The following is a 57,671-nucleotide window of genomic DNA, read 5'->3' on the forward strand; positions in this document are numbered from 1 at the left end:
ACAGATACCCAGGCTCCTGCATTCGATGGAACACTGCCTGCTGCCGAAGTGGCTGCGTCTTGCGACAGTATCCCGGCTGCGGCTGTGCTTACTGCCACCGATGCCTGCGGAACTGCGACCGTAACATTCATTGAGACAAGAACTGATGGATCATGTGCAGGAAGCTACACCCTTACTAGAAAATGGACGGCTACAGACCCTTGCGGAAACACTGCCGAACACACTCAGGTAGTGACTGTAACTGATAACCAAGGCCCTACATTCGTAGAAACTGTGCCTACAGATATTATTGTGGCTTGTGGATCTGTTCCAACAGCACCAACACTTACAGCTACTGATAACTGTAGTATGGCTACTGTTACAATGCTTGAAACTATTGAAAATGGTGCTTGTGCTGGAGATAAGATTATCACAAGAACCTGGACAGCGGTTGATTTATGCAACAACATAACTTCTGCAACACAGATAATAACTGTAGAAGATAATATGGCTCCTACTTTGGTTACTCCTATAGAAACGACTATAAATGTTGTTTGTAGTGAGGTTCCTGAAGTCCCTGTTTTAGAATTTACAGACTCTTGTTCTTCAGTAGAAAGTGTTATATTTGATGAACAGATTGAAAATCAGACAGCAACAGGTTATACTATCACCAGATCTTGGTCTGCAACTGACAGCTGTGGAAATTCAAATGTAGTTACGCAAACAATAAATGTTACGATATCAAATCCTACACAAACAATTGCCAGCGAATTATGTGTTGAAGATCTTTCAATTGATCTGTTTACATTACTTGACAATTCTATAGAAAGAACGGGAACATGGATTGACACAAATAACTCTCGAGGATTACTCGGAAGTATTTTCAATCCTGCCAATGTTACGCTTGGAGATTATGTATTGAGCTATGTAATTGCTGACGGCGATTGCCCTAGAACAATTCAAATCAACATGAACGTAAATGATGACTGTGTTGTTTTGGCACCATGTGAAATTATAGTTCATAATGCTATGACACCAAACGGAGATGGTTTGAATGAATTCTTCCAGATCGAGGGGCTTGATTGTTATCCAAACAATACTGTAGAAATATACAATCGTTGGGGAGTATTAGTATTTGATGCCCAAGGCTATGACAATACGACTAAAGTATTTAGAGGAGTATCTGAAGGTCGTGCTACAGTAAAAAAATCAGAAGAATTACCTGATGGAACTTACTACTACGTACTGAAATATGTCGATGCTGAAGGAAGATCCAGAGAAAAAGCAAGTTATCTATATATTAATAGATAAAGTCCAACTTCCAGGGATGCAAATCCCTGGAACTAAACAAATAAATAAATGAAAACAAAATTTTTATTTTTCGCTTTACTGTTGACAGGTTTTGCAGGTTTTGCGCAACAAGATGCCCAGTACACTCAATACATGTACAACACTATTAATATAAACCCGGCCTATGCCGGTTCCAGAGGCGTGATGAGTATTTTCGGCCTTCATAGAACCCAATGGGTTGGTTTGGATGGAGCTCCTGTAACCAATGCAGTTTCTTTAAACACACCTATCAATAATAGTAAATTAGGAATCGGACTTTCTTTTGTCAATGACAGAATTGGCCCGACAGACGAAAACACTATTTCTGCTGATATATCTTATACTGTTCAGACATCGGAAACTTATAAACTTTCGTTTGGTATTAAAGGAACGGCCAATCTTTTTAGCCTGGACGTAAACAAATTAAACCCTGCCGATGCCGGTGACCCTCACCTGCAGAATTTCAACAATAATTTTACTCCAAATTTTGGAGCCGGGGTTTACTTCCATTCCGATAAATTATATGTAGGTCTTTCCGTTCCTAACTTTTTACAGACAACCCGTTATGAAGACAACTCCGTTTCGGTTTATAAAGAAAGGATGAATTTTTATTTCATCGGTGGTTATGTATTTGATTTGAGCCCTAGTATTAAATTTAAGCCTGCATTCCTTATGAAAACCATTCAGGGTGCTCCCCTACAACTTGACGTATCCGGTAATTTCTTATTCAACGATAAATTTACCATTGGAGCAGCCTGGAGATGGGATGCCGCGGTTAGTGCGATGGCTGGTTTCCAGGTTACAGAAGGTTTGTTTGTAGGTTATGGATATGACTTAGAAACAACAAAGCTGTCCAATTATAACTCCGGCTCACACGAAATATTCCTTCGATTTGAGCTTTTCAACAAGTTTAACAAATTAACTTCACCTAGGTTCTTCTAATACTGTGCAATCATGAAAATCAAATTTATATACCTCGCATTTTTAAGTACAGTCTGCTTTAGCGGATATGCGCAAAAATCGGCTGTGGCATCAGCAGATAAGAAGTATGAGAAATATGCTTACATTGATGCTATAAAAACCTATGAGCGTGTTGCTGAAAAAGGATACAAATCGCAAGATATGCTTCAAAAACTTGGAAACTCTTACTACTTTAATGCTGATTTGGAAAATGCTGCCAAATGGTATGGTGAGCTTTTTGCCATGACGCAGGATGTAGAGCCTGAATATTTTTACCGTTATTCACAATCTCTAAAAGGAATTGGAGAATATGATAAGGCTAATGAGATGCTTCAAAAATTCAATCAGAAGTCAGATACTGATTCTCGTGGGAAACTATATGAGGAAAAGAAAAATTATCTGGAAGAAATCAGGAAAAATTCCGGAAGGTATAAAATCGATAATGCCGGGGTAAATTCTGAATATTCTGATTATGGAAGTGCTTTCTTTGGAGATAAAGTAGTTTTTACTTCTGCACGGGATACCGGAAACTTTTCAAAAAGACAGCATTCATGGACGAATATGTATTTTACCAATATGTATGTTTCAGATTTGAGTGCAGACGGTGCATTATCGGCTCCACAAAAATTTGCAAAAAGCCTGAATACCAAATTCCATGAAGCCACTCCGTCTTTTTCCAAAGATGGAAAGACCATGTATTTTACCCGAAATAATTATAACGATGGTAAAAAAGGCAAAAGCAACGATAAGGTAACTTTATTAAAAATCTACAGGGCGACTTTAGAAGGCGACAAGTGGACAAATGTTACGGAACTTCCTTTCAACAATAACAATTACAGTGTGGCCCACCCTGCTTTGAGTCCGGATGGAAAAACAATGTATTTTGCTTCTGATATGCCGGGAACTTTAGGACAATCTGATATTTTTAAAGTCAGCATTAATGCCGATGGAAGTTTCGGAACACCGGAAAACCTTGGACCTAAAATCAATACTCCGGGAAGAGAATCTTTTCCTTTTGTATCAGATGAAAATGAGTTGTATTTTGCTTCCGATGGCCAGCTTGGCTTGGGTGGTTTTGATATTTTTGTTTCAAAAATTGGAAACGACGGTAGCATTAAAGAAGTTAAAAACATTGGAGAACCTGCCAATAGCAAAAAAGATGATTTTGCCTATATCATTAACTCTAAAACAAGAATTGGCTTTTTAAGTTCCAACAGAGACGGCGGAAACGGCAATGATGATATCTACAAATTTGTTGAAACCAAAAGATTGGAATTTGAATGTGAACAGCTTTTGGCCGGAACCATAACCGATTTGGAAACCGGAGCGATTCTTCCAAATACAAAAGTGACTTTATTTGATGAAAAATTCAACAAATTAAAAGAAGTAACATCTGATGCTTCCGGAAAATATTCTTTTGAGGATGTACAATGCGGTAAATCGTATTATGTAAGAGCCGAAAAACAAGACTATGTAACCAAGGAATCCCGAATAACCTTACCAAATGAAAGCGGTGAAACCGACCTTCCAATTGCTTTGGAAAAAACAGTCAAGAAAGTTAAAGTTGGTGATGACCTTGCAAAAGCATTCGGTATCAAGATTATTTACTTTGATCTTGATAAATGGAATATCCGTCCGGATGCAGCTACTGACCTTGCAAAAATTGTTGATGTGATGAAAGAATACCCAACCATGAAAGTTGACGTAAGATCACATACAGACAGTCGTCAGACACACAAATACAATGAAAGGCTATCTGACAGAAGAGCCAAATCAACTATTGCGTGGATGATTAACGATGGAATACAAGCATCACGATTAAGCGGAAAAGGTTATGGAGAAACTCAATTGGTAAACAAATGCTCTGATGGGGTTCCATGTTCTGAAGAAGAGCACCAATTGAACAGAAGAAGTGAATTTATTATTACTGAATTATAACATACCTAAATGCCATAAAAAGCAAAAGCATCCTGGACTAGCAGGATGCTTTTTTTGTTATTGACCTATTGTAATATATTTTTAAAATATATCCCCATACAATAGTTTTCACGCAGACCTTAATGAAAGAATAATTCAGAACAAAAGAACAATCTTTAATGAATGTATTTTAAAAAAATAATCCACGAAAATTAAACCCCATCTAATATTAATTATCTAAAAAAATAATTCCTGTCAAATTATTGCAATCAATAGTATGGAAAGGTGAACGTAAATAACAATCTTTTTGGGCTGTCTCAAAAAAAAGACTGCAATACAAACTGCAGTCTTATGATACTGAGCTTTACCCGTTTATTTTTTGATGAACATATTGGTATAATATTTTCGTCCTGATTCCGGACTGATACGGACTGACATTCCAAAATGAGTAAAATCTCCTTCAATATTTGCTTTATGGCTCGGGCTCTCAAGCCAGGCATGTAAAGCCGCTTGTGGAGTGTTATAATTATAAGCCACATTTTCATTGACTTTAACCGCTCCCAATACCTGTATCAGGTTTTGTGACCTTTCTTCGAAATAAGCATGATTGACAACGTTGTTTTCAATCATGTATTCGTTGTGTTCTTCTGATTTGTAAGAAATGTGATTGATTGGTTGTAAAGCCGGTAAATTGAGCGATTGTCTGTGTTCGTTAATAATACGCATCAATTCTAATTCTGTGGGATTGTAATCATAATTTTCTACCAAAGTAGAATTTCCATTTGTCAGGTTACTGTCATCAGATGAATCTGAAGAACAGGATAACATTGTGAACAAAAAAGCCACTGGCATTAATGTTCTTAGCATTATTGCTTTCATAGGTTAAGTGTTTTGGTTCATAATTCGAAAAAGCCTTTGGGAAAACTTCTTCAAATTGTCAGTAAGATTTATGATGGGGCACAACTCTTACTTAACGATTCAATATTACAAAATCATCGTTGAACTGCAAAATAAAATCGACGAAATGCATGTTTTTGTATTTTTCATGCTATTATTCCTATAAATCATGAGGAAAGCCTGTCCTTTTTCCATGTGTTTTCGCGGTATTGGAAACGAATTCTATCATGAAGCCTGTTGGGCCTACCCTGCCAGAATTCCATCTCATAAGGCTTGACCAGATAACCTCCCCAATAAGCCGGACGAGCGATTACTTTTCCTGTAAATTCTTCTTCCAGATTTTTTACCTTAATTTCCAGAACTTCTCTGTTTTCTATGATTTCACTTTGGTGTGAGGCAAGTGCTCCTAATTGGCTTCCAAATGGCCTGGATTGGAAATAAGCATCTGAAATTTCATCAGCTGTTTTTTCAGCTGTCCCTTTAATGATAACCTGTCTTTCTGCGTAAGGCCAAAAGAAAGAAAGACAAACATTCGGGTTTTCAGCTATGGCTTTTCCTTTTTCAGATTCGTAATTGGTAAAGAAAATAAAACCTTCCGGGGTGAGTTGTTTTAAAAGCACGATTCTTGATTTAGGGAAACCGTCTTTCCCGATAGTGGCAATAGTCATTGCATTCACTTCTTCTGTCCCTCCTATAGCTTCGGCTTCCTGAAACCACAAGTCAAATAATTCAAAAGGATTGTCCGGTATGGCAGTTTCTATCAGTTCACTTTTTTCGTATGATTTTCTGTAATCGCTTAAATCTTTCATAGCTTGGTCAATTGGAAAATTTGAATTACAAAGTTACAAACTTTGTGAAGCTGAGATATGATATTTGTCAGGATGTTTTTTTGAGTTGCTAAGCGGCTAAGTTTCTGAGGTGCTAAGGTTCTGAGGTACTAAGGCTCTGAGGTTTTGAGTTATTAAGGAAAAAGTACTGAGGTTCTGAGGAAATAAGTTTGTTTGAGGTTCAAAATTTGACCCTAGTTAATAAACTAATCTTAGCATCTTAGCCACTTAGAATCTTAAAATCTTTTTAAAAAGAAAACACATTATCTTAGTTACTTAGCGACTTCAAAAGAAAACCTTAGCCACTTAGAACCTTAGTACCTCAAAAAGAAAAACTTTCCCCGTCATCTCCCAAAAAGACATTCGGGAAAATAGTTTCTGCTTCTTCTTTGAATTTCTGAATCGATTCGTATCGTGTGGAATAATGGCCCAATACCAGATTTTTGGCATTTGCCTTAAGTGCAATCCGGGCAGCTTCTTTAGCCGTTGAGTGCATGGTCTTTTCAGCGAGCAAAACTTCTGATTCCAAAAAGGTAGATTCATGATAAAGAACATCTACGTTTTCAATCAGCGGTAATATATCTTCATTATAAACCGTATCCGAACAAAACGCATAGCTTTTTGGAGTATCCGGATCAAAAGTCAGTTCGGCATTAGGAATCACGCGACCATCTTCTAAAGTAATATCTCCGCCATATTTGATTTTTTTGTAATAAACCTGGTCGATTTCATATTCCTGTACTGCATCAATATTTAGCTTTCTTTCGCTGAACTTTTCGAGGAATAAATAGCCGTTAGTATATATCCTGTGTTTAAGCGGAATTGTCTTTACAATTACCTTATCATCTTCAAAAACGGTTTCGGACACATCCGATTCCAGTTCATGGAAATAAAGATTGTAATTGGTCCAGGAATTGGAAAGCTTTAATTGCAGTGTAATAATCTCTTTTATTCCCTTTGGCCCATAAATATGCAGGTCATTGACCCTGTTCAAAAGCATGTAGGTAGAAACCAGACCAACAAGTCCGTAGACATGGTCTCCATGAAGGTGAGAAATAAAAATGTGGTTTATTTTGGAAAATTTGATCTTGTTTTTCCGTAGCTGAACCTGTGTTCCCTCACCACAGTCTATGAGAAACATCCGGTCTCTTATTTCCAAAACCTGCGATGTCGGATTTGTAATAGTTCTGGGTGTAGCGGCATAACAGCCAAGAATCGTCAGCTTCATTTTTTACTCTTAAATCTAAAAATTTTAAATCCGAAATCTTTCAGAAATCTTAAATCAAAAACCTAAAATCCTAAATCTCTTTCAATTTCCTCCATCTCAATAATATCATGGGCTTCAAGAAGAGTCGGAACCACAATCATTTCATCAGGCACTTCGTTGAAGTCAAAATCATTGACAACAATTACAAATGATTTTTTTGCTTTTCGGTGTTTGTTTGACAACGATAGAAAAGAAAGTATCTGGTCCAAGCTCACATCTTTGTCGGATGAGATATCCAAAACCAGGTTATGGTTTTTGAAGCTCCCATATTCATTTGTTACTTTTTCCAGAAAAGAACCTACATTACCCTGCGTATCTTTTATTACTGTTGTATGTCCTTTTTGATCCACTTTCATATTGTCTTATTTTTTAGAAGTAAAGTTTGCTAAGTCCAAAGTTACAAAGGTTTTTGGCTTTTTTATTCCTATTGTTTAATTTTTGATGCCAGAAGATAAATTACTGCCATACGTACTGCCACACCATTTTCAACCTGGTTTAGGATAACAGACTGTTGCGAATCGGCTACATCAGAAGAGATTTCGACACCTCTATTGATTGGTCCTGGGTGCATGATTACGATTTCCTTATTTAGCGAATCTAAAAATGCCTTATCTACTCCGTATTGCTGTGTATATTCTCTTGTGGAAGGGAAATAATTCACATCCATTCTTTCATTTTGTACCCTGAGCATATTGGCCACATCACACCATTCAAGTGCTTTTCTAAGGTTGGGTTCCACACCAACTCCCAAAGATTCGATATATTTTGGAATTAAGGTTTTAGGTCCGCAAACTTTGACTTCGGCTCCTTGCATTTTAAGGGCATAAATATTGGAAAGCGCCACACGTGAATGCAGAATATCACCTACAATCACGACTTTCTTTCCGGCAACTTCGCCTAGTTTTTCTCTTATCGTAAAAGAATCCAATAAACCTTGCGTTGGATGTTCGTGTGCACCATCGCCCGCATTGACAATACTCGCATTGACATTTTGTGAAAGAAAATAAGCCGCTCCCGGATTGGAATGCCTCATGACTACCATATCAACCTTCATTGAAAGGATATTGTTGACAGTATCAATCAGGGTTTCTCCCTTTTTAACCGATGACTGCGCGGCTGAAAAGCTGATAACATCAGCCGAAAGGCGTTTTTGTGCCAATTCAAAAGACAGTTTGGTTCTGGTACTGTTTTCAAAAAATATATTAGCTATGGTAATATCTCGAAGCGAAGGAACTTTTTTAATTGGTCGGTTGATGACTTCCTTAAAATGATCGGCTGTTTCAAAAATAAGGTCAATATCCTGTTTGGTGATATATTTTATTCCTAATAAATGATTTACGCTTAATTCGCTCATTTTTATATGTGTTGTTGTGTTGTTATTTTAAGAACTTAATTAGTTACAAGGTAAACCACATCCTCTCCCTCCTGCTCTTTCCAGCATACCTTCACCTTTTCATTGTTTATGGAATCGACCTGTCTGCCTCTGTAATCCGGCTGGATTGGCAAATGGCGGCTAAATCGCCTGTCAATCAAAACCAGCAACTCAATTTCTGATGGCCTTCCAAAGGATTGGATGGCAGTCAAAGCAGAACGGATGCTTCTTCCGGTATATAAGACATCATCAATAAAAATGACTTTCTTATTTTCTACCAAAAAGTTAATCTGTGTTTTATTGGCTTCCAAAGGCTTTTCTGTCCTGCGAAAATCATCCCTGAAAAAAGTGATATCAAGATAGCCTAAAGCAACATCCTGTACTTTATATTCTTTTAAAAGTAATTCCTTCAGGCGTTCTGCCAAAAAGGTTCCGCGAGGCTGGATTCCTACAAGAATAGTATCTGAAAAATCAAGATGCTTTTCAATTAACTGACAGGCCAAACGATGCAGAATGATATTGACTTCTTTTGAAGTAAGCAATATTTTTTGACTCATAATGAAGTGTTGTGTTTGGTTTGTAAAAGTAGGCAAAATTTACTTCCAAGTAAAATAAAAATACAGTTTTGCCCTAACCAACCTCCATATTAAAAGGAGATCATTCTTTGGAGGTTTATTACAACCAAAAAATAACTTCTCCTTTTTACAGAATAAAACACAACCTTAGCATCTCAGAACCTTAGCAACTTAGCCCCTTATTAAAATTATATAACCAAAAACATGAATCATGTAATATTTTTCTTCGTAAAAAGAAGACCTTTATGATATACAAATCAAAAACAGAAAAGCCATGAACAAATTATTGAAAATAAACATACTGCTTCTGATACTTCTTACCTTTTCAAGCTGTGAAGTAGTTGAAGGTATTTTTAACTTAGGTGTTGGCGTTGGCGTCTTTATTGTCATTGCCATTATTGCCCTTGTTATTTTTATCATCAGCAGATTTAAAAAATAAAACCATAACCCAACCAACCACCTTTAAACCAAAAAAATCCCGCTACTTTGCAGTAACGGGATTTTTTATTTATCATTTCTAGTATTTAAGAATACATTTTCTTTCTTAGTTCCTGTACTTTTTCATCATCCAGATAATCGTCAAATGTCATATATCTGTCGATTGCTCCTTTAGGTGTCAGTTCAATAACCCTGTTACCCACAGTTTGGGCAAATTCATGGTCATGTGTCGTGAAAATAACCGAACCTTTGTAATTTTTCAATGAGTTGTTGAAAGCTGTAATCGATTCCAAATCGAGGTGGTTTGTAGGCTCGTCAAGCATCAGTACATTGGCTCTCTGCATCATCATTCTCGAAAGCATGCAACGCACTTTTTCACCTCCAGACAAAACGCGGCTAATTTTCAAAGCTTCTTCACCAGAGAAAATCATTTTCCCTAAGAATCCACGGATATAAACTTCATCACGCTCTTCTTCAGTTTTTGCCCATTGCCTTAACCAATCAACCAGATTCAGGTCGTTGTCAAAGAATTCATGGTTTTCAACCGGAAGATAGGCCTGCGTTGTTGTGATTCCCCATTCAAAAGTTCCGGAATCTGCCTTTTTATTGCCATTCAGAATTTCATAGAAAGCTGTAGTAGCACGTGAATCTTTAGAGAAAAGGACAATCTTATCGCCTTTTGCCATATTCAAATCTACACCGGTAAATAATGTTTCGCCATCAATTGAAGCGCTCAGATTAGTGATATTCAAAATCTGGTCACCCGCTTCTCTCTCCTGTTCAAAAATAATGGCAGGATAACGTCTGCTAGACGGTTTGATTTCGGCAATATTCAGTTTGCTAATCATTTTTTTACGTGAAGTAGCCTGTTTGGATTTTGCTACGTTGGCACTGAAACGGCGGATGAATTCTTCCAATTCCTGTTTCTTTTCTTCTGCCTTCTTGTTTTGCTGTGCTCTTTGTTTTGCAGCCAATTGGCTTGATTCGTACCAGAATGTATAGTTTCCTGAATAGTGGTTGATTTTTCCGAAATCAATATCTGAAATATGTGTACAAACCGCATCCAGGAAGTGACGGTCGTGTGATACTACAATTACTGTATTCTCATAATTGGCCAAAAAGTTTTCCAACCATGCAATTGTTTCAAAATCCAGGTCGTTGGTAGGCTCATCCATGATTAACACATCAGGATTTCCAAAAAGCGCCTGTGCCAAAAGCACACGAACCTTTAGTTTTCCTTCCATATCCCCCATTAAAGTATAGTGACTGTCTTCATTGATACCTAAATTTGATAGCAAAGAAGCAGCATCAGAATCGGCATTCCATCCGTTCATTTCTTCAAACTGCACCTGAAGCTCTCCGATTCTTTCCGCGTTTTCATCGGTATAGTCCAGATAAAGCTCATCCATTTCTTTCTTAACAGCATAAAGAACTTTGTTCCCCATCATCACCGTTTCCAAAACCGTATGCTCATCAAACATGTTGTGGTTCTGGTTCAATACGGACATACGCTTGCCCGGTTCCAGAAAAACGTGTCCAGAAGTTGGCTCAAAATCTCCCGAAAGTATTTTTAAGAATGTAGATTTTCCAGCACCATTTGCTCCAATGACTCCATAAATATTACCATCTGTAAAGGTTGTATTTACTTCATCAAACAAAACTCTCTTGCCAAATTGTACTGATAAATTATTTACTGTTAACATGAATATAGTTTTAAAAAAGTTTTGCAAAAGTAGAAAAAATACTGCACTTTTGGCACAAGAACAAGATATACTTTAAAACATAGCCTAAACTTCTGATTCCAATAAACCTCTGTTATTTAACGGCATTCTAAATAATTGACATTGTTTACATTTAACTATGCCTTAACAGAGAGTTTGGTTGCGTCTGAATATTTTTGTCTATTAGATTCAAATTAAATGCACAATTTAAAAGTTTTCAAAATCGTATCGCTTTCTTTTCTTTCCATGCTGTCACTGTGCTCGTGTGAAAAGAAATTCAAAAGCGATAATTTCACTGCTTACTTTGGCGGAGAGGTTTCAAATCCACTAAACCGCTACGTTTTGTTTCTTAAGGACAATAAGGTTATTGACACTATTCCTTTGGACCGAAACAATAGGTTTTTCAAAAAATTTGATTCCCTCGCTCCCGGATTGTATACTTTTAAACATGAGCCGGAATACCAATACGTTTATTTTGATAAGAACGACAGTATCATGGTACGCATGAACTCTAATGATTTTGACGAATCTGTCGTATTTTGCGGACGCGGAGAAGAAAAAAATAATTTCCTGATGGAGATGTATCTTAAGAATGAGGAAGACCGGGACAAGATGTTTACCGTATTTGACTATGACGTAAATAAGTTTACAAAATACATCGATTCTGCCTATCATTCCCGAAAAAGCTACTACAATTCAAAAAAAGAATTATTGAAATGGAGCGACGATTTTGATACTTATGCACTGGCTTCTCTCGATTTCCCTTACTATACCAAAAAAGAAATTTATCCGGTCATACACGAAATACGAACCGGAGAAAATATCAGCGAAAGACTTCCAAAGAATTTTTATGAATACCGCGATGAGATTGATTACAATAATAAAGGCCTGACAAACTTCTCGCCTTTTGTAAAATATCTTACCTACATGCTGAATAATATGGCAATGGAAAAAGCCGACGATAATGCTTCACCTGAAGACAAGGCTTTAGAAATGAACATCACCAAGCTGAATATTGCCGATACGCTTTTCAAAAATCCGGAAATCAAAAATACCATTCTCGACAATATTGCCTTTGCCTATCTATTGGAAGACCAGCACATACTGAACAACAAAAAATTTCTTGACCGATATAACGAACTGTCAACCGATAAAGGAAATCAGAACGAAATTATCAAAATAGGGAACGCAATTCAGATGTTGAAAAATGACAATGCCTTACCTAATGTAGACCTGATTGACCTTAATGGAGAAACAGTAAACAGCAAAAAAATTATTAAAGGTAAAACCGTTATTTTTTTCTGGACTGAAAATGCAAAATCCCATTTCGAAACGGCACACCGTAAAGCTATGGAATTAAAAGCCAAACATCCCGGTTATAATTTTATTGCTATCAATGTTGATGATAACCAGTCAAAATGGAAAAATAATCTTTCGAAATACAAATTTGATAAAATCGAAGAATTCCGGGTAAAGGATTTTGAAGAACTAAAACAGAAATGGGTGATTACGAAAATACACCGTGCCATCATCACAAATGCGGACGGAACTATTAATAATGCTTTTGTAAATCTGTTTGACGTTAAATTTGTTGACTATCTGAAATAATAAAACAGTTCTCAAAGTCGCAGAGACGCTGGCTATTAATTAGCTCTTTTTTCTGGTATCGGCAATATGAATAATTTTCCATTTGCCATTATCTTTAAGTAATTGGAATGAGTTCACCCCTTTATGTGCTAATTTTCCATTTACATAAAATTCATACGGTGTCCAGACATGCGCCAAGGAGCCTTCTACGTTGAAACTATATGAAAGAAGGCGTTCCTCGAATTTCGTATTCTTAGAAATTGCCGCTATAGATTTTGCAAAATCAGAAAACTTTTCAGTTGTTATCTTCCTTGTTATGGTACTTTCAGATATTGAATGTAATATCATATTTGAATAACAGACAGATTTCATTTTTAGGCTGTCTCTTGTATGAAAACCATCAAAAAAGGTTTGTATCGATTGACGGATTTCGGCTTCCTGTGCCATTAGGGACTGAAAGCAAATAAAGAAAACAATGGTTACTAATTTTCGCATTATGCTTTTTTTAATGTTCATGGATAAATTTAGCATAAAATAATTAATAGAACCAAAATTAACAGGTGTCTAATTCAGATACTATGAATATTGTTATTTACTAAAACAAAAAAAATCCCGCTAAAGCGGGATTTTTTATATCAGATAAATTCTATTATTTATTTCCTTTTTCAAAATCAGCAACAAACTGTGCCAATCCGATATCTGTCAAAGGGTGTTTCAACAGTCCTGTAATAGCAGAAAGCGGTCCTGTCATTACATCAGCACCTATCTTGGCACAATTAACGATATGCATTGTATGACGCACAGAAGCAGCCAGGATTTCTGTTTCAAAACCATAATTATCATAAATCTCACGGATTTCCTGAATCAGGTTCAAACCATCTGTAGAAACATCGTCCAAACGACCAATAAAAGGAGAAACATAGGTAGCTCCTGCTTTTGCAGCCAAAATAGCCTGTCCTGCAGAAAATACCAGAGTAACGTTTGTTTTGATTCCTTTATCAGAAAAGTATTTTGCAGCCATTACACCTTCTTTAGTCATTGGCAACTTAACAACAATCTGCTCGTGCAATTCGGCCAACTCCTCACCTTCTTTCACCATGCCTTCAAAATCAAGTGCATTTACTTCGGCACTCACATCACCGTCTACAAGATTGCAGATATCTACATAATGCTTTAAAATATTATTTTTTCCTGTGATGCCCTCTTTCGCCATCAATGAAGGGTTTGTAGTTACACCATCCAATACACCAAGTGCTTGTGCTTCTTTGATTTGAGCCAGATTAGCCGTGTCGATAAAAAATTTCATTTGTTATAATTTAATTTGTGTGTTTCTGCTTAAAGTAATGAGTTAAAACTCAAAATTCGGTTGCAAAATTACAATTTATAATGGTTCATCAGCATTTTTTCATAAACTTTATCAGGCAATACCCGTTTTAATACGATGGAAAATTTTTGCATAAAAACACCCACTTTATAATGGATTTTCGGATTGGGAGTTTCAATAATTTTCGCTACAGCAATTGCCATCATATCCGGGTTGCTTCCTGAATTGACATGCTCGTCCATCATTTTAAGCGTATCTCCATAAGGTTTTTCATAAGCCGAACCTTTAATCAGAGGTGCATGAAATCTTCCTGAAGCAATATTGGTTGCAAAATCTCCGGGAGCAATATTGGTAATTTTTATACCAAAATTTTTGACTTCCATACGCAGGGCTTCGGTAATTAGTTCCAATGCTCCTTTTGAAGCCGAATAAATGCTTCTGTACGGCAATCCCATGTAACCGGCTATAGAAGTTACATTAATGATTAAACCCGATTTCTGGGAACGCATTTGTGGTAATACAGCTTTCATGACTTCAATTGGCCCGAAAAAATTGGTTTCGAAATTATTTTTGATTTCAGAAGTCGGGATTTCTTCCAAAGGTCCCGTAATTCCAACTCCGGCATTATTGATGACTACATCCAGTCTTCCGGCTTTCTGTATGACTTCTAAAACTGCATTTTTAATACTTTCAGCATCTCTCACATCCAGAGCCACTAAAGGAAATTTAGAATCTGTAATACGCTCCGGATTACGACTGGTACCAAAAACTGTATAGCCTTTTTGGGTCAGATAATCCCCTATTGATTTTCCGATTCCTGAGGAACCGCCTGTAATTAATATAGTTTTAGACATTTTGACTTCTTAGAAGTTTAGAAATTGAAGCCAAATTTAGTGTTTATTTTTTATCCAAACCCTTTCAGGGTTTAAAACCCTGAAAGGGTTAAAAACAAAAAATCCTCCTCAAAGGGAAGATTTAAAAAAAATGGCAAGCGACCTACATCGCACCGCTACAACCGCTTACCCTTGCTGCGTTCCCACCCTGGGGGAGTCTGCAGGAGCTGGTCGTGTAGGACTTGCCGGTGCAAATATACAAACATTTTATATTTTTGCAAGGCCCTTGGCGGTTATAAAATAAAGGTTGTATATTGTCATAATCAATTTTAAAACAATGAAAAAACATAAACTATTAGCATTCATTTTATTAGGAACTGTACTTGTATCCTGCGGAGATAAAGAAATAGATAAAAAAAATTTATTCAGCATAGAACAATCGGGCTTAAAAGCGACTTATCAGCCTCAGGAATCGCTTTCTTTGGTTCTGAACAACGACAAAAACAAGACTATCGATTCGATAGCCTACTATATAAATGAAAAAAGAGTTGGTGGCGTTAAAGGAAACAATAAGTTCGATTTTCCTTTAGCGGATTCTAAATTGGGGTACCAGCAGATAAAGGCAATCGTTTATTATGAAGGACAAAATGCAGAAACGGATGCCCGTATTGAAGTCGTTTCCAATGTAAAACCAAAATTACTTTCCTATACCATCGTAAACACCTATCCCCATGACGAAACTTCCTATACACAAGGATTGGAATTCTACAGAGATACCCTATTTGAAGGAACCGGACAACGCGGTACTTCCAAATTGCTAAAAACAGACTACAAAACCGGAAAAGCCTACCAGTCTGTTAATCTTGAAGGTAAATATTTTGGAGAAGGAATTACCATCTTAAATAACAAGGTATATCAGTTAACCTGGCAGGAAAATACAGGTTTTATCTACAATGCAGATAATCTAAAACAAATCAGGACTTTTAATTACTTTAAAAATATAGAAGGCTGGGGATTGTGTAATGACGGAAAGCAGATTTACCAGTCTGACGGAACAGAGAAAATCTGGGTGTTAGACCCGGAAACTATGAAAGAAACAGATTATATCAATGTATATTCTGAATCCAGCAAAATAAAAGCGGTGAATGAATTGGAATGGGTTAACGGGAAAATCTACGGAAATGTTTACCAAAAAGACGCTGTTGCTGTCATCAATCCAAAAACCGGAGCTGTAGAAGGTATTATTGACCTGAGAGAGCTAAAGACAAAAGTAAATATGATGGGCCACGATTTAGGTAATGACGTATTAAACGGATTAGCCTACAATCCAAAAACCAAAACACTTTTTGTGACCGGAAAAAGATGGAACAAAATGTTTGAAATCAAAGTTTTGGAATAAGCTTGTATGTCCGGCAAAGTCAACATATCCATTCCTAAACCCTGCCATGAAAACTGGCATGAAATGACTGTTGCCGAAAAAGGGCGGTTCTGCAATTCGTGCCAGAAAACGGTATATGATTTCACACTATTTTCTGACAGGCAGCTTATTGACAAAATCAATTCAGAATCCAATATATGCGGACGTTTTTTGGCATCACAACTCAATAAAGACTTGAGGATGCCAAAAGAGAAAAGCAGTATCTGGATTGCAGGAGTTTCAGGAATATTGAGCTTTTTGAGCTTGGGAAACCAGGAGATTTACGCACAGGAAAATGTAAAAACAGAACAGACAGAAGAAAAAAATGTTGAAAAAACAATCGACAATTCTTTTGTTCCTGATATAGAAATTACAGGATTTGTATTTGAACTAGATAAATTGCCTATACCCGGTGTTTCTGTTACAATAGAAGGCAAATCAATTAGCACACAGACAGATTTTGATGGCAAATTTTCAATTAAGGCTAGCAAAGGAGACTTATTGAAGTTTCATTATGTAGGTTATAAAGAGACGTCAGTTATGGTTAATTCTAAAAAACCAATTATTGTCAAATTAGAAACAACAGATGAAATGCTTGCGGGCGAGGTCATAGTCCGAAGAACCTTCTTCGGAAGAATCTTCCATTCTATAGGCAATCTTTTCAGATAAAAACAAATAAAAAACCGAGCATGTAGCTCGGTTTTTATAATTAATTATGCCTTCTTTTTCTTGGCAGGTGTTGAAGCCGGAGCTACACTTGTTGTTTTTCCGTCAACATATTTTTTTTCAGCCGTATTAAATGTAAACGTGTTCTGTTGTGTTTTGTTCTTTTGGACAATATCACCGTCAGGCGTCAGCGAAAATTCAAAACCTTCCCTCCTTACCTTTTCCTGTGTTTCGGAAGCATTTTTCAACCTATCCAAAAATACTTTTTCTGTGATATTGGTGGTCGTTTGCTGGTTTGAAAATAGTTTTGTTTTTGTGGTCACATCATATACTTCAGAGAATAACGTACTGCGTACTTCTGTTTTTAAATCCGTTTTAGTGGTTTGCTCTTCCGTCCAGGTTAGCAGATATAATGGCGTTCCTTTTGCAGAAAAGGCTTTTAGTGCACAATTCTTAGGCAAACTATTTTCGTCAACAGTTTTGATACCTATGGTGTCCTTTTTAGCTTTATTATTAATGAACAGGTAAAAATTTCCTTTTACGATTTCGGCCGTAAGATTATCTGCTTTTGCCAGTGCTGTAGAAGCCGGTTTGGCAGGAGCTTTCTTTTTGGCTCCTTTTTTCTGTCCATAACTTAAAGATGCCGTTAACAGGATCAGTATTAAAAATAAGGTCTTTTTCATATTTTGTTTTTTAGAAAGCCTAAAATACAAAAAATATAAAACCATAATTGTTAAAAGTGACAAACAAAAAAAGCGCAGGGTTATGAATCCTGCGCTTTTAAAATATAATCTAAAAGTGATTATTTCACTTCTTCGTAGTCAACATCCTGAACGTTGTCACCACCGTTAGCATCACCTTGTGGTTGTGCATCCTGCGGAGCTCCCTGAGCATCACCTTGCTTGTACATTTCTTCAGAAGCATTTTTCCATGCCTCATTCAATTTGTCTAAAGCCGGTTGGATAGCTGCTAAATCCTGGCTTCCGTGAGCTGCTTTCAAATCAGTCAACGCGCTTTCAATAGCTGCTTTGTTACCTTCAGATAGTTTTTCACCAAATTCTTTCAACTGGTTTTCAGTCTGGAAAATCATGCTGTCAGCTTCGTTCAATTTTTCAATTTTCTCTTTAGCTGCCTTGTCAGAATCTGCATTAGCTTCTGCCTCTTTTTTCATTCTTTCGATTTCTTCCTGAGTCAATCCTGAAGAAGCCTCAATTCTGATATCGTGTGATTTTCCGGTTCCTTTATCGGTTGCAGAAACTTTGATGATACCGTTAGCATCAATATCAAAAGTTACTTCAATCTGAGGGATTCCTCTTCCTGCCGGCGGAATTCCATCTAAGTGGAAACGTCCGATAGTTTTGTTATCTGCCGCTAAAGCTCTTTCTCCTTGCAAAACGTGGATTTCAACCGATGGCTGGTTATCTGCTGCAGTAGAGAATACCTGCGATTTTTTTGTTGGGATTGTTGTGTTTGACTCAATCAATTTTGTCATAACACCACCCATAGTTTCGATACCAAGAGAAAGTGGTGTAACGTCTAACAACAATACGTCTTTTACATCTCCAGACAAAACTCCACCTTGAATAGCAGCACCAATAGCTACTACCTCATCCGGGTTAACTCCTTTAGATGGTTTTTTGTTGAAGAATTTCTCTACTTCTTCCTGAATTTTAGGAATACGTGTAGAACCTCCTACAAGGATTACCTCATCAATATCTGAAATGCTTAATCCAGCATCTTTTAAAGCTTTTGCTACAGGAGCCATAGAACGCTTAACCAAACTATCTGTCAATTGGTCAAATTTAGCTCTGGTCAATGTTTTTACCAAGTGCTTAGGTCCTGTTGCCGTAGCTGTAACATATGGCAGGTTAATTTCTGTTTGTGCAGAAGACGACAATTCAATTTTTGCTTTTTCAGCAGCTTCTTTCAAACGTTGCAATGACATTGGGTCCTGACGCAAATCCAAACCTTCTTCAGCTTTGAATTCTTCTGCCAACCAGTCAATAACAGCCTGGTCAAAATCATCACCTCCTAAGTGTGTGTCTCCGTTAGTAGACAATACTTCGAAAACTCCATCACCTAATTCAAGGATAGAAATATCAAAAGTACCACCTCCTAAATCGTAAACGGCAATCTTTTGATCTTTCCCTTTTTTATCCAAACCATAAGCCAATGCAGCTGCAGTAGGCTCGTTGATAATACGCATTACTTTCAAACCGGCAATTTCACCAGCTTCTTTTGTTGCCTGACGTTGCGCATCGTTAAAGTAAGCAGGAACTGTAATAACCGCTTCTGTTACAGACTGACCTAAATAATCTTCAGCTGTTTTTTTCATTTTTTGAAGTGTCATTGCAGACAATTCCTGTGGCGTATAAAGACGTCCGTCGATATCCACACGTGGTGTATCGTTATCACCTTTTACTACTTTGTAGGCAACATTTTGAGCTTCTTTATTACTTTCAGAGAATTTATTTCCCATGAAACGCTTGATAGAAGCAATAGTTTTAGTTGGATTGGTCACTGCTTGTCTTTTAGCAGGGTCACCAACTTTGATTTCACCACCATCAACAAATGCAATTACTGACGGCGTTGTTCTTTTTCCTTCAGCATTAGGGATTACAACTGGCTCGCTACCTTCCATTACAGCAACGCAAGAGTTCGTTGTTCCTAAGTCAATTCCGATTATTTTACCCATGTTTTTATATGTATTTTGTTTTTTACTAGTTTTATAAACTCGTGAACTAGTAGACAATCTTTATGCCAAGCGTTAAAATCTTTAAAATTGTCAGTTTTTGTTAAAATTGACATTTTTAAATCTGACAAGATGACATCATTGCTTTTATCTTTCAAAATACTCAAAGGCATCAATAATATCTAAATAGACCCCGTCAAAATTGGCGTCTATAATTTTATTAAGATAGGAATTATCATTCTTATAAATAATCTTCTGCCAGTCTTCATTCCAATATTTTACTTTGAAATTGCCCGGCCAGTCCGGATTTTCGGTAGCCATCCAATCCGGCTTAGAGGTATTCCACGAGGGCTGCCAATAGTAACGGTAGTTTTCAGATTCTCCAATTGACATATAGCAAATTACCATCCGCTTTCCTCCATTGGCTTTATTACGCAATTGATTAATTTCTACGGCTGTAAACTGTTCATCGTTGAAAAACAGGTCCATAATGATTACATCATAATTTGTTGCCTTTACCGCATTGATAAATGCCAACTTTGAAGTAAAATTCTCTGAATTTATAAGATAAAGAAAGTTTTTCGCCTGTGACAGATTTGCAACTACTGCATCATTGGAGTTATTGGGAGCCGTGGCCGGAATTGCAGTCAGGTCGCGTTTTGGGGCAGCATAGGAAATATAACCGTTTGCAGTATTAACCTGATAGGAGTTACTGGCTTTTGAAGGTGAAGAGCAATAATCTGTGACCAATATGGTTTTTCTGTTACTTTTGGAGACATTTAAAAAGCCTTTCAGATAGTTTGAAATACCTGTAGGAGTTGCCTGGTCATCGTTATCATATCCGTAAAACAAATCTTCCTGACCGTTTCCGTCAATAGCATTTAAGTAATCCTGCGACGGATTGCCATCAGCTTCTCCATTCACAGTAACCAGTTCTATTCCGTTTTGGGGAATGACAGCAAAACCGGGCTTAATACTTTTTGCCTTTTGACTAATTCCGATAACGAAATTACGCATGTCTTGTCTGAAATCACGGTTTTCGACATCAGGAGTCGTTGCGTCATTATCTTTGTCACAACCCAAAAAGGCCAATGCTATTGCCAGCAGGACTAACTTTTTCATGTATTTTTTTATATGATAACGATAGTATCTGTTTTTTAGTCTCAATCAACTAAAAACAAAGCATTACTGAATAGTAAATTTCCATTTTCCCAAAACCCTCTAAAAAGAGGATTGTCGACCATATAAATCACCTTTCCCCTGCCAACCGGTTCTACGGCAAATGAAACCGTATTCCCTAGTTTCTTTTTCAGGTTGGCACCAATGAATCCGTAACTTTTATAATTTTCCGGAACATAGGCCACATTCCATACATTTTTAAGAACCTTAAAATATTTGTCGGATGTTTTCAGACTATAATATTTGTCACCCAATCCATAAGAAAGCGGATGGGTTTTGTCCAACACATTTTCTATTATGGCACCCGGAACACCATTTGACACAGAACGTCTTTCCATTTTTTGGTATTCCTTAAAACGCGATGTCAATGCTTCCTCATCACTTTGTTTTTTGGCAGCATCTTTTTCTTCATTGGTTGCAAACTGTGTCAGATTGTAACCTTCCCTGTTTTCAAATAAACTTAAAGCATTTTGAATAGCGATTATTTTACCTCCTTTTGAGATAAAATCGTCAATACTTTTCCTCTGACTGTCTGACAAATCATACCATCCATCAGCTAAAATCAAGGTATTATAATCGGTCAGATTAATCATTCCTAAATAATCCGCATCCAAAATACTTACCGGATAATCTATAATCTGGTCCATATAAAACCAAACCTGCCCGAAATCTGTCGGACTGACATTTTTCCCACTTAAAAGAAGAATTTTTGGTGCTTTCAGCAATTGGAAGTTTTCGCCACCCAAATCGGTTCCGCCAGTAGAAAAACCACTCTTAATGACACTATAATCATTTTTTTCTACCAAAAGCCCGGCCATTGTCTTTTCAAATTCGGGAAGCTTTGTATTATCCGATTTTAAAACAATCAAATCTCCCATGTTTAGCTTTATATCTCCAAAAGCCGAATTTTTTTTCGAATAACGAACCTTAACATTCTTCTTTAGTAAAGAAGCTGCAATTTTTGCAGAAGTCCTGTTGTTCCAGGGAATATAAAAAGCATAAGCCGTTTCAGGAAGCACTTTGGTATTGCTTATTTTGCTTTCCCTTGTTTTTATAACCAAAGCATTTTTAAGAGCATAGCTTTCTATTCCAAAAGCGTGAGGTAAAGCCCAGGCTGTAATATCATAGGTAAGACTGTCTGATAATCTCTGGTAAGGTTCAAATAACACTTGTGTCAGGACAGATTTTGGCTGACTTGCCTGTATAATCATATCTCCCGATTCTACAGAAAATGCTTTTTCTTTGTCTGATTGGTAATGGTAGCCTGAAAGTTTTTTTGTTTCGTCAGCATACGCAAATTGGATGTTATTCTGCTTTAGCATCACGGCAAGCTGTTCGGCCTTACCATCATTTTTTATAACATAGGTTTTGTATTTTCCTTTAGGATTTTGCCTGCTGTCTTTAAAGTAAGCCTTGAAATCAGCTATTAGCTTTTCTTTTCTGCCTGAAGCGGTTTCAACGGCAGTCAATACCGCAACTGTATGGTGGTTAATACGGTCCTGCAAGGTCAATATGTTCCCGTTTTGCATTAAAACGGCTCTTCCCGCTCCTATTCCACCCTGCTCATAAGTCATTCCTATCGCACCGTTAAAGCTAGGATAAGTATCGCCATAACTCGGATAGAATAAATCAAAACGCTCTCTGGTATAATAATTCCAACCTTCAGCATCAAACTTTTTAGATGTATTCTCTCCTATCACATTATGGAAATCACGTTGCGGTTTGGTTATAAAATCATGGAATGGTTCCGCAGCCGGAGGAAAAAAATATGGCTCGTTATAGCCCATTTCATGAACATCTACATGCACTTCCGGCATCCAGCGGTTATACAAAACCATTCGCTGCTGGGTTTCAACCTGAGTCTGCCAGGCCCAATCCCTGTTCAGGTCATAGGCATAATGATTCTGTCTTCCTCCCGGCCAGGGCTCTATGTGTTCACGGTCTGTCAATTCGGGATGCAGGTTTTTACCCGATATGTCGCGAAGCCAGTTTCCATATCTTGAAAAACCATCCGGATTCAGACATGGGTCCAGTATCACGATTGTATTTTCAAGCCATTGTTTTGTTGTTGTATTCTGCGGATTCAATAGCTCATAGGCTACTTTCATTGAGCTTTCTGCCGCTCCTATTTCGTTGCCATGTACGTTAAAACTTAACCAGACTATGGCCTTTTCTGTTTCTGCAGCAGGCTTTTTGTCTGTCATACCTATAGAATACAAATGATAGTCGCGTATAGCTTCCAGATTTTTCAGATTTTCCGGTGTAGAAATATAATAGACATTCAGGCTTCTTCCCTGCGAAGTAAAACCGTAAGATTCGTGTTTTATATATTCTGAATTTTCTTTTAGGTATTTAAAATAGGCTTCTATTTCATGATAAAAGCTTACCTGTTTCCCGTATTCGGGTAAAAAATCGGCAGGACTTTTAAGTTGGGCATAACCTGAAAGGCTGAAAGCTAGCAAGAAAGCAAAAAGTAGCTTTTTCATAAAACTGTTTAAGTGTTTGTGCTTCAAATGTAGGAAATTAACCTTTAGAACTTAAAAGTTACTAACGTAGATACTAAATTTTGTTAGAAAACGAAGAATTCGCAAAATCGACTTCTCTTATTTCACTATTTCTATGAGGTAAGCAATTATGCCCCACCACTATTGTACATTTAATAAATTTACAACGTTTTCGCAATCGTAAAAAATATATATTTGCATAAAATTGCCTCTCATAATTATGGAAGAATGTATCTCGGTATTTGATATGCTTAAAATTGGCGTCGGACCCTCAAGTTCCCACACTCTTGGGCCTTGGCGTGGTGCAGAACGTTTTTTAAATGAACTTCGTGAAGAAAATATATTAAGCAAAGTAATCCGGATTAAAGTAGATTTGTTTGGCTCGCTTTCCCTAACCGGAAAAGGCCATGCAACTGATTTAGCGGTTATGCTAGGGCTTACCGGCGCAGACCCGGAATACATTCCTATTGACAGTATCGACAAGACCATTTCTGAAATAAGAAAAAACAAGCAGTTGCATTTGGCTGGCGAAAGAATGATTCCATTCGATATGGATACGGATATCGTATTTAATAAAAACTTCCTGCCTTTCCATTCTAACGGTTTTACATTTACGGCCTATACGCCGGATGGCGAATACGAATCGACATTCTATTCTATTGGTGGCGGTTTCGTAGTTAAGGAAGAAAGAACAAATGCCGCTAAAAAGGAAATCATTAAATGTGCTTTCCCTTTTCCAATACAAAATGCAGTAGAATTACTCGACTATACAGTCAAAGAAAACAAGAGTATTTCTGAAATCGTTTATGAAAACGAAAAGTCAATGCGTACTGAGGAGAATATCCACAATGAATTGATCCGTGTTTGGAATACGATGCTGGAATGCATGTATATTGGTTGCCATTCCGAAGGCATCCTTCCCGGAGGATTAAACGTTCGAAGAAGGGCTTTTGACATGCATCAGAACCTTATTGGCCTGGCAAATTACAGCAATCCGCAGGAATGGTTGGAAACCATCCGCAAAACGGAAGTAAAATTCCGCCAGATTCTAAAATGGGTTAGCTGTTTTGCTTTAGCTGTCAATGAAGTCAATGCCTCCTTAGGAAGAGTCGTAACGGCTCCTACTAACGGAAGTGCAGGCGTAATTCCGGCCGTGTTGATGTATTATATGGTTATCGAAAACCATCAGGCAGGAGAAAAAGAAATCAAGCAATTCCTTATGGTAGCCGGAGAAATTGGAAGTATTTTCAAAAAAGGAGCTACCATTTCAGCCGCTATGGGAGGTTGCCAGGCAGAAATAGGCGTTTCTTCCGCTATGGCGGCAGGAGCCTTATGCGAATTAATGGGAGGAAGTCCGGCACAGGTACTTATGGCCGCAGAAATTGCCATGGAACACCATTTGGGAATGACCTGTGACCCAATTGGGGGATTAGTACAGATTCCGTGTATTGAAAGAAATACGATGGGTGCCATTAAGGCCATCAACGCAGCAGAACTGGCTCTTGAAACTGACCCTAAAAATGCCAAAGTTCCTTTAGACAAGGTAATCAACACTATGTGGGAAACCGCAAAAGACATGAATACGAAATACAAAGAAACATCAGAAGGCGGACTAGCTATTAGTGTGAATATGGCCGACTGCTAAAAAGACAGCAAGATAAAAGTACAGCAACCTGAAATTTCAGGTTGTTTTTATTTATACCCTATTGCAAAACCAATTCCGCAAAACACTAATTTTGCTTAAACTCTTATTCCCTTTTTCGCTTGAAAAAAATTCTCATCATTGACGACGAAGAAAAACTAAGAAGCCTCATGGCCCGGATTATCGGTCTTGAAGGTTTTGAAGTCATTGAAGCCGGCGACTGCAAATCCGGACTAAAAAAGATAGAACAGCATGCTTTTGATGTTGTGCTTTGCGATGTCAAGCTTCCCGATGGAAATGGTGTTGACCTGACCCTAGCTATAAAAGAAAAATCACCGCAAACCGAAGTGATTCTGCTTACCGCCTACGGAAACATTCCTGATGGTGTGCAAGCTATAAAAAATGGCGCTTTTGATTATATCGTAAAAGGTGATGATAATAATAAAATTATCCCGCTGCTTCATCGGGCTATTGAAAAGGCAAACCTGACAAAACGTATTGCCCAGTTAGAAGCCAAACTCGAAGATAAGCTTTCGTTTGACGGAATTATAGGCGATTCCAAACCTTTATTGCAATCCATCAATCTGGCTAAAAAAGTCGCACCTACAGATACTACTGTGCTGCTAACAGGAGAAACCGGTACAGGAAAAGAAGTATTTGCAGCTGCTATCCATCAATCAAGTTCAAGAAAACATCAGAATTTTGTGGCCATAAACTGTTCAGCTTTTAGTCATGATTTGCTCGAAAGCGAAATGTTCGGTCATCTGGCAGGCTCTTTTACAGGAGCTACAAAAGACAAAAAAGGGCTGTTTGAGGAAGCCAATGGCGGAACCATATTTTTAGATGAAGTTGGCGAAATGGCCCTCGACCTTCAGGCAAAACTGTTACGTGTCATTGAAAATGGCGAATTCCTGAAAGTAGGTGAAAACAAACCTACCAAAGTTGACGTACGGATTATAGCCGCTACCAATAGAGATTTGCCTAAGGAAATAGAATCAGGGCATTTCAGGCAAGATTTGTTCTACCGTCTTTCCGTATTCCAAATCCAATTGCCTGCCTTGCGGGAACGCGTTACTGATATTGAACCGCTTGCCAAACATTTTCTGAATTTCTTTTCACTGAAAACCAATAAAAAAATCAAGGCACTATCTGATGAATTTGTGCAGTTACTAAAATTGCATACCTGGCCGGGAAATATCCGTGAACTAAAAAATGTATTGGAACGCAGCGTTATTCTGGAAACAGAAGCCATTCTGACAACCGATTGCCTTCCTATGGAAATACAGCAATTAAAAATAGCCAATACTTCCGGAGAATCTCCTCTATTGTCTGCTTTTTCTCTGGCTTCTGCCGAAAAAATCCATATCCAGAAAGTATTGAACTATACGAACCATAACAAAACCGAAACCGCAAAACTGCTGAATATTGCTTTGACAACACTATACAGAAAGCTGGAAGAATACAAAATCAGCTAAATTATATTACAGGCAAGGTATGCTCCATTTAATTAGCAGCCGTCTTTGCGAGGGGCACGTTTGTAAATTATTTTACCATCTTGTTCTACATAGTCGACCGATACAATTGGATAGTCATACTTAGGTGCGTATGACACAAAATTGCTTCTTATAGTTATTTTGCCGTTAGCTTTCAGGCTGCGCAATTGTTGAAATTCATTAGACTTTTCCAACCCAAAACTGAGAATGTAATAATCGTCATTAATCCCGGCCATCACTCCAAAGCCTAATCGGGAGCCTGGCGGAAGCGAAAGAGAGGTTATAATAGCTTCCATATTGGCGGAATAACTTATATGGCTTCTTATCTTAGCAGCACTGGCAAGCACTTTTTTTCCTTCGGGCGACGTTTCCCATTTTTTGTATTGTATACCATCTGGGGAAGCTTCCCATTTTTTCCTTTCGGCTTTCGCTTCAGCAGCAGTAAGTAGCTTTGAAGCTGTTTTTTTAGAAGTTTCATTTTTGATTTCGCAATTAGCAAATACGAACCCGCATACCACAACCAGGGGTAAAATCAGCGCATAAATAACTTTTCTCATTTTTTTGTAATTTTAATTAGCATTCTTTTATTTTTCATATCCTATTGAAATTGTTTCAGCGAAACTACTTTGTTATTTTTGGGTTTGAGGGAGTTAGATTGTAAATTAAAATGTAACCTTTGTAAATAAATCGTAAATAATATGTCTGATAGCCGAAATCTCTTCTCCGGGAAACGTAAGTATCTGTTTGGATTAATATTACTTTCGTTTATTTCAGTAATCTTCGCAGCTTTCAGCATGGCGGATAAGGACGATTTTGATATCGCCAGAAGGGAAGTTTTGCTTCGCAAAATCGGACATGAACTACTTTTACAATCCGGAGACAGTGTATCGAGAGTTCTTCCGGTAAAAAAGATTTCAGAAAATGAATACCAGATTAGTTTCGAAAAGGAATTTAGTTTTCAACCGGACTCCCTGGCGAATACAACACGGCGTTTGTTGGCTAATGACCCTTTGACATCCGATTATGTTGTTAATGTCATAAACTGTGGTAATTCCGATGTAGCTTATGGATATGCCATATCCAAAAACAGAAAAGAGGACAACATACCCTGTATAGGCAGAATACAACCCAAAGCATGTTACATAATCAACATTAAATTCAAACCAACAGGTATAAATACAGCAAAGAATGGGTATCTTTTGGCCGGCCTGCCGTTTTTAGCATTGGTTGGTTTTCTTTTTTTAAAATCTGGTACAACCCGAAAGCGAAAAACATTACCGGACAGTAAGGATACCGACACCTTCACTTTAGGTTCGGTTTTGTTCGATGCTAAGAATCGGAAACTGATAACAACCGAAAAGACAATAGACTTAACAGGAACAGAAACCCGTCTACTGCTTATTTTCGCATTGTCACCCAATGAAACTATAGAAAGAAGTCGTTTGCAAAAAGAAATATGGGAAGACGAAGGTGTTATTGTAGGGCGCAGTCTGGATATGTTCATTTCAAAACTTAGAAAAAAATTGGAATTGGACTCCAACATCAATATAGTTGTTATACGCGGCAAAGGGTATAAACTTGAGATTACCTCTTAAAGAAATTAAATACCTATCGTTTTGAAAGTACCAACCCTATCGTTTTGATAGGGTTTTTCTTTTTGGTTACAGTCCAAAAAAATATAATTCCTAGATACTAAAGGGTTTACACAGTTTATCCAAAAATTGGTTCTGAATTTGGCATTAGGCATCAAAAATATCTTAATCATTATGAGAAATTTCAATGATAGCCTAATCAAAAAAATGGAGCGCCTTGCCGAAATAACCATCAGCAGCCTCCAGCTCGGTAAAATGGCACGTACTAAAAGATGCCTTGCACTTGCCGAGGAATTGCTCATCAAGGGCAATAACGAAATGAAAAACGCAATCACCAATGTCTATCTGTTTTCCGTATCGCATTATATGGAAATAAACAGGTTGGAAACATCGAGACTGCTCCCAATTGCGCTTCACAAAGAATACGTCAAACAAATTAATGCTTCCGGAGTATGATAGTTGCCATTCTCACCATCACAGGGCTGCTCTGCTTTGCCCTTTTCTATGTTTCCATCTACTATTTCGATAAAATCTAAAATTATGATAGCCTTATTAATTATTGCTCTGGCTGTTTTTGCCTACATCGTTTACGTCTTACTTAAACCTGAAAAATTTTAAACCATGAATACCGAAATTACAGGAATTATAGCCATGTTTGTCCTGACACTGCTTCTGGCAATACCGTTAGGAAAATACATTTCAAAAGTATATTTAGGGCAAAAAACTTTTTTGGACCCAGTTTTTCAGCCCATTGAAAAACTATTTTATAAAATAAGCGGTATCGATTCTAAAAAAGAAATGAACTGGAAACAGCACATGGTTGCACTGGTTGCCATTAATGTGGTCTGGTTTGTTTTAGGAATGATTGTGCTTCTCTGTCAAGGTTGGTTGCCGTTGAATCCGGATAACAATCCCAACATGACGCCTGACCTGGCTTTCAACACCATTATTTCCTTTTTAGTAAACTGCAACCTGCAGCATTATTCCGGAGAAACCGGAGTCAGTTATTTAAGTCAGTTGTTTTTAATGTTCCTTCAATTCGTTTCTGCGGGAATCGGATTGGCTGCAGCTGCTGTACTTTTCAATGCATTAAAAGAAAGAACAACGGAAACGCTGGGTAATTTTTACAATTACTTTATCAAATCCTGTACCCGTATTCTTTTGCCTATTTCCGTAATCGTAGCAACTATTTTGCTTTTTAACGGAACTCCAATGACGTTTGAAGGGAAACAGGCAATGACAACCCTTCAGGGGGATTCTGTTGAAGTATCAACCGGACCAGCTGCAGCATTCACCGCCATAAAACATGTGGGGACAAATGGCGGAGGATTTTTCGGTACCAATTCAGCCCATCCACTTGAAAACCCTAATTACCTGACCAACATTGTAGAAATGATTGCCCAGATGATTATTCCATTTGCCATGGTATTTGCTTTAGGGTTTTTCTTAAACAGAAGAAAACTATCCTGGATGATTTTTGGTGTAATGACAGTCGGATTCCTTGCGTTGACTATTCCAACCGTAATTACAGAAATGAATGGAAACCCTGCCATAGCGCAAATGGGAATTGATACAACCTCTGGCGCTACCGAAGGTAAAGAAGTGCGGTTTGGAGCTGCCGCATCCGGATATTGGAGCATTGCTACAACCGTTATCTCAACAGGTTCTGTCAATTCAATGCACGACAGCGCCATGCCTCTATCCGGAATGAACCAGTTACTTGCCATGATGATTAACTGCTTTTATGGAGGATGTGGTGTAGGGATATTAAACTTTTACATTTTTATTATCCTTGCTGTTTTTATAAGCGGACTCATGGTAGGCAGAACTCCTGAATTTCTGGGTAAGAAAATCGAAGCCCGCGAAATGAAAATCGCCATGATTATTGCCTTACTGCATCCTTTCTTAATATTGGTTGGAGTTGCGCTTTCAACAGCATTTCCGGAACAAGGTGCCAGCACATTGAACAATCCGGGATTTCATGGATTTAGTGAAATCTTATACGAATTCACCTCATCTGCGGCCAATAACGGAAGTGGTTTTGAAGGTTTGGGCGATAATAATCCGTGGTGGAATATTACAACAGGAATCGTATTGCTGCTTTCCAGATTCCTTCCCATAATAGGTCCTGTGGCAATTGCCGGAATCCTCGCTTCAAAAAAACACATTCCGGAAAGTGCGGGAACTTTAAAAACAGATACTTCAACTTTCGGATTAATGGTATTTGCTGTTATTTTCATCATTGCAGCGCTTTCCTTCTTCCCTTCCCTCACTTTAGGACCTATAGCAGAATATTTCACGCTTTATTAATCAAATGATTTTCAAAAATGAAAACTCAAAATAAATCACTGTTTCAGAAAGAATTGCTCAAAGAAGCATTCGTACAGTCTTTCCTGAAACTCAATCCTGCAACCCTGTTCCGCAATCCGATTATGTTTACGGTTGAAATCGGAACAGTAGTCATGCTATGCGTTTGTTTGTGGATATTGACCGGTGAAGAATCACAAGGTAGTTTTGTGTACAACCTTACCGTCTTTATAATTTTACTATTCACATTATTGTTTGCCAATTTTGCGGAAGCCATTGCGGAAGCAAGAGGTAAAGCCCAGGCGGACAGTCTTCGAAAAACAAGAGAAGAAACACCTGCCAAAAAAATATTTCCGGTTGGAGAAATGTATGTAGACGAACTTCAGATTGTTCCTTCCTCCAGCCTGGTTAAAGGCGATATCTTTATCTGTGAAGCCGGCGATACTATTCCAACCGACGGAGAAATCATTGAAGGTTTGGCAACTATTGACGAAAGCGCCATAACCGGTGAAAGTGCTCCGGTAATTCGCGAAGCGGGCGGAGATAAAAGTTCCGTAACAGGCGGTACAAAAGTCTTATCAGATAAGATTAAAGTTCGGGTGACAACTGAACCCGGCGAGAGCTTCCTGGACAAAATGATTGCATTGGTTGAAGGTGCATCAAGACAAAAAACACCTAATGAAATCGCACTGACTATTTTATTAGCAGGCTTTACCTTAGTTTTTATTATTGTCTGTACGACTTTAAAACCGTTTGCTGATTATGCCAATATCACTATAACCATCGCTTCTTTTATTTCTTTATTCGTCTGCTTGATTCCAACAACTATTGGTGGATTGTTATCTGCCATTGGTATTGCCGGAATGGACCGCGCCTTGCGTGCCAATGTCATTACAAAATCAGGTAAAGCGGTAGAAACTGCGGGTGATATTGATGTATTGCTGTTAGACAAAACAGGAACGATTACAATTGGAAATAGAAAAGCAACGCAATTTTATCCTACCGCTGGCATATCCGAACAGGAATTTATAAAGGCCAGTATTCTATCGTCCTTAGCTGACGAAACACCGGAAGGCAAATCAATCATCGAATTGGCAGGAAAAGAGGCTACAAAAAACCTTTCTATAGAAGGTGCCACGCTGATAAAATTTACGGCAGAAACACGCAGCAGCGGTGTCACACTTCCGGATGGTACCAGAATCCGAAAAGGGGCTTATGACGCTATCCGAAAATTAAGTGAAAAAGCAGGAAATACTTTTCCAAATGACACATCTGATAGAGTTACTGAGATTTCCAGCAACGGGGGTACGCCTCTGGTGGTTTCTGAAAATGATAAGGTTTTAGGAGTAATCGAATTACAGGATATTATCAAACCCGGAATACAGGAACGTTTTGAAAGGCTGCGCAGAATGGGTGTCAAAACCGTAATGGTTACAGGTGACAACCCATTAACAGCCAAATTTATTGCCGAAAAAGCCGGTGTGGATGATTTTATTGCGGAAGCCAAACCCGAAGACAAGATGAATTACATCAAAAATGAGCAAATCAAAGGGAAACTGGTTGCCATGATGGGTGACGGGACAAATGATGCTCCCGCTCTTGCCCAGGCCGATGTGGGCGTTGCCATGAACAGCGGAACACAGGCTGCCAAAGAGGCCGGAAATATGGTGGATTTGGATAACGACCCTACAAAACTGATAGAAATTGTAGAAATCGGAAAACAATTATTAATGACACGCGGAACATTGACCACTTTTAGTATCGCGAATGACGTTGCCAAGTATTTTGCCATCATTCCTGCCCTGTTCATCACCGCAATTCCTGCGCTGAAAGGTTTAAATATCATGCACCTGCATAGCCCGGAAAGCGCTATCCTATCGGCAGTTATCTTTAATGCAGTTGTGATTCCGTTTTTGATTCCGCTGGCTTTAAAAGGAGTCACTTATAAACCTATCGGAGCTTCTGCCCTATTAAGACGAAACTTATTGTTTTATGGATTAGGCGGTATCATTGTTCCTTTTATCGGAATAAAAATCATCGACATGATAGTTACATTATTCATCTAAACTAATAGCAAAATGAAAAATTATTTATGGATTGGAGTAAAGTTAACACTGGTTACACTTGTCTTTTTTGCCGGACTCTATACACTGTTTATTCTTGGAATAGCACAAATGGCTCCCAACCAAGGAAAGGGAATCATGACGGAAAGCAATGGAAAAAAATTCTATAGCAATATAGGCCAATCTTTTACTGATGCCCGTTATTTTAACTCAAGACCTTCTGTCGTAAACTATAATGCAGCAGGTTCAGGAGGAAGCAACAAAGGACCAGGCAATCCGGAATATCTGGCCGAAGTCCAAAAAAGGATTGACACTTTCCTAATCCAGAATCCGGAAATCAAAGCTAATGAAATTCCGGCTGATATGGTCACAGCCAGCGGTAGCGGATTAGACCCAAATATCTCCGTACAAGGTGCAAAAGTCCAAATCAAGCGTATTGCAAAAGCAAGAAACATTGAAGAAAAAAAGTTGGAAGACCTTATTGCCCAAAATACTGAAAAGCCGCTTTTAGGACTGTTCGGACCGGAAAAAATTAACGTATTACAACTAAACCTCGCTCTCGATAAACTCAAATAACAATGAAAAAATTAGCTACTGCAGCTTTTATCGCAATGGTCTCTCTTGCACAGGCACAGAAAGACACTATAAAAACTCCTGAATCACCACTAAAAATATCAGGCTATGCCGAAATCTATTACCTATACGATTTCGGAGTGCCTGAAAACAATACCAGACCTGGTTTCGTATATTCCCATAACAGGCATAATGAAGTTTCTTTAAATCTTGGATTTGTCAAAGCCAACTATGAAAAAGGAAACGTCAGGGCTAACCTGGCAATCATGGCAGGAACTTATGGCAATGCCAATCTTGCTACCGAAGAAGGCATTATGAAAAACATTTATGAAGCTAATGCCGGTGTAAAACTCTCAAAAACCAAAAATCTTTGGATTGATGCCGGGATTTTTGCCTCACACATTGGTTTTGAAAGTGCCATCAGTAAAGATTGCTGGGCATTGACACGTAGCATCCAGGCAGACAATTCGCCTTATTATGAAAGTGGCGCAAAACTATCCTATACTACAGACAATGGGAAATGGTTTGTGAGCGGACTCCTTTTAAACGGATGGCAAAGAATCAAACGGGTTGACGGTAATAAAACATTGGCTTTTGGACATCAACTAACCTATAAACCAAACGCGGCTATCCTATTGAACAGCAGTTCTTTCATTGGAAACGACAAACCCGATACTGATAAAAGGATGCGTTATTTTCACAATTTATACGGTGTTTTTCAGTTAAATGAAAAATGGGGACTAACTGCCGGTTTTGACCTCGGTGCTGAACAAAAGGAAAAAGGAAGCAACAGTTATAATTCATGGTACTCTCCTATTCTGATTGCCAGATATAAAGTTTCCGACAAAATCCATATTGCAGCACGAGGAGAATATTATGCAGACAAAAATGGGGTCATTATTGCAACAGAAACACCAAACGGATTTAAAACCTTTGGCTATTCTGTCAACTTCGATTACAACATCTATGACAATGTTGTATGGAGAATCGAAGCCAGAAATCTGAACAGCAAGGATGAAATTTTTACTGAAAATGGTAATCCCACCAAACAAAACTTTTCAGCGGCAACTTCGCTCGCCATATCATTCTAAAACCTAAGCCTGTTTATTTTGGAAAGCAAAAGAGAAGATAGCGTACAGCATTTTTTAAACCTGATTCAAAAATCAAGGAGAGGAAAGTTTAAAATCTACATCGGCATGAGTGCCGGTGTAGGTAAAACTTTTCGCATGCTTCAGGAAGCCCATTCCCTCCTAAAAAATGGAATCGATGTCAAAATAGGTTTTATAGAAACACACAATCGCAAAGAAACACACGATCTTTTGGAAGGACTTCCTGTAATTCCAAGACGTTATTTGTTCTACAAAGGCAAAGAACTGGAAGAAATGGATGTTCAGGCCATCATCAGCCTTCGTCCGGAAGTAGTAATCGTTGACGAACTGGCCCATACTAACATCGAGGGAAGCAAAAATGAAAAACGCTGGCAGGACGTCTTTGAAATCTTAGAAGTCGGAATCAATGTAATCAGTGCAGTGAATATCCAGCATATTGAAAGCCTGAATGAAGAAATAAAACACATCACAGGAATTGAAGTCAAAGAACGAATTCCTGACAGTGTTTTGGCACAGGCGGATGAAGTCGTAAACATAGACCTTACGGCTGACGAACTGATTACAAGGCTAAAAGAAGGAAAAATCTATAAGGCTGAAAAAATAGAAATGGCACTTAAGAATTTTTTCAAGAGCGAGCACATACTGCAATTAAGAGAATTGGCCTTAAAAGAAGTGGCCAGCCAGGTCGAACGAAAAGTCGAAATTGAAGTTCCTAAAAGCAAAAACACCCGTCATGAAAAATTCATGGCTTGTATTAGCAGTAACGAAGCCACCGCAAAAAAGGTTATCCGCAAAACCGCACGTCTGGCTAATTATTACAACAGCAGCAAATGGTATGTCTTATATGTACAGCTTCCACATGAAAGTGCAGACCGGATTGCATTAGACAAACAAAGACATCTAATCAATAATTTTAAACTGGCTACAGAACTGGGTGCCGAAGTCATCAAAATTGAACATACCCGGATTGCCAAAGCCATTATAGAACAGGCTGAAAGCAAAGGTATTACTACGGTATGCATAGGAAAACCAAAAATGAACCTGATGAAAATTATTCTTTCTACAAGTGCTTTCAAACAATTATTAAATAAGCTATCTTCGAGTGAAATTGACCTGATTATTTTGAGTTGATAGTTTTTAGTGGATAGTTGATAGTGTATAGTTAGTTTAAGCCATAAAAAAAAAGATTATGAAAAATAGTATTGTTAAGGACAAATCGTTTGTATTTGCCGTAAGAATTGTGAGGTTATACCAACATATTTCAGAAAATAAAAAAGAATTTATACTGTCAAAACAATTGGTTAGAAGCGGAACTTCAATTGGAGCAAATATTTGTGAGGCTTTGCAGGCTCCTTCAAAAAAAGACTTTAGCAGCAAGATGAACATATCACTAAAAGAAGCCCAGGAAACCGAATATTGGCTACGTTTGCTTTTTGAAACAAACTACCTGTCCGAAAAAGAATACCAATCCGTTCACTCAGACAGTATCGAACTCATCAAAATACTAACCTCAATTGTAAAAACATCCCGGACAAACCCAGATTAAAGATGAAAGACCTTAGACTAACAACTATACACTATCAACTATAAACTATTCACTAAAAACTATAAAACCGTGCGTATAAAAACAAAATTAAGACTAGGCCTCGGGATTCTTTTCTTACTCATCATATTGCTAACTGCTCTGGCAGTAAGACAAGTGCATGCCATTGCCGGTGATACTGAAAATATTCTTGTTGCCAATTACAATTCCTTAGACTATTCCCGGAACATGATGAAAGAGCTCGACAAGATTGAAGGTGAAAAACAATCTTTCGAAAATTTTAATCACTTTCTGGAATTGCAAGGCAAAAACATCACTGAAATAGGCGAAAAAGAACTTACCCAAAATTTAACAGAAGATGTAAAAACATGGCAATCAAGACCTGAAGAACCATCTATCCTGCTTCAGATTCGGAAAGACCTTAACGATATCATGAAAATCAACATGGATGCTATCCAAAGGAAAAGTATTGTAGCACAAAAAACAACAGAAAGTGCCATACTCTGGATTTCGATTACCGGACTTACCTGTTTTTTGATTGCCTTAATCCTGTTGGTCAACTTGCCAAGCGATATTGCAAATCCTATAAAAGACCTCACCGAAAGTATTCGTCAGATTGCTGCAAAAAACTATTCGCAGCGGGTCAATTTTGAAACGCATGACGAATTTGGAAATCTGGCCAGGTCATTCAATACAATGGCAGAAAAGCTTCAGGAATATAGTGACAGTAACCTTGCCAGACTCATGATGGAGAAAAAACGGGTTGAAACGCTAATCAACAATATGCAAGACCCAGTTATTGGACTTGATGACAAAAACCTTATTCTGTTTGCCAATGAAGAAGCCTTAAAAATTTCGGGACTAAAAGCAGAGAATATTATTGGTAAAGCTGCTACCGAAGTTGCTGTTTCTAACGACCTTGTCCGTTCACTATTACAGCATCTTATGGATGAAAACATCGAAAAGTCACAGCAAACACTTAAAATCTATGCAGATAATAAAGAAAGTTACTTCGAAAAACAAATAGTACCTATACTTGTTCTTCCAACAGGCGAAGAAGAAAAAAAACATATTGGTTCATTTATTATACTGCGCAACGTCACAGCCTATAAAGAATTGGATTTTGCCAAAACCAACTTCATAGCCATGGTTTCGCATGAATTCAAAACACCAATCGCTTCAATGAAAATGAGCCTGCAATTGTTGGAAAACAGCAGTGTCGGTAATTTAAACGATGAGCAGAAACAATTGGTTTCAAGTATTAAGGACGATGCTAAAAGATTACTCCGTACTACAGGAGAACTGCTGGACATCACCCAGGTAGAAACCGGAAAAACACAACTCAAAATAGAAAACTGTAATCCCGATGTAATCATTTCTAATGCAGTAGAAGCTACAAAAATACTGGCAGAACAAAAAAAGATTAGCCTTAACCTGACTGTTCCCGAATTGTTGCCTGAAATAAAAGCCGACCAGGAAAAAACAACCTGGGTCATTACGAACCTCATTTCAAATGCTATCCGCTATTCGTATGAAAACTCAACCATTTTCATTGCCGCAGAAGCCAAAGAAAATACGCTGATGATAACTGTCAAAGACAACGGAATAGGCATTTCTCCACAGTACAAAAACAAAATCTTTGATAAATATTTCCGGATTCCGGGTTCGGAGAAAGAGGGAACCGGCCTCGGACTCGCCATCAGCAAGGAGTTAATAGAAGCGCAAGGCGGTACAATTTCCGTTGAGAGTAACTTAGGATTCGGAAGTGAATTTGTCGTTACGCTCAAAATCAGCAATGATTAACTCAAATCTTGATTTTACTGTCTCCATAGTAAATGATTTTCCATAGGTTTTCCTTCTTAATCAGTTGAATGGAGTTGACGCCTTTATGGGTTAACTCTCCATTGATGTAAAATTCAAAAGGTATCCAGGCGTGAGCCATTCCACCATCAACTTTAATAGTAAAGGAAAGCAACCGTTCTTCAAATTTGGTTTCCTTAGGAACCGTGGCAACATATCTTTTAAAATCAGCCGCTTTTGTGACTACAAGCTTGTTTCTTCTCGGACTTTGCACTACCGTCTGTAACATCAGGTCTTCATCACTCACAGAGTTAATTTTCAGGCTATCTCTGGAATGTATACCTTCAAAAAAAGTTTGTATCGATTCGCGGATTTCAGCTTCCTGTCCCATTAATGGCTGAAAGGAAACTAAGGAAACAAAAGAAACTAAGGAAATAAAGAAAACGAATAGTACTAATTTTCGCATTATGGTCATGTTTGGTTATTAGGATATAAATTTAGCATAAAAAATTATTAGGTTGTGTGGCAATGGTAAATAAAGCAATTTGTACATTTACATCTTCTAATTCCTACACTATGTCTGTTGCAAAAAAAGATTATAAGAGAATCACTACCAAATCGCTGATTGAAATGAAAGCCAATGGCGAAAAAATTTCAATGCTCACATCCTATGATTTCACTATGGCAAAAATTGTCGACACTGCCGGAGTTGATGTAATTCTGGTTGGCGATTCTGCCTCAAATGTAATGGCGGGTCATGAAACTACCCTGCCAATTACCCTTGACCAAATGATTTATCACGCTTCCAGCGTTGTCAGGGCAGCATCACGCGCTTTAATTGTAGTGGATTTGCCTTTTGGGAGCTATCAGTCTGACCCTAAAGAAGCCTTACGTTCCTCTATCAGAATCATGAAAGAAAGTGGTGCCCATGCCGTAAAATTAGAAGGCGGAAGCGAAATCAAAGATTCCATCAAAAAAATCCTCAATGCCGGTATTCCTGTTATGGGACATTTGGGGCTCACACCACAATCTATATATAAATTCGGAACTTATACGGTTCGTGCCAAAGAAGATGCCGAAGCCGAAAAATTATTGGAAGATGCCAAATTACTTGAAAAACTTGGCTGTTTTGCATTGGTATTGGAAAAGATTCCTGCAAAATTGGCTGAAAAAGTAGCACAAAGCATTACCATCCCTGTAATTGGAATTGGTGCCGGAGGTGGCGTTGACGGGCAGGTTTTGGTAATCCATGACATGCTTGGAATGAACAATGAGTTCAGCCCGAGATTTTTGAGAAGATACATGAATTTATATGACGACATGACCAATGCCATTGGAAAATATGTTACCGACGTGAAGTCACACGATTTCCCTAGCGAAAAAGAACAATACTAATTGTCTTTTGATTATTTGAACTACCAAGTCGCCGAAATCTAATTTTCAAAAAACAATGAAAACCATTTCTACAAAAAATAATCTTCAGGTATTGCACGAAGACAATCATATTATTGTCATCAACAAACGTGTAGGCGACATCGTTCAGGGAGATAAAACAGGCGACAAACCCCTAAGCGATGTAGTAAAAGAATATATCAAGGAAAAATACAATAAACCGGGCGAAGTTTTTCTGGGTGTTGTCCATCGTCTGGACAGGCCTACAACCGGAATCGTAGTATTAGCCCGCACTTCCAAAGCACTTTCCAGGCTCAATGATTTGTTTAAAAACCGGGAAACGCAAAAAACATACTGGGCCGTTGTCAAAAATAAGCCTGCAGAAGCTTCAGCAAAGCTGGTTCATTATCTGAAAAGAAATGAGAAGAACAACACTTCAAAAGCACATAGCAAAGAAGTTCCTGATAGTAAAATAGCAAGCTTAGATTACACGATAATCCGCGAGCTCAATAACTATTACGCTCTGGAAATTAATTTGCATACCGGACGCCATCACCAAATCCGGGCACAACTGGCGGCTATTGGAAGCCCAATCAAAGGTGATCTGAAATATGGTGCCGATAGAAGCAATGTTGATGGTGGCATTCATTTGCATGCCCGCAAACTCACCCTCACCCATCCCGTTACCAAAGAATTATTAGAAATAACCGCACCCGTTCCTAATGACCCTATTTGGAAAGCAATCTGATATTTTTAAGAATAAAGATTCTTTTTTTACGTTAATTTAGTATCCCCAATACAAAAAATCTATACATTTAACTTAAAAAACTTCCCTATGAAATTACCAATCTTATTATGCCTACTGATTGGCACGAGTGCTTTCGCTCAGGACCATTTTTCCGGAATTACCACTTCCAGAAGAGGCGGATTATTAAATGCAAGTACAAACCCCGCCGAACTTGCCAACCTGAAAACAAAATATGAAGTCGGGGTATTTTCCTTGAGTTTTAACCTTTCCAATAACCGATTGGGTTTTGATGACCTCGTTAGCGGTGATGATTTGGAACAAAAGCTATTTGAAGGAAACAAGGATGTCGACCTCCGTTTTGATGGCGAAGTATATGGCCCGGCCTTTGCAATGAAAATAGAAAAATGGGCTTTTTCATTCAGCACTAAAGCTTATGGAAAAGTAAATTTCAATGATGTTGACCCAACAATTGGGGATGCCGTTACCAATGGAGCCCTGAACAGTATTTTTGGTGCCTCAACTATCCAAAGTGATAAAAACCAGCGCGCCAACGGAACCACCTGGGGCGAAGTGGCCTTTGGAGCTGCCAGAAATGTATATGAAACCGATGAACACAAGTTGAGTGTGGGTGTAACCTTAAAACTCCTCTTTCCCGGCTCCTATGCGAATTTAGGTCTTGACAAATTCTCCGGAACCATCACAAACAATCTTGGAAATGTGAATATGACAGATGCTTCAGCAAGAATGAACATTTCTTATTCAGGAGATTTGGCAGACGATTTTTCAGATTTTGGCAATTATACCAGTTCTCTTTTTGGAAAATTAAATGGCTTTGCTACAGATTTGGGAGTGAACTACCAATGGAAAGACGATAATGACGGCTATAAAATCAATGCCGGAGCAGCCGTACGCAACATTGGAAGCATGACTTTTAAATCCGATAACAACAGTAACAACAATTACGAACTAAATATCCCTGCCGGACAGTCGCTCAACCTGAACCAATTTGAAAGCGTAAGCAGCTTTAAGGAAATTGAAGAAATCCTGCTTTCGAGTGGTTATCTGACTGCTACTTCCAATGGCAGCGATTTTAAAGTAAAACTTCCAACCGTTTTTTCTGCTTATGCTGACGTAAAAATTATTCCTGATTTCTACGTTACCGTATTCGGACAGCAAAAATTCAATAAGGATAACAAAGACGACCAGGTTACGGCTCAAAACGTGATTTCGGTTACGCCACGATATTCCAGAGAAAGTTTTGAAGTATTTGCTCCGTTAGCGTCAAATGAAATTTCAGGATTCACAGCAGGATTGGGATTCAGAGCCGGAGGTTTCTTTATAGGGTCAAGTTCAGTGGTTACTGCCTTGATTAATGACGGAGAACAGGCAGATTTTTACCTCGGATTCCGTTTCGGATTGCAATAATTTTTAAAATTATGAACCATCAAGAAATCAATCAAAGAAAAGAAAAGCTTAAAAAATTCTCTCATGTCATTTCACTTCATGAAAATGATATTATAGAGGCACTGCATAAAGACTTCGGAAAACCGGCTTTTGAAGCCTATCTTACTGAAATAAATGTAGTGCAATCTGACCTGAAAGATACCATAAAAAATATCCATGCCTGGGCTAAACCTAAAAAAGTCCGGGCATCTATTCTTAATTTTCCGTCTTCTGATTATATCTATACAGAACCTTATGGAAAAACACTGATTATTTCTCCTTGGAATTATCCTTTCCAACTGGCTATCTGTCCGTTAATTGCGGCCTATGCGGCTGGTAACTCCATTGTTCTCAAACCTTCTGAATTAACACCCCATACATCAAGCTTAATTTCTAAAATCATACGGGAAACTTTTGATGTTAAGGAAGTCGTGGCCGTTTTAGGAGATGCAGAAATTGCCAAAAGCCAGCTGGCCAAACGTTGGGATTATATCTTTTTTACAGGAAGTCCGGCCGTTGGAAAAGAAATTGCAAAAGCTGCAGCCGGGAATCTTACGCCTGTAACTCTGGAACTGGGCGGTAAAAATCCCTGCATAATTGACAAAAATGCCAATCTTCAAATCGCAGCAAAACGTATTGTCTGGGGGAAATTTATCAATGCCGGACAAACCTGTATTGCTCCTGATTATCTTATCATACACAAAGGAGTCAAGACAAAATTCATCCGCCTGTTGCAACAGGAAATTATAAATGCTTATGGCGAAGACCCTAAGCTTTCACCTGATTTTACGCGAATCATAAACAAAAAGCATTTCCTCAGACTGGTTGGAATGATAGATGAAGCAAAAACAATCACAGGAGGAATCCACGATGAAGAAAGTCTTTACATTGCGCCAACACTTATTGACGAACCTTCTTTCGACAGTGCCATCATGAAAGATGAAATTTTTGGGCCACTACTTCCATTGATTTCTTATGAAAATGAAAGCGACCTGGAAAAAATAATTTCAAAATATGAAAAACCGCTGTCGTTATATGTGTTTACAGATGACAAAGCTTTTGCAGAACGCGCTATCGGGAAATTTTCATTTGGTGGCGGATGCATTAACGATACTGTCGTACACTTTTCAAACAAAAGGCTGCCATTTGGCGGTGTTGGCAACAGCGGTATGGGCGCTTATCACGGTAAAAAAAGCTACGATACATTTTCACACCAGAAGGCTATCGTAAAAAAAGCTACATGGCTTGATATACCGCTGCGTTATGCCCCTTATGGAAATAAACTGAAAGTAATCCGAAAACTATTGAAATGGCTCTGATTCAGTTTATAATTCCAAAATATTGATTACTTTCGCGCAATAATTGACAAACTTATTTATGCAAAAAATTACTACGACTAAAGAAAAGATTGAAGAAATCAAGCAACGTGGTTATCCTTTGGAATTTGGAGAAATTCTTTCTCAAGCCTTAAATAATTATCAGAAAATTGTGTGGATTGCCGGAGCCGGAGTATTACTTCTTTCCATCGTATTCTTTGCAATAATAATGGGTCTTGCCGCTATATTCATCGGGTTGAGTACTTTTGGGCGGGATATTGCCGATTTTCAAATCCAGAATTTTTCTGCTGCCGGAATCATTGTTGCTCTTGTTGGGGGTGCAATCGCTGTCGCACTTATTAAGCCATTTTATGCGGGTATATTGCGGGTTGCTCACCATGCCGACGCAAAAGAAGATTTTGACTTTTCTACGCTTTTCTATTATTACAAAAGCGAATACCTAAAAGAGATTATAATTGCTGGTATTTTAATAGGATTTTGCAGTAACGGTATCAGTACTGCCCTGGAATTAACCGGAAACACAATTCTTGGGTCAGTTATTAGCTATATCATCATTTTATTGACCCTATTCACTACCCCGCTGATTATTTTTGGTAACCTAAAAGCTATTGAAGCGATACAGGCGAGCCTGATGCTGGTTTCAAGAAATTTCTTTATGTTATTGGCTCTCATGATTGTCGCAGTAATTCTGGCCGGTTTAGGAGTTTTTGCTTTCTGTATTGGTATCCTTTTCACTATCCCCCTGGTTTTTTCTGTACAATACATGATTTATACAAATGTCATTGGTATTGACGAAAAAAATGAACTGGAAGAAATAGGCAATTCGTCATCAGATTATTAAAAGATTTATACTCTATAAACAAAAAAAGCTCCATCAAATGATGGAGCTTTTTTTGTTTTACACACAAACGATTTTGTTTTTAATCGCATACAAAACCAGTCCGATTCTTGTTTTTATTTCCAGTTTGGCAAAAATACTTTCCCTGTAACCATCTATTGTTTTGGGGCTAAGGCACATTTCATCTGCTATTTCCTTATAGGTTTTCTCACTGCAGGCCCTTTTAATAAAATCGAGTTCTTTTTCCTTAAATTCCAGCTTTTTGTCCTCATTATCGATTCTGTTGACCAAAATACCGGAAACCATTTCTGTAAAAAAGTATCCTTTATCTATGACTGTTTTCAAGGCATCATAAAAAATCTGTGGCGTTGTGTCTTTTAGCAGGTAGCCTTTGGCTCCGTTTTTAATCATTTGTATGATGATATCTTCCTCATTATTAACAGAAAGTGCAATGGCTTTATAATCCGGTCGGTTTTCCTTTAGCCAGACCATAGTTGCCAATCCGTCAAGAATGGGCATGTTTACATCTAGCAGTATCAAATCAACTTCTATGTCCAGATTTTCCTCTTCCTGAAGAAACTGTATGAACTCTTTGCCGTTTCCAAAATTGTGTGTGACTTCAAAATCGCTGAAACTATTAATCAGAAATTTCAAAGATTGTGAAAACAGCAAATGGTCGTCTACGATGATAACCTTATTTTTTCTATTCGTTTTCATGATTAATTCTTTTAGGATAGGTAAACAGTACCACAGTTCCTGAACTATCAGATGTTACGGAAACAGAAGCTCCAATGAGCTTAGCCCTGACATGTATGTTATTCAATCCCGAACCGCTGCTTTTCTTCTTTGAATTAAAGCCGATTCCGTGGTCAATCAGCTTGATTTTAATATTGTCATGGTCCAGGCAGTCTATTTGAAAATCAATAATCTCACTGTGGGAATGCTTTAAGATATTGAGAATCGCTTCCTGAAAAATCCGATATATAATCAGTTCGTGTTCAACGTTTATTTCAGGAAAATCACCATTTATGCTAAAATTACAATCTATTCTTTTTAATTTCCGGATACGGTCCAAATCCAGCTGTATGGCCTCTAAAAAATTGGATTCCAGTAAATTATCCTTATTTATAATCCTTGATAGGGTTCTGATTTCATCTAACGACTTTCCTAAAATGTTTTTCAGGTCGTCAAGTTCCTCCTTGGTCATGGCTTTCTGATTTTGGATATACATGTTGACCTGCATAATGGCAACAGACAAAATCTGACCAATATTATCGTGAAGTTCCCTGCTGATTTCTGTCAGTGTCTGGTCCTTCATTTCTATCCTTGATTTCACCAATTCTGACTGAAAATGGAGATCGGCTTCCATTTTTTCAATCAAAAAATTGGTTTTTTTCTTGTGGAAATAGAAAAAGAGCACCAAAATTAACACCAGTAAGGTAAAGAAGACAATACTTAATGAAATAACTAGTAATTGTATTTCTTTTCGCTCCATATAAATCCAATTATAAAACAACCATACATCAAGACATTGAGAATGAACAGTACAAGACTGTAAACACTTTCATTGCTTTCTATCAGGAACCACTTAATAGCCAGCATAAAAGGCAAATAAGGGACGTGAAGAAGCAGGACGCCTAAGATAAACCAAAAAAAAACCGATTTACTGAAATTCAATATTTTTTTTGAATTAAATATTTCAACCAGATACAGACAGGACATTAGCAAGACAAACAGCACGCCCAATGTAAAACTATAGGTAAATGTTTCTGAAATATTTTTTTGGATGAAAATAAAATTAGCGAAATAAAAAAGTATAAAAACAGCCAGGAATACATCGACTAATCTTCTATGGCTGCGTTGGACTAACAGGTATTTTAAAAGAAGTAGATAATAAGAAAGGCTAACGAGCATATAAAAATTATACACACCATAATTAATCCATCCGGTCCACCGGGTGAGATTGCTGCCTACAAACTCCGTCAGGACAGAAAAAAAGATCATACCTAGCAAGGACTTAGCCTTATTACCGGGAAGTTTGTTGTAAAACAACAATCCTACTATTCCCGCTAATAAAGCCAAGTAAATGCAATAAAATCTTAAGTCCTCTAACATTATTTTTTGAAAGGATATGTCATTTTAGGAGGGTTACCCATTGAACCATAATTCATCACTGAAAGATCGGTTATATCATAATGAGGCTCTTCCTGCATAGTCGAAACATTCAGCATCCCGGATTTCTGCATATCGGTTTTAGCACCCGTTGGTGATAAAAATATAGTGGTCATCCCCGCTTTTTCAGCATATTTCGGGTCATCAGGATATCTACCCAGATACAATCTGATTCCATCTACTTTATATCCCTTATTAATTCCTTCTGTCTTGATATAATTGATATACTTTTCCAATTCTTCAACAGAATACCATACTGCATTCGCATCTTCTTTTATACTATCCTCAGCTTTTGAGCGCACCGCGTTTGAATTGTAGTTCATATGCATCTCTGTAGCCAACTCATTAGAAATCAATTGTGTTGGCTTGTCATAAATTCTATCCTCACTACACGATTGAAAGAAAAAAGTTAAACAAAATAATCCAGCTAAAAAAATAGTTTTTGAGCTTTTCATGTTTTTCAAGTTTAAGTTGTTAATAATCGCCAAAACTATCTCAATTAGGAAAATATCGCAAGGGGAAAATTACCCTTTTTTAGCAAGCCTTTCTTCCTCTCCCAACCGGGAAAAGCGCTACAATAAATTTACAGGAAATAATCTTAAAAAAATCAGGCAATAAGCTCTTTTACAGCTAATTGCCAAATAAGAATTTTACACCGTCGGTTTTTAGCTAAAAGACAAGGTGTAATCTGAAAAACCTTAACAGAGTAAGAATCTAATAATTAAATTTAAAAAAATGTCACAAGTAACCCCTCTTGGCTACCCACACGCTGGAGCCGGAACCGTAGAAATTCTTTTGGAGAAAGAAGATGGAGCAGATTTCGCAGTCCTTTTTTCTCCGGACCCGAACAACATGCTTTTAAGAGATAACGGATTGCCAATGCAGTTCTATTATTATCCGAAGTATCCAAGACTATCCAAACATCCTGACGGAAGATTTAAATTCTCTATGCAGGTATTCAAATCGGAAGCAGACGGTACTACTGTAATTGGTGCCGAAGGACTTGAAGAAGAAGCAGGAGCCTATACAACACTTACCAGTACTATTGACCTGCCGGAAGCATTGCTGAAAAAAGCAATCGACAAATTAAAAATCAAACTGGATGCCGAATACAAAAGCCAGAGAACTTCAAAACTATTCGGACTCTTCTCTTTCCTGAGAGGTGTCGATAAAGATTTTAACGCTACAAACGTAAGGCCGATACAGCTAACGGAAAACACTATTGCCATGCACGTAGTGGGTGAAAAATCCCAAAGCAATCCTTTTGGAGGCTCCAACCCTTGGTCATTTAATATTCAGGGAGAAGGCAGCGGAACCACTTTTGGACTTGGCGATAATGCCCTTTCTATCTTAATGGGAAGAAACAGTGCCTCATTGGTTAGAAGTGCTTTAGAAAATGGTACCAATAACCTGGTTGTTGAAAACAATATTAAGTATAAAGCTTATATGCCAACAACTGAAATCAAGGTTACTGTAAATGCCAAAAAAGTACACAACTATTTCTCTTCCAAATTCAGTGCAGGAATCAGCTGGTTCCGTGTCAACTGGGAACATGAATATGAAAAAATTGTAACAGAAGGCGGTATCACAACCGAAATCATTACAGATAATCAGTTCTCTGATGCCGAAAGAAAAAAAGTGGAAGAACAGCTGATGACAAAGGCCAGGGACTTTGCTTTTGAATTGTTGAGAAAGCAGATACTGGATCCAACCGATAAGAATTTTGGAGGTGAAACTTCAGAATCGGAAAAACTTCTTAATATCTGGAACCAGGGAGCCAGTATGGGATTCAGCTTAAAGTCCGGCCAACAGGTTAGAGAAGTGAATTTCACAGACAGTATCCGATTCTCTTCTATTGAAGTGTTAAGCTCAAAAATCAGCGGTAACCTTACTCCTCTTACATTAAAGTCCGGAACTGAAGCCAAAACAGAACTGAAAAAATACATCTCTGAAATCCAATTGGATGAAGATTTTTCAAAAGTTCAGGTAATTGCTTCTTTGAACGGAGGATTAATCAAATTAGACAAAGACAGCGACATCGTCAATGACAGTCCTGTAAGCCAGGTTTCTATTGAAGTGGGCTATCCTGATTCTAAAGGGAAAATTATCTGGAAAAGTTCCGGAAGAATGATTGCTCCGGAAGGCACTCCGTATGTAAAAACCACAAGCAGAGCCGGCAAAGAAATCGATGCCATCTTCCCTGCTACCTGGAACGACAAATCCAAAGAAAAAAATGCTTTCGTTTTTGACTTTGTAAAAAACAACGGAGCAAGCAAGGTTAAGGTAAGACAGAATATTATGTACGAAAAAGACAAACGGGTAAAACTGAAAGACACTGTCAATGAATATGAATTTGAAGGTACTAAAATCTTCATTCCGCTATTGGTTCAGAACATGATTAATTACAACCTGTCTACTGAAGAATTGTTTGAATCAGATACGCTGGAAGTCACATTCAAAGCAGACAAAATGGCGACTAAAAAGTTCAAATTCACAGCAGATAACTATGAGGAAATGCTTCCTTATAAGGCCTGGTATGAATTAGACTATAACATCAAGCCTACAGAATACAAAGTAAAATATACCTGTAAGGGCAAGATTGGTAAAAAAGCTAAAAAGGTTACCATTTCAACAGATTACCAAAAAATAGATTATCTGGAAGGTGATATCTTATTTGAAATTCCAACAGGAACAGATGCGCAAAATGCCGACATCGAAAAAATAAGAGCTCCATTCATGGAATAGTATTTTTTAAACAGTTACAAAAGGGACAAATGTCCCTTTTGTTTACTAAAACCCAAAGATTCTCAAAATTAGAAATCATGCCTGACTTAAAAACCTTTAAACTGGAAGGAACAAAACTGGTTCCTACCAATCGATTCAATCTGGAACCCGCAAAGCCGAGTAACTCATTTACTACGGTCGTAAGTCCTGATGCACCTTTCACTGTTATTGAACATCCTATTATCCATTCTATCAATATTGACAGACCTGTCATAGGTATCCTTCCAATCAACAGCTATTTTCCTTTAATCGATGGAGATACGGCAATAGATGAAAGTGCCTCTTTTAAAGACTATAGCGATAGCAATATCATCCTGCTTTTCCCCGAAATTGAAATAGCACCAAACAACAATACGCTTTTCTATTATGAAAATGTGTTGGATAAATCCGGAAAAAACAGCGGACTTATGGGAAGGGTGACACTCAAATACACCATTAAAAACAAGCCGTTAAAAGCCAATGAAAAGAATATTGCCCTAAACCTGAAGGAAGCTGTATTAAACCTCAAAATAAAAGACGACAGTATCAAGATTAACGGCATAGTAACACCCGAAAAAAATGAAATCCAGTTTGATTTAAAGGATGAAGCTGTCAAAATCGCATTTCTTAACCTGATTACCCAAATCAATAACCTCAAAAGTAGTATCGACCTGTTTTTTGAATTTAAAGGCTATTCCAAATTCAGGAAGAATTTTTTAGTAGCCCGGAATATCGGTTCCATAAAAAACCTGAAATTCTTCGGAAACGAACCAGGAACAGAAAACATAAGGACACCAAAAGCATCCATCCTAAGCAATCCGCTCGTCATCAAATCAAATGCCCCGAATACCATAATCTCAAGACGTTCGATATTGGAAATTCAAAAGGAAAACCACATGAATACGGATGTACAGGCAGAACTGGTAAAAAGTACTTTTCTCCTGCGGGTAAACAAAACGTTGAACTATCCTCTGTCTTCAGATACTGCTACAAGCCTTTATAAAACCATTGGCGGCGGTTTTATCAATAATCCATTCAACCTCAATGAAGATTTTTCCCAATTCAGGCAAATCTTTGTTCCGGGAGTCCATTTCAGCAAACTTTCCATCTACAAATCCACATTACAACCCAACACCTTTTTGCTTATCTCAAAAACATACGGGCTATCACGCGACCTCGATACCATGAAACCTTGTATTTCTACCATATTTCATGCTTATGAAGACGGAACGAGTACCCAGGAAGAAATCTCTAAAATCAGCTTTCAGTTTGCCTTAGGGCCCAACCTGTCCGAATATGATTTGGCGAAACTGAAAATTGAATTGCTGCAAAACAATTACATAGACGGCGATAAGACCGATTATTTTGAAAAAGTCCAGTTTCTTTTTCCTAATGACATCGAATCCGATTATGAAATCAGTGGTAATTATTTCCTGCAACAGTCTGATATCTCTACAGACGGCAAGCATTTCCTGTTCAATCTGTCAACGGAAAACCTTTCGGAAGCCAGTATATTGATTAATGCCCTGAACAACACCATATCCCAATTCGCAAATATCAATTTCAGGCACAAAGAAATCAAAGACACCAGCATTATTGAACTCAATCTCGAAAAAACGATTGGTGAAATGATTGAATCTGTAATTGACAATACCTCCAAAACAATTAAAATCAGTAACAAGTCCATCTCAAAATGCAGGCTTAATTCCGTCTTATTTGTCAATAACGAAAATGCTGCCTATTTCAACAGCACCTATTTCAACAAATTTCCTGACTTAATCAGTAGTGAAAGTAAGATTTTAGATAGTATCGCCTTAAATCCTAATACCAAATCATCTACGGTAAAAAATATTTTTTTTGATTTTGAAAGTATTGAAGATATCAGTTCCGAATTCAGCCAGATTGTTTCCCAATCCACCAGCTACAACCGCTACCTGCAAATTGAAATCAAAAAACAGAAAGCCGCTACTTCCAAAATCACTATGGAACTGCTTGTGGAACAAACCGGAAGCCGATTCACCATTGAAAAATTAAAAGCTGAATTTGCTATTCCGGTATTATTCAATTTTATCGTCAAGAACAGCATTTCAACCAATACGCTGTTATCCTATAAGGTAAACTACTTTGACAAGAACGACAACCTTGTCAAATCGCAAAATCATGTGTTCGATTACTCTACCTCATCTAAAATAACCATTAACCAATGAAAACAATTCGATTAGGAACAAAGTCGGCAGAAGTAAATTACCTGAATGAACTCCTGCAAAAATTAGGATATCCGCTGCTGGTATCCAATTACTTCAGTCCGGAAACCGAAAAGGCCGTGAGAAATTTCCAGCTAAGCCATTCTTTGGTTGTGGATGGAATTGTAGGGATTAAAACCTGGTCCAGACTCTTAGAGATTGCCAATGTTGGATATGCTTCCAACAACAAACTGCTTTCTGAACAGAATCTTATGGATTTTGCCAGTTTTCACAATCTGGAACTTGCCATTGTAAAAGCAGTCAATGAAGTAGAAAGCGGCGGAAAAGGTTTTCTTGTTGACGGACGCCCAAAGATTTTATTTGAAGGACATGTCTTTTGGAGAGAATTAGACAAGAGGAATATTAATTGTAGTAATTATGTAAATAATGATACTCAAAATATTTTATATCAAAGCTATACTAAAAAATATTATCTAGGTGGTTCAGGTGAATATGACCGTTTGGAAAAAGCCGCCGACCTAAACCCCAATGCTCTTTTTAGGGAAGCAGCTTACTGTTCGGCTTCCTGGGGATTGTACCAAATCATGGGATTCAACGCTCCATCATTAGGCTATGCGAGCATAGACGAATTTGTAGAGAAAATGTACCTGAACGAAGGTGAACACTTAAAAGCTTTCGGACTGTTTCTGGAGCAAAACAATCTTATCAGGCTACTAAAAAACAAGAATTGGGCAGAATTTGCTCTTAGGTACAACGGAAAAGGCTATAAAACCAACAGATATGATGAAAAGCTGATAAAGGCTTATGCCAGATATTCCTCTTGAAACAATAAAAACAACAAAACCGCATACTATGAACCCATCTGTAAACCAAATGATTGCCACTTTATCCAATAGAGTCTTACGTTTTGAAAAAGCAAACAGCGACAGAGATTATTCCGGCGGCGGCTGGTATGAAGAAACAAAATATGCCCTTTTTTTATATCCGGACTTTACCGTACTCTATATTCTGGAATCCTTTAGCAGCGTATCTGGCGGAGGACTTTACCTGCCCAATAAGAACACCCAGGAATATAAGGGCACATGGAATGTCTGTGAAGAAAACCAAAAAATATGCCTCCATTTGACATTTGAAGATAATTCCTCTCAAAAAATAGAAACTGAAAATTTAGGTTATGGCATTCAGAAATTAGGAAACCAAGTCTGGAACCGATATCTTATTAGCTGAATAATTAACAAATAAAAAAGATTTCTAATTCCATTCTCATAATTATTTACTTTTTATTCAAAAATGTATTTAATTTGTATAAAAACACAAAATCATGAAATGGCAAGGCAGACGTCAAAGTGACAATATGGAGGACCGAAGAGGTCTGGGTTCAACAGGCAAAGTAGTTGCAGGAGGTGGACTTATTGGAATTATCATTTTATTAATTAACATTTTTGGAGGCGAAAGCGCCCAAAATCTTGCTCCTATTTTAGAACAAATGCAACAAGGACAATCGGCACCAACCGAATCCAGAGAACTGACTCCTAAAGAAAAAGAAGAAGGAGAGTTTGTAAATGCACTGCTTGTTGATAATGAAGATGTCTGGACGGAAATTTTTAAAGAAAATGGTTGGACTTACAAAGCTCCAAAATTGGTTTTGTTTAGCGGACAGGTAAGTACTGCCTGCGGTGGTGCCAGTTCTGCTTCTGGCCCATTCTACTGTCCGGGTGACCAAAAGGTATATATGGACATGACTTTCTTTGACGAATTAAAATCAAAATTTGGGGCCAAAGGCGGCGATTTTGCCGTAGCCTATGTAGTAGCGCATGAAATTGGGCATCACGTGCAGACATTGTTAGGAACCTCAGCCAAAATGAGACAGATGCAGCAAGGACTAAGCGAAGCCGAAGCCAATAAGCTTTCCGTAGCCTTAGAACTCCAGGCCGATTTCTATGCCGGTGTATGGACGCACTATAATGAACAGATGAAACAAATCTTAGAACCCGGCGATATTGAAGAAGCTTTAAGTGCCGCGAATGCTGTTGGTGATGATGCCATTCAAAAGAAAATGCAAGGACAGGTTGTTCCCGATTCTTTTACGCACGGCACGTCTGAACAGCGAATGTATTGGTTTAATAAAGGATTTAAGTCCGGAGATATAAAGCAAGGCGATACTTTTGCTGAAATACGATAAAAATATAAAAGACTCGGTTTCGGGTCTTTTTTTATAAGCATGCATCTCCTACATTTGAAAAATGAGCATGGGACTTACTTTTAGAGAACTAAAAAAAACTGAACTGATTACCATCAAAGAGATTAATCGTTCAGAAATAATCCACGAAATTTACAAATATGTAAACGGAGTGCTGATTCTCAAACCCGAATATTGTGTTGTGGAAGCTTTTGACCCTAAAGAACTGGAATATATTATGGCTTCACAGAACCGTATTCTTGAAGAAGGAGGAAAAGTTATCGGTGCTTTTGACAACGATATGATTGCAGGTGTAGCTTCCGTTGAAAACAAAAAAAGAGGAATCCGTTCAGAATATTGCAAGATGGACATTCTGTATGTCAGTGCTGATTACAGAGGAAAAAGAATTGGCCACAAACTGATTGAGGAATGTAAAAAAATTGCATTGGATTTTGGAGCAAAAAAACTCTACATTTCTGCTACGCCAACGAAGGCAACTATTGATTTTTATAGAAATGAAGGTGCTGTTATAACCGAAGAAATTGATTCCGATTTATTTAAGCTTGAACCTCTTGATATCCATCTTGAAATAGATTTGACTTAATACCATATTACCCCAACCAACCTTCCCTATCCAAGCTCCTGTATTGAATGGCTTCCGCTATATGGTGCGAACTTATGTCGGTAGCATTTTCCAAATCAGCTATTGTACGTGCTACTTTTAATATCCGGTCATAGGCCCTGGCGGAAAGATTCAACCTCTCCATAGCCGATTTTAATAATTCCTTCGAATTCTCGTCTAATGGGCAAAACTCACGAATCAGTCGGGTTGACATCTGTGCATTGTAATTTACTTTTTCATTGTCCGAAAACCGAAATACCTGAATTTCTCTTGCCTTGATTACCCGTTCCCGGATACTGGCACTGCTTTCTGCTTTTCTTTCTTCAGAGAGTTTATCAAAAGGAACCGGCGTTACTTCAATATGGATATCAATCCTGTCCAGCAAAGGCCCTGAAATTTTATTCAGATAACGGCTCGTTTCATGAGGCGATGATGAAATGGAAGACTCCGAATTATTAAAAAAACCACTCGGACTTGGATTCATACTGGCAACCAACATAAACGATGACGGATAGGTTATGGTAAATTTTGCCCTTGAAATAGTAACTTCCCTGTCTTCTAAAGGCTGACGCATGACTTCCAATACTTCCCGTTTGAATTCCGGCAATTCGTCCAAAAACAATACGCCATTATGTGCCATTGAAATTTCTCCGGGCTGTGGGTAACTTCCTCCTCCAACTAATGCCACATTAGAAATGGTATGGTGCGGACTTCGGAATGGTCGCTGGCTCATCAATCCGGCTTCTTTTATTTTTCCCGCTACACTGTGAATTTTTGTGGTTTCAAGTGCTTCCCGTAAAGTCATGGGCGGTAAAATACTGGGCAAACGTTTTGCCAACATTGTTTTACCGGCGCCTGGCGGACCAATCAATATAATATTGTGTCCTCCGGCTGCTGCAATTTCCATACAGCGTTTAATGGACTCCTGCCCTTTTACATCGCTAAAATCAGACTCCGGAAATTCTAAAGTCTTATAAAACTCCGCTCTGGTATCAAAAACGGCAGGAACTATGTTTCCCTTACCTTCAAAAAAATCAATGACTTGCTGTACATTTTCAACGCCATATACTTCAAGATCCGAAACAATTGCAGCTTCTTTTAAGTTCTGTTTTGGCAGAAAAAAACCCTTAAAACCTTCTTCTTTAGCTTTGATTGCAATGGGCAGAGCTCCGCGAATTGGCTGCAGGCTTCCATCTAGCGAAAGTTCTCCCATAATAACATAACGGTCCACCTCATCAGATTGTAACTGACCAGATGCCACAAGAATGCCAATGGCCAAAGTCAGGTCGTAAGCAGAACCTTCCTTTCTTAAATCGGCCGGAGCCATGTTAATCGTGATTTTTTTTCCCGGCAGTTGGTAGCCGTTATTTTTTAATGCCGCAGCAATGCGATAACTGCTTTCCTTTATGGCATTATCCGGCAATCCTACCAGGTGGTAGCCTATGCCTTTATCGATATTTACTTCAATGGTGATTGTTGTGGCTTCTACGCCAAAAACGGCGCTTCCATAAACTTTTACTAACATGGCGTATACTAAATTAATTAAGCTAAAATACTAAATTTCTTATTTGGAAACAGGAAAAATTTCAGGAGCAAATCTGTTAAACTCCATAGTAAATGTCGAACCAAATTAGAAATAGAATATTTTTATTGCGAAAACAAAAACCATTAACCCGTTTTTTTCGTATAAAAAGACATAACCTAATTTTTGCTTCAAATGATTTTCCCTCAAATACCACACAATGAGAAGGAGCGTCTTGATGCCTTATTGGCTTATAAAATATTAGACAGCGCTCCGGAAAAAGATTTCGACGACATAGTCAAACTGGCTTCTGAAATCTGCCATACTCCTATTTCAACCATTACACTGGTTGATAAAGACCGTCAATGGTTCAAATCAAAAATTGGCCTTGAATTTTCAGAAGGAGCCAGAGATACTTCTTTTTGTGCCCATACATTAAATAATCCACGCGAAATGATGATTGTGTCAGATTCGCTTGAAGACGACCGTTTTTATGACAATCCGAATGTTATCGGGCATCCGAATGTTAGGTGTTATGTTGGTGTGCCTTTAGTTGATCCGAACGGCCATGCTTTAGGTTCGTTGTGCGTTATTGACAACCAACCGAGAAATCTGGATAATTTCCAACTACTGGCCTTAGAAAAATTAGCCAATCAGGTTATCAATCTGCTGGAATTAAGGAAAAAGAATTTCCAATTAATGGAAAACCATAACATGCTGCTTTCCAAATATAAAGATCTGGAGCAATTTGCTTCTATCGTTTCACATGATATCAAATCTCCTTTGAACAATATCATGATGTTGACACGGTTACTTCAGGAAAGCAATCATGACCAGCTTGACGGAGACGGAATGCAGATGCTGGGTTATATTTACAAATCATCCGAAGAATTGAAAAAACTGGTAGATGCCATTTTAGAGTACTATAAATATGACAACGAACAGGTTATTGCCAATGAAAATATCAGGCTCAATGACTTCATGCAATATCTCATTGATATACTGGATACTAAAAATGAATTTCAGTTCATACTCCCCGAAAAGAACCATAAGATTCGTTCCAATAAAATGGCTTTGGGACAGATTTTTTATAACCTCATCAGCAACAGTATAAAATACAACGATAAGCCAAAAGGCATCATCCATATTGATTTTTCTGAAACAGAAGATTTCAATATTATTTCTATCGAAGACAATGGCTGCGGTATTGACAAAGCCAACCATCACAAAATCTTCAACATTTTTGAAACTTTAGGAAAAACAGACCGTTTCGAGGCAAAAGGCACCGGAATAGGACTTTCAACCGTACAAAAAATGGTACAGAAGTTAAACGGAAAAATAGAAATTGAATCGGAATTAGGGAAAGGAACCCGATTCAAAGTATTCCTCAAAAAGTAATCTCTCCCTATCTTTTTTATATCAGCCAAAATGTTTACATTTAAGCATCTTGGCTGATTTTATTTTATGAAAAAACAGAAACTTATTATAATTGGCGGCGATGCTGCCGGAATGAGCGCCGCTTCGAAAGTGCGACGGGAAAACAAAGAAATTGAGATCATCGTATTTGAAAAATCGGAATATACCTCCTATTCCGCTTGTGGCATTCCGTATTTTATTTCAGGAAAAGTAAGTTCTTCCGATGAGCTCATTATAAGGACACCGGAACAATTCAAAAAGAAATATAATATTGATGCGCATATACTGCATGAAGTACTTGAAGTAGACACAGACCATAACAGAGTTTTGGTTAAAAACAGTCTTGAAAAAACACAATTCTGGGAAAATTATGACAAGCTGCTGATTGCTACCGGAGGAAAAGCCTATTGTCCTGAAGTAGAAAACAGGGATGCTGATGGCGTCTTTGGCGTTTCAACATTAAGAAGCGGTATAAAAATCAATCAATATATAGAAAATAAGAAACCAAAACACGCAGTCATTGTTGGAGGCGGTTATATTGGATTGGAAATGGCAGAAGCCCTTCTTATCAAAGGCCTCAAAGTTTCCTTAATTAATCGTTCCGAAGAAATCATGAATACCCTTGACCCTGACATGGGCAAGACCATTCGTGAGGCTATGGAGAATTTGGGAGTCACTATTTACCTTAAAGAAGAACTCAGGCACTTTGAAGTCAAAGACAATACCGTTTCTGCGGTTGTGACGAATAAGCAAAAACTGAAAGCCGATATGGTCATTTTAGGAATGGGAACAAGCCCAAATACTGCTTTTCTAAAAAATTCAAAGATTGCCCTGTCTGAAAAAGGAGCCGTTAAAGTTTCCAGAACACAAAAAACCAATATCCGAAATGTGTGGGCTGCGGGTGATTGTGCCGAAACGTACCATCTTGTAAGCAAAAAACCTTTTCATGTAGCTTTAGGAACCGTAGCGAATAAAACCGGTGTAGTTGCCGGAAAAAACATTCTTGGGCAAAAGGCTGCTTTTCCGGGAATTGTAGGAACAGCCGTCTGTAAAATATGCTCCTATGAAGTAGCCCGAACCGGACTACTGGAAAAAGAAGTAAAAACTTTAGGAATAGACTACATAACGGCAACCATACAATCCAAAACCAGAGCCTATTATTATCCGGATGCCAAAGATATCTGCGTAAAACTTATAGCCGAAAAGAACACAGGAAAATTGCTTGGCGGACAGATTATTGGTGAAGAAGGAGCCGCAAAAAGAATTGATGTGCTGGCAGTCGCACTTACGAATAAACTCACTTTGAGAAACATTATCGATTTGGACTTATCCTATGCGCCTCCCTTCTCTCCTGTTTGGGATCCGCTGCAGATTGCTGCCCGGAAACTAATTGGTAATCAGGAATAAAAACAGTTACTCGCAAAGACGC

Annotated in this window: 53 protein-coding genes and 1 other RNA gene; 32 read left to right on the forward strand and 22 right to left on the reverse strand. The window is 38.0% G+C overall.

What is annotated here, in order from left to right:
- From B0G92_RS09855 to B0G92_RS09865, 3 genes are all read left to right on the forward strand, one after another.
- Positions 1 to 1,290 (forward strand): T9SS type B sorting domain-containing protein (locus B0G92_RS09855; protein WP_143395016.1); only part of this gene is annotated, 1,290 nt, incomplete at its 5' end.
- A 48-nt stretch (positions 1,291 to 1,338) separates the two neighbouring features.
- Positions 1,339 to 2,250: a PorP/SprF family type IX secretion system membrane protein gene (locus tag B0G92_RS09860; protein ID WP_056066682.1), complete on the forward strand. Its 912-nt coding sequence runs from the start codon at positions 1,339 to 1,341 to the stop codon at positions 2,248 to 2,250.
- Positions 2,251 to 2,262: 12 nt separating this feature from the next.
- Positions 2,263 to 4,206 carry an OmpA family protein gene (locus B0G92_RS09865; RefSeq protein WP_101472074.1) on the forward strand — a complete coding sequence of 648 codons (1,944 nt, stop codon included), beginning with the start codon at positions 2,263 to 2,265 and terminating at the stop codon, positions 4,204 to 4,206.
- A 351-nt stretch (positions 4,207 to 4,557) separates the two neighbouring features.
- On the opposite strand, the gene B0G92_RS09870 is transcribed toward B0G92_RS09865, so the two are convergent.
- The 6 genes from B0G92_RS09870 to pyrR form a co-directional block, all read right to left on the reverse strand.
- Positions 4,558 to 5,064 carry a CAP domain-containing protein gene (locus B0G92_RS09870; protein WP_101472075.1) on the reverse strand — a complete coding sequence of 169 codons (507 nt, stop codon included), beginning with the start codon at positions 5,062 to 5,064 and terminating at the stop codon, positions 4,558 to 4,560.
- Between the two features lie 185 nt (positions 5,065 to 5,249).
- Entirely contained in the window at positions 5,250 to 5,891 is a 642-nt protein-coding gene (gene pdxH, locus B0G92_RS09875; protein WP_101472076.1) for a pyridoxamine 5'-phosphate oxidase, read from the reverse strand.
- 340 nt (positions 5,892 to 6,231) lie between these two features.
- Entirely contained in the window at positions 6,232 to 7,137 is a 906-nt protein-coding gene (locus B0G92_RS09880) for a ribonuclease Z (protein ID WP_101472077.1), read from the reverse strand.
- 62 nt (positions 7,138 to 7,199) lie between these two features.
- Positions 7,200 to 7,532 (reverse strand): hypothetical protein, encoded by a 333-nt coding sequence (locus tag B0G92_RS09885; RefSeq protein ID WP_056066668.1) that lies wholly within the window; start codon positions 7,530 to 7,532, stop codon positions 7,200 to 7,202.
- A 68-nt stretch (positions 7,533 to 7,600) separates the two neighbouring features.
- Complete coding sequence (locus B0G92_RS09890; protein ID WP_056066663.1) at positions 7,601 to 8,530, reverse strand: aspartate carbamoyltransferase catalytic subunit; 930 nt, start codon at positions 8,528 to 8,530, stop codon at positions 7,601 to 7,603.
- A gap of 35 nt (positions 8,531 to 8,565) precedes the next feature.
- A complete protein-coding gene (gene pyrR / locus B0G92_RS09895) occupies positions 8,566 to 9,105 on the reverse strand; it encodes a bifunctional pyr operon transcriptional regulator/uracil phosphoribosyltransferase PyrR (protein ID WP_056066660.1) in 540 nt (179 codons plus the stop codon).
- 292 nt (positions 9,106 to 9,397) lie between these two features.
- Between pyrR and B0G92_RS16690 the strand changes: the two genes are divergently transcribed.
- Positions 9,398 to 9,562 carry a hypothetical protein gene (locus B0G92_RS16690; protein WP_157485983.1) on the forward strand — a complete coding sequence of 55 codons (165 nt, stop codon included), beginning with the start codon at positions 9,398 to 9,400 and terminating at the stop codon, positions 9,560 to 9,562.
- Between the two features lie 85 nt (positions 9,563 to 9,647).
- Here the strand turns inward: B0G92_RS16690 and B0G92_RS09900 are convergent, their stop codons facing one another.
- Positions 9,648 to 11,264, reverse strand: a complete 1,617-nt coding sequence (locus tag B0G92_RS09900) for an ABC-F family ATP-binding cassette domain-containing protein (RefSeq protein WP_056066657.1) — start codon at positions 11,262 to 11,264, stop codon at positions 9,648 to 9,650.
- A 216-nt stretch (positions 11,265 to 11,480) separates the two neighbouring features.
- On the opposite strand from B0G92_RS09900, the gene B0G92_RS09905 reads away from it, so the two are divergent.
- Positions 11,481 to 12,890: a TlpA family protein disulfide reductase gene (locus B0G92_RS09905; RefSeq protein WP_101472078.1), complete on the forward strand. Its 1,410-nt coding sequence runs from the start codon at positions 11,481 to 11,483 to the stop codon at positions 12,888 to 12,890.
- Positions 12,891 to 12,929: 39 nt separating this feature from the next.
- Here the strand turns inward: B0G92_RS09905 and B0G92_RS09910 are convergent, their stop codons facing one another.
- From B0G92_RS09910 to ffs, 4 genes are all read right to left on the reverse strand, one after another.
- Positions 12,930 to 13,364: a nuclear transport factor 2 family protein gene (locus B0G92_RS09910; RefSeq protein WP_101472453.1), complete on the reverse strand. Its 435-nt coding sequence runs from the start codon at positions 13,362 to 13,364 to the stop codon at positions 12,930 to 12,932.
- Positions 13,365 to 13,518: 154 nt separating this feature from the next.
- Positions 13,519 to 14,175 carry a fructose-6-phosphate aldolase gene (gene fsa / locus B0G92_RS09915; RefSeq protein WP_056066650.1) on the reverse strand — a complete coding sequence of 219 codons (657 nt, stop codon included), beginning with the start codon at positions 14,173 to 14,175 and terminating at the stop codon, positions 13,519 to 13,521.
- A gap of 68 nt (positions 14,176 to 14,243) precedes the next feature.
- Positions 14,244 to 15,047: an SDR family oxidoreductase gene (locus B0G92_RS09920; protein WP_101472079.1), complete on the reverse strand. Its 804-nt coding sequence runs from the start codon at positions 15,045 to 15,047 to the stop codon at positions 14,244 to 14,246.
- Positions 15,048 to 15,175: 128 nt separating this feature from the next.
- Positions 15,176 to 15,274: signal recognition particle sRNA small type (gene ffs / locus B0G92_RS09925), an RNA gene on the reverse strand.
- Positions 15,275 to 15,363: 89 nt separating this feature from the next.
- Here ffs and B0G92_RS09930 point away from each other — a divergent pair.
- Both B0G92_RS09930 and B0G92_RS09935 read left to right on the forward strand, forming a co-directional pair.
- Positions 15,364 to 16,425 (forward strand): glutaminyl-peptide cyclotransferase, encoded by a 1,062-nt coding sequence (locus tag B0G92_RS09930; RefSeq protein WP_101472454.1) that lies wholly within the window; start codon positions 15,364 to 15,366, stop codon positions 16,423 to 16,425.
- A 6-nt stretch (positions 16,426 to 16,431) separates the two neighbouring features.
- Positions 16,432 to 17,112 (forward strand): carboxypeptidase-like regulatory domain-containing protein, encoded by a 681-nt coding sequence (locus B0G92_RS09935; protein WP_101472080.1) that lies wholly within the window; start codon positions 16,432 to 16,434, stop codon positions 17,110 to 17,112.
- 44 nt (positions 17,113 to 17,156) lie between these two features.
- Here the strand turns inward: B0G92_RS09935 and B0G92_RS09940 are convergent, their stop codons facing one another.
- From B0G92_RS09940 to B0G92_RS09960, 4 genes are all read right to left on the reverse strand, one after another.
- Entirely contained in the window at positions 17,157 to 17,792 is a 636-nt protein-coding gene (locus B0G92_RS09940; RefSeq protein ID WP_143395017.1) for a hypothetical protein, read from the reverse strand.
- 119 nt (positions 17,793 to 17,911) lie between these two features.
- Complete coding sequence (dnaK, locus tag B0G92_RS09945) at positions 17,912 to 19,804, reverse strand: molecular chaperone DnaK (RefSeq protein WP_056066637.1); 1,893 nt, start codon at positions 19,802 to 19,804, stop codon at positions 17,912 to 17,914.
- Between the two features lie 144 nt (positions 19,805 to 19,948).
- Positions 19,949 to 20,923 (reverse strand): endo alpha-1,4 polygalactosaminidase, encoded by a 975-nt coding sequence (locus B0G92_RS09955; RefSeq protein ID WP_101472455.1) that lies wholly within the window; start codon positions 20,921 to 20,923, stop codon positions 19,949 to 19,951.
- Between the two features lie 41 nt (positions 20,924 to 20,964).
- Positions 20,965 to 23,466 (reverse strand): M14 family metallopeptidase, encoded by a 2,502-nt coding sequence (locus tag B0G92_RS09960; protein WP_101472082.1) that lies wholly within the window; start codon positions 23,464 to 23,466, stop codon positions 20,965 to 20,967.
- 238 nt (positions 23,467 to 23,704) lie between these two features.
- Between B0G92_RS09960 and B0G92_RS09965 the strand changes: the two genes are divergently transcribed.
- Together B0G92_RS09965 and B0G92_RS09970 are read left to right on the forward strand one after the other, a co-directional pair.
- Positions 23,705 to 25,129: an L-serine ammonia-lyase gene (locus tag B0G92_RS09965; protein WP_101472083.1), complete on the forward strand. Its 1,425-nt coding sequence runs from the start codon at positions 23,705 to 23,707 to the stop codon at positions 25,127 to 25,129.
- 119 nt (positions 25,130 to 25,248) lie between these two features.
- Entirely contained in the window at positions 25,249 to 26,601 is a 1,353-nt protein-coding gene (locus tag B0G92_RS09970; protein ID WP_101472084.1) for a sigma-54-dependent transcriptional regulator, read from the forward strand.
- A gap of 32 nt (positions 26,602 to 26,633) precedes the next feature.
- Here the strand turns inward: B0G92_RS09970 and B0G92_RS09975 are convergent, their stop codons facing one another.
- Positions 26,634 to 27,176, reverse strand: coding sequence for a hypothetical protein (locus B0G92_RS09975; RefSeq protein ID WP_101472085.1), 543 nt, complete (start codon positions 27,174 to 27,176; stop codon positions 26,634 to 26,636).
- A 141-nt stretch (positions 27,177 to 27,317) separates the two neighbouring features.
- On the opposite strand from B0G92_RS09975, the gene B0G92_RS09980 reads away from it, so the two are divergent.
- The 10 genes from B0G92_RS09980 (at position 27,318) to B0G92_RS10025 (ending at position 37,609) form a co-directional block, all read left to right on the forward strand.
- Complete coding sequence (locus B0G92_RS09980) at positions 27,318 to 28,214, forward strand: winged helix-turn-helix domain-containing protein (protein ID WP_101472086.1); 897 nt, start codon at positions 27,318 to 27,320, stop codon at positions 28,212 to 28,214.
- A gap of 171 nt (positions 28,215 to 28,385) precedes the next feature.
- Positions 28,386 to 28,667, forward strand: coding sequence for a DUF7674 family protein (locus B0G92_RS09985; RefSeq protein ID WP_056066617.1), 282 nt, complete (start codon positions 28,386 to 28,388; stop codon positions 28,665 to 28,667).
- An 84-nt stretch (positions 28,668 to 28,751) separates the two neighbouring features.
- Complete coding sequence (gene kdpF / locus B0G92_RS09990; protein ID WP_101472456.1) at positions 28,752 to 28,829, forward strand: K(+)-transporting ATPase subunit F; 78 nt, start codon at positions 28,752 to 28,754, stop codon at positions 28,827 to 28,829.
- A 3-nt stretch (positions 28,830 to 28,832) separates the two neighbouring features.
- On the forward strand, positions 28,833 to 30,521 hold the full coding sequence (gene kdpA, locus B0G92_RS09995; RefSeq protein ID WP_101472087.1) for a potassium-transporting ATPase subunit KdpA: 1,689 nt from the start codon (positions 28,833 to 28,835) through the stop codon (positions 30,519 to 30,521).
- 17 nt (positions 30,522 to 30,538) lie between these two features.
- Positions 30,539 to 32,584, forward strand: a complete 2,046-nt coding sequence (gene kdpB, locus B0G92_RS10000; RefSeq protein WP_101472088.1) for a potassium-transporting ATPase subunit KdpB — start codon at positions 30,539 to 30,541, stop codon at positions 32,582 to 32,584.
- 12 nt (positions 32,585 to 32,596) lie between these two features.
- A complete protein-coding gene (locus B0G92_RS10005; RefSeq protein ID WP_101472089.1) occupies positions 32,597 to 33,157 on the forward strand; it encodes a K(+)-transporting ATPase subunit C in 561 nt (186 codons plus the stop codon).
- A 2-nt stretch (positions 33,158 to 33,159) separates the two neighbouring features.
- Positions 33,160 to 34,245 (forward strand): porin, encoded by a 1,086-nt coding sequence (locus B0G92_RS10010; RefSeq protein WP_101472090.1) that lies wholly within the window; start codon positions 33,160 to 33,162, stop codon positions 34,243 to 34,245.
- A gap of 18 nt (positions 34,246 to 34,263) precedes the next feature.
- A complete protein-coding gene (locus tag B0G92_RS10015) occupies positions 34,264 to 35,394 on the forward strand; it encodes a histidine kinase (RefSeq protein ID WP_101472091.1) in 1,131 nt (376 codons plus the stop codon).
- 58 nt (positions 35,395 to 35,452) lie between these two features.
- Positions 35,453 to 35,809 (forward strand): four helix bundle protein, encoded by a 357-nt coding sequence (locus B0G92_RS10020; RefSeq protein WP_101472092.1) that lies wholly within the window; start codon positions 35,453 to 35,455, stop codon positions 35,807 to 35,809.
- 69 nt (positions 35,810 to 35,878) lie between these two features.
- Positions 35,879 to 37,609 (forward strand): sensor histidine kinase, encoded by a 1,731-nt coding sequence (locus B0G92_RS10025; protein WP_101472093.1) that lies wholly within the window; start codon positions 35,879 to 35,881, stop codon positions 37,607 to 37,609.
- A gap of 1 nt (position 37,610) precedes the next feature.
- On the opposite strand, the gene B0G92_RS10030 is transcribed toward B0G92_RS10025, so the two are convergent.
- On the reverse strand, positions 37,611 to 38,072 hold the full coding sequence (locus tag B0G92_RS10030; protein ID WP_143395018.1) for a nuclear transport factor 2 family protein: 462 nt from the start codon (positions 38,070 to 38,072) through the stop codon (positions 37,611 to 37,613).
- 110 nt (positions 38,073 to 38,182) lie between these two features.
- On the opposite strand from B0G92_RS10030, the gene panB reads away from it, so the two are divergent.
- From panB to B0G92_RS10055, 5 genes are all read left to right on the forward strand, one after another.
- Positions 38,183 to 39,001, forward strand: a complete 819-nt coding sequence (panB, locus tag B0G92_RS10035) for a 3-methyl-2-oxobutanoate hydroxymethyltransferase (RefSeq protein WP_056066593.1) — start codon at positions 38,183 to 38,185, stop codon at positions 38,999 to 39,001.
- A 55-nt stretch (positions 39,002 to 39,056) separates the two neighbouring features.
- Entirely contained in the window at positions 39,057 to 39,746 is a 690-nt protein-coding gene (locus tag B0G92_RS10040) for an RluA family pseudouridine synthase (protein ID WP_101472095.1), read from the forward strand.
- Positions 39,747 to 39,833: 87 nt separating this feature from the next.
- On the forward strand, positions 39,834 to 41,171 hold the full coding sequence (locus B0G92_RS10045) for a hypothetical protein (protein WP_101472096.1): 1,338 nt from the start codon (positions 39,834 to 39,836) through the stop codon (positions 41,169 to 41,171).
- An 11-nt stretch (positions 41,172 to 41,182) separates the two neighbouring features.
- Positions 41,183 to 42,508 (forward strand): aldehyde dehydrogenase, encoded by a 1,326-nt coding sequence (locus tag B0G92_RS10050; protein ID WP_101472097.1) that lies wholly within the window; start codon positions 41,183 to 41,185, stop codon positions 42,506 to 42,508.
- 58 nt (positions 42,509 to 42,566) lie between these two features.
- Entirely contained in the window at positions 42,567 to 43,367 is an 801-nt protein-coding gene (locus B0G92_RS10055; protein WP_101472098.1) for a DUF2189 domain-containing protein, read from the forward strand.
- Positions 43,368 to 43,424: 57 nt separating this feature from the next.
- Here the strand turns inward: B0G92_RS10055 and B0G92_RS10060 are convergent, their stop codons facing one another.
- From B0G92_RS10060 to B0G92_RS10075, 4 genes are all read right to left on the reverse strand, one after another.
- Positions 43,425 to 44,081 (reverse strand): response regulator transcription factor, encoded by a 657-nt coding sequence (locus B0G92_RS10060; RefSeq protein WP_101472099.1) that lies wholly within the window; start codon positions 44,079 to 44,081, stop codon positions 43,425 to 43,427.
- Positions 44,068 to 44,733, reverse strand: a complete 666-nt coding sequence (locus B0G92_RS10065; protein WP_245867777.1) for a sensor histidine kinase — start codon at positions 44,731 to 44,733, stop codon at positions 44,068 to 44,070. Before B0G92_RS10065 ends, B0G92_RS10060 begins: the two co-directional genes overlap by 14 nt.
- A gap of 98 nt (positions 44,734 to 44,831) precedes the next feature.
- Complete coding sequence (locus B0G92_RS10070; protein ID WP_235498551.1) at positions 44,832 to 45,368, reverse strand: hypothetical protein; 537 nt, start codon at positions 45,366 to 45,368, stop codon at positions 44,832 to 44,834.
- A 110-nt stretch (positions 45,369 to 45,478) separates the two neighbouring features.
- Positions 45,479 to 45,991, reverse strand: a complete 513-nt coding sequence (locus B0G92_RS10075; protein WP_245867785.1) for a hypothetical protein — start codon at positions 45,989 to 45,991, stop codon at positions 45,479 to 45,481.
- A 280-nt stretch (positions 45,992 to 46,271) separates the two neighbouring features.
- Between B0G92_RS10075 and B0G92_RS10080 the strand changes: the two genes are divergently transcribed.
- The 6 genes from B0G92_RS10080 to B0G92_RS10105 all read left to right on the forward strand — a co-directional run bounded on the left by B0G92_RS10080 (position 46,272) and on the right by B0G92_RS10105 (position 53,286).
- Positions 46,272 to 48,281: a hypothetical protein gene (locus B0G92_RS10080; protein WP_056066571.1), complete on the forward strand. Its 2,010-nt coding sequence runs from the start codon at positions 46,272 to 46,274 to the stop codon at positions 48,279 to 48,281.
- A 77-nt stretch (positions 48,282 to 48,358) separates the two neighbouring features.
- Positions 48,359 to 50,506, forward strand: a complete 2,148-nt coding sequence (locus tag B0G92_RS10085; protein WP_143395019.1) for a hypothetical protein — start codon at positions 48,359 to 48,361, stop codon at positions 50,504 to 50,506.
- Positions 50,503 to 51,327 (forward strand): N-acetylmuramidase domain-containing protein, encoded by an 825-nt coding sequence (locus B0G92_RS10090; RefSeq protein WP_101472101.1) that lies wholly within the window; start codon positions 50,503 to 50,505, stop codon positions 51,325 to 51,327. Before B0G92_RS10085 ends, B0G92_RS10090 begins: the two co-directional genes overlap by 4 nt.
- Before the next feature lie 28 nt (positions 51,328 to 51,355).
- Positions 51,356 to 51,730 carry a hypothetical protein gene (locus tag B0G92_RS10095; RefSeq protein WP_143395020.1) on the forward strand — a complete coding sequence of 125 codons (375 nt, stop codon included), beginning with the start codon at positions 51,356 to 51,358 and terminating at the stop codon, positions 51,728 to 51,730.
- Positions 51,731 to 51,824: 94 nt separating this feature from the next.
- Positions 51,825 to 52,685, forward strand: coding sequence for a KPN_02809 family neutral zinc metallopeptidase (gene ypfJ, locus B0G92_RS10100; RefSeq protein WP_101472103.1), 861 nt, complete (start codon positions 51,825 to 51,827; stop codon positions 52,683 to 52,685).
- A gap of 67 nt (positions 52,686 to 52,752) precedes the next feature.
- A complete protein-coding gene (locus B0G92_RS10105) occupies positions 52,753 to 53,286 on the forward strand; it encodes a GNAT family N-acetyltransferase (RefSeq protein WP_101472104.1) in 534 nt (177 codons plus the stop codon).
- A 7-nt stretch (positions 53,287 to 53,293) separates the two neighbouring features.
- Here B0G92_RS10105 and B0G92_RS10110 read toward each other — a convergent pair whose 3' ends face one another.
- Complete coding sequence (locus tag B0G92_RS10110; RefSeq protein WP_101472105.1) at positions 53,294 to 54,829, reverse strand: YifB family Mg chelatase-like AAA ATPase; 1,536 nt, start codon at positions 54,827 to 54,829, stop codon at positions 53,294 to 53,296.
- 192 nt (positions 54,830 to 55,021) lie between these two features.
- On the opposite strand from B0G92_RS10110, the gene B0G92_RS10115 reads away from it, so the two are divergent.
- A complete protein-coding gene (locus B0G92_RS10115) occupies positions 55,022 to 56,224 on the forward strand; it encodes a sensor histidine kinase (RefSeq protein WP_101472106.1) in 1,203 nt (400 codons plus the stop codon).
- A gap of 66 nt (positions 56,225 to 56,290) precedes the next feature.
- Entirely contained in the window at positions 56,291 to 57,649 is a 1,359-nt protein-coding gene (locus tag B0G92_RS10120; RefSeq protein ID WP_101472107.1) for a CoA-disulfide reductase, read from the forward strand.
- The last annotated feature ends 22 nt before the right edge of the window (positions 57,650 to 57,671 follow it).

It is taken from the genome of Flavobacterium lindanitolerans (assembly GCF_002846575.1).
In the GTDB taxonomy this organism is placed as follows: domain Bacteria; phylum Bacteroidota; class Bacteroidia; order Flavobacteriales; family Flavobacteriaceae; genus Flavobacterium; species Flavobacterium lindanitolerans.

Excerpts from the sequence above, each read along its gene's own strand:
- B0G92_RS09860 (WP_056066682.1), top strand. The coding sequence starts at position 1,339 with ATGAAAACAAAATTTTTATTTTTCGCTTTACTGTTGACAGGTTTTGCA.
- B0G92_RS09865 (WP_101472074.1), top strand. The coding sequence starts at position 2,263 with ATGAAAATCAAATTTATATACCTCGCATTTTTAAGTACAGTCTGCTTT.
- B0G92_RS09870 (WP_101472075.1), bottom strand. The coding sequence starts at position 5,064 with ATGAAAGCAATAATGCTAAGAACATTAATGCCAGTGGCTTTTTTGTTC.
- pdxH (WP_101472076.1), bottom strand. The coding sequence starts at position 5,891 with ATGAAAGATTTAAGCGATTACAGAAAATCATACGAAAAAAGTGAACTG.
- B0G92_RS09880 (WP_101472077.1), bottom strand. The coding sequence starts at position 7,137 with ATGAAGCTGACGATTCTTGGCTGTTATGCCGCTACACCCAGAACTATT.
- B0G92_RS09885 (WP_056066668.1), bottom strand. The coding sequence starts at position 7,532 with ATGAAAGTGGATCAAAAAGGACATACAACAGTAATAAAAGATACGCAG.
- B0G92_RS09890 (WP_056066663.1), bottom strand. The coding sequence starts at position 8,530 with ATGAGCGAATTAAGCGTAAATCATTTATTAGGAATAAAATATATCACC.
- pyrR (WP_056066660.1), bottom strand. The coding sequence starts at position 9,105 with ATGAGTCAAAAAATATTGCTTACTTCAAAAGAAGTCAATATCATTCTG.
- B0G92_RS16690 (WP_157485983.1), top strand. The coding sequence starts at position 9,398 with ATGAACAAATTATTGAAAATAAACATACTGCTTCTGATACTTCTTACC.
- B0G92_RS09900 (WP_056066657.1), bottom strand. The coding sequence starts at position 11,264 with ATGTTAACAGTAAATAATTTATCAGTACAATTTGGCAAGAGAGTTTTG.
- B0G92_RS09905 (WP_101472078.1), top strand. The coding sequence starts at position 11,481 with ATGCACAATTTAAAAGTTTTCAAAATCGTATCGCTTTCTTTTCTTTCC.
- B0G92_RS09910 (WP_101472453.1), bottom strand. The coding sequence starts at position 13,364 with ATGCGAAAATTAGTAACCATTGTTTTCTTTATTTGCTTTCAGTCCCTA.
- fsa (WP_056066650.1), bottom strand. The coding sequence starts at position 14,175 with ATGAAATTTTTTATCGACACGGCTAATCTGGCTCAAATCAAAGAAGCA.
- B0G92_RS09920 (WP_101472079.1), bottom strand. The coding sequence starts at position 15,047 with ATGTCTAAAACTATATTAATTACAGGCGGTTCCTCAGGAATCGGAAAA.
- B0G92_RS09930 (WP_101472454.1), top strand. The coding sequence starts at position 15,364 with ATGAAAAAACATAAACTATTAGCATTCATTTTATTAGGAACTGTACTT.
- B0G92_RS09935 (WP_101472080.1), top strand. The coding sequence starts at position 16,432 with ATGTCCGGCAAAGTCAACATATCCATTCCTAAACCCTGCCATGAAAAC.
- B0G92_RS09940 (WP_143395017.1), bottom strand. The coding sequence starts at position 17,792 with ATGAAAAAGACCTTATTTTTAATACTGATCCTGTTAACGGCATCTTTA.
- dnaK (WP_056066637.1), bottom strand. The coding sequence starts at position 19,804 with ATGGGTAAAATAATCGGAATTGACTTAGGAACAACGAACTCTTGCGTT.
- B0G92_RS09955 (WP_101472455.1), bottom strand. The coding sequence starts at position 20,923 with ATGAAAAAGTTAGTCCTGCTGGCAATAGCATTGGCCTTTTTGGGTTGT.
- B0G92_RS09960 (WP_101472082.1), bottom strand. The coding sequence starts at position 23,466 with ATGAAAAAGCTACTTTTTGCTTTCTTGCTAGCTTTCAGCCTTTCAGGT.
- B0G92_RS09965 (WP_101472083.1), top strand. The coding sequence starts at position 23,705 with ATGGAAGAATGTATCTCGGTATTTGATATGCTTAAAATTGGCGTCGGA.
- B0G92_RS09975 (WP_101472085.1), bottom strand. The coding sequence starts at position 27,176 with ATGAGAAAAGTTATTTATGCGCTGATTTTACCCCTGGTTGTGGTATGC.
- B0G92_RS09980 (WP_101472086.1), top strand. The coding sequence starts at position 27,318 with ATGTCTGATAGCCGAAATCTCTTCTCCGGGAAACGTAAGTATCTGTTT.
- B0G92_RS09985 (WP_056066617.1), top strand. The coding sequence starts at position 28,386 with ATGAGAAATTTCAATGATAGCCTAATCAAAAAAATGGAGCGCCTTGCC.
- kdpF (WP_101472456.1), top strand. The coding sequence starts at position 28,752 with ATGATAGCCTTATTAATTATTGCTCTGGCTGTTTTTGCCTACATCGTT.
- kdpA (WP_101472087.1), top strand. The coding sequence starts at position 28,833 with ATGAATACCGAAATTACAGGAATTATAGCCATGTTTGTCCTGACACTG.
- kdpB (WP_101472088.1), top strand. The coding sequence starts at position 30,539 with ATGAAAACTCAAAATAAATCACTGTTTCAGAAAGAATTGCTCAAAGAA.
- B0G92_RS10005 (WP_101472089.1), top strand. The coding sequence starts at position 32,597 with ATGAAAAATTATTTATGGATTGGAGTAAAGTTAACACTGGTTACACTT.
- B0G92_RS10010 (WP_101472090.1), top strand. The coding sequence starts at position 33,160 with ATGAAAAAATTAGCTACTGCAGCTTTTATCGCAATGGTCTCTCTTGCA.
- B0G92_RS10020 (WP_101472092.1), top strand. The coding sequence starts at position 35,453 with ATGAAAAATAGTATTGTTAAGGACAAATCGTTTGTATTTGCCGTAAGA.
- B0G92_RS10030 (WP_143395018.1), bottom strand. The coding sequence starts at position 38,072 with ATGCGAAAATTAGTACTATTCGTTTTCTTTATTTCCTTAGTTTCTTTT.
- panB (WP_056066593.1), top strand. The coding sequence starts at position 38,183 with ATGTCTGTTGCAAAAAAAGATTATAAGAGAATCACTACCAAATCGCTG.
- B0G92_RS10040 (WP_101472095.1), top strand. The coding sequence starts at position 39,057 with ATGAAAACCATTTCTACAAAAAATAATCTTCAGGTATTGCACGAAGAC.
- B0G92_RS10045 (WP_101472096.1), top strand. The coding sequence starts at position 39,834 with ATGAAATTACCAATCTTATTATGCCTACTGATTGGCACGAGTGCTTTC.
- B0G92_RS10050 (WP_101472097.1), top strand. The coding sequence starts at position 41,183 with ATGAACCATCAAGAAATCAATCAAAGAAAAGAAAAGCTTAAAAAATTC.
- B0G92_RS10055 (WP_101472098.1), top strand. The coding sequence starts at position 42,567 with ATGCAAAAAATTACTACGACTAAAGAAAAGATTGAAGAAATCAAGCAA.
- B0G92_RS10060 (WP_101472099.1), bottom strand. The coding sequence starts at position 44,081 with ATGAAAACGAATAGAAAAAATAAGGTTATCATCGTAGACGACCATTTG.
- B0G92_RS10065 (WP_245867777.1), bottom strand. The coding sequence starts at position 44,733 with ATGGAAGCCGATCTCCATTTTCAGTCAGAATTGGTGAAATCAAGGATA.
- B0G92_RS10070 (WP_235498551.1), bottom strand. The coding sequence starts at position 45,368 with ATGATCTTTTTTTCTGTCCTGACGGAGTTTGTAGGCAGCAATCTCACC.
- B0G92_RS10075 (WP_245867785.1), bottom strand. The coding sequence starts at position 45,991 with ATGAAAAGCTCAAAAACTATTTTTTTAGCTGGATTATTTTGTTTAACT.
- B0G92_RS10080 (WP_056066571.1), top strand. The coding sequence starts at position 46,272 with ATGTCACAAGTAACCCCTCTTGGCTACCCACACGCTGGAGCCGGAACC.
- B0G92_RS10085 (WP_143395019.1), top strand. The coding sequence starts at position 48,359 with ATGCCTGACTTAAAAACCTTTAAACTGGAAGGAACAAAACTGGTTCCT.
- B0G92_RS10090 (WP_101472101.1), top strand. The coding sequence starts at position 50,503 with ATGAAAACAATTCGATTAGGAACAAAGTCGGCAGAAGTAAATTACCTG.
- B0G92_RS10095 (WP_143395020.1), top strand. The coding sequence starts at position 51,356 with ATGAACCCATCTGTAAACCAAATGATTGCCACTTTATCCAATAGAGTC.
- ypfJ (WP_101472103.1), top strand. The coding sequence starts at position 51,825 with ATGAAATGGCAAGGCAGACGTCAAAGTGACAATATGGAGGACCGAAGA.
- B0G92_RS10105 (WP_101472104.1), top strand. The coding sequence starts at position 52,753 with ATGGGACTTACTTTTAGAGAACTAAAAAAAACTGAACTGATTACCATC.
- B0G92_RS10110 (WP_101472105.1), bottom strand. The coding sequence starts at position 54,829 with ATGTTAGTAAAAGTTTATGGAAGCGCCGTTTTTGGCGTAGAAGCCACA.
- B0G92_RS10115 (WP_101472106.1), top strand. The coding sequence starts at position 55,022 with ATGATTTTCCCTCAAATACCACACAATGAGAAGGAGCGTCTTGATGCC.
- B0G92_RS10120 (WP_101472107.1), top strand. The coding sequence starts at position 56,291 with ATGAAAAAACAGAAACTTATTATAATTGGCGGCGATGCTGCCGGAATG.